This window comes from Avibacterium sp. 20-129, from assembly GCF_026226845.1.
Lineage (GTDB): Bacteria > Pseudomonadota > Gammaproteobacteria > Enterobacterales > Pasteurellaceae > Avibacterium.
The window spans coordinates 288,098-345,768 of the sequence record NZ_JAKKOE010000002.1; the positions used below are offsets into that span (position 1 = coordinate 288,098).

Below are 57,671 nucleotides of genomic sequence, written 5' to 3' on the forward strand. Positions count from 1 at the left end.
GGCTAAGTTACGGGCTACTTTAACTGGCAATAACTCGGTTTTAAAACCTTTATAAAATAAATCCATCGCGGATTGCATCAGTAAATTATCTTTCATACGCAAATTTTGATAGCGTTTTAATACTTCATCAGAAGCCAAATTTTGTTGATTTTGTCGCGCACTTTCAATGACTTGTAATAGGGCTTTGACATCTTTAAAACCTAAGTTTACGCCTTGTCCAGCCAATGGATTTATTGTGTGGGCAGCATCTCCTACGAGGACAATGCCTTGGCGATAATAGTGTTGAGCGTGGCGGCGGGTGAGCGCAAAACTGCCCGTTTGTTGCACCTTAATGCGACCTAATCGAGCAGGGAAGGCTTGTTCAATGGCTTGGGCTAATTTTTCTTTGGATAATTGTTTAAGTTGGTTGATTTTTTCAGGACTGTCATACCACACAAGACAAGCTTGTTGCCCCTCGAGGGGTAAAAAGGCTCTTGGACCTGAAGGGAAAAATTGCTGCCAAGTAGTATCTTGTTGTGGCAATTCCGTATCCACTAAAATCAATAAACAATCTTGCCGATATTGCCAGCCGGTTACACCAATGCCAGCTATTTGGCGAAGTTGCGAGTTCGCCCCGTCTGCGGCAATCACTAAAGGGGCGGAATACTGTTCGCCATTGGTTAAAAAAATCTGCCAATTTTCACCGCACTTTTCTGCACGTTCTATTTTCGCTTGTAAGCGACTTTGCACGTTTTCAAGTGATGAAAAGGCTTGCCATAAACCAAGCTGGATAACATTATTTTCTACCATATAACCGAGTTCGGAATGCGCTAATTCTTCGCAATGAAAGTAGGTAGAAAACCCATCAATTTCCCACGTTTCTAAGGCTCGATAGGGACAAAGACGCATTTTTTCGATATATTGCCAGCTTTGTAATTGTTGCAATAATTGTACTGAGGCAAGACTAATGGCGGAAATGCGTAAATCATAAGGCGAGTTTGCACAAAAGGTTGGCAATGGGGCGCTTTCAATCAGTTGCACATTTAATCCTTGTTGCCCTAATCCCACGGCGCAAGCGGCGCCTACCATTCCACCACCAACAATAATCACATCGCGTTGTGTATCCATTTTTGCCTCTTTTTATCCTAGCTAAAAGTGCGGTGGTTTTTTTTCTTTATTTTTATACCGCACAGACCTTTTTCATTGCCCGTTAGTTTACCTTTTATGAGTAAAATTCAAAAGAAAAGATTATTTTAACTAGCCACCATTCGCACAAGTCGGTAAAATAGCCAGTTGATTTTTACAGGTTAAACGATTTTAAAGCAAATTATGACGCAAAAATTACATATTAAAACGTGGGGCTGTCAGATGAATGAGTATGATAGCTCAAAAATGGCAGATTTATTAAATAGTACGCACGGTTTGGAATTAACTGAGATTCCTGAAGAAGCAGATGTGTTGCTGTTAAACACCTGTTCTATTCGTGAAAAAGCGCAGGAAAAAGTGTTTCATCAGTTAGGACGTTGGAAAGAATTAAAGAAAACAAATCCTGCTTTAGTGATTGGCGTAGGGGGGTGTGTGGCTTCACAAGAAGGCGAGCATATTCGTAGCCGTGCGCCTTATGTTGATATTGTCTTTGGCCCACAAACCTTGCACCGCCTGCCTGAAATGATCAATCAGATTCGTGGCGGGAAAAGTTCCGTGGTGGACGTGAGTTTCCCTGAAATTGAAAAATTTGACCGTTTACCAGAACCGCGCGCTGAAGGGCCAACGGCCTTTGTGTCGATTATGGAAGGTTGTAATAAATATTGCACTTTCTGTGTTGTGCCTTATACCCGTGGCGAAGAAGTGAGCCGTCCGCTAGATGATGTGCTATTTGAGATCGCACAGCTAGCCGAACAAGGCGTACGTGAAGTGAATTTATTAGGGCAAAATGTGAATGCGTACCGCGGGCCAACGCACGATGGGGGGATTTGTTCTTTTGCTGAATTATTGCGTTTAGTGGCGGCGATTGATGGCATTGATCGTGTGCGTTTTACCACGAGCCACCCGATTGAATTTACGGATGATATTATTGAGGTTTATGCGGATACCCCTGAATTAGTTAGCTTTTTACATTTACCTGTACAAAGTGGTTCAGATCGTATTCTAAATCAAATGAAGCGTGGGCATACGGCATTAGAATATAAATCCATTATTCGCAAATTACGCAAAGTACGCCCGGATATTCAGATTAGCTCTGACTTTATTGTTGGTTTCCCCGGCGAAACAGAGCAAGATTTTGAAGATACAATGAATCTGATTGCACAAGTAAATTTCGATATGAGCTTTAGCTTCATCTATTCTGCCCGCCCGGGAACACCAGCAGCGGATATTCCTGATGATGTGAGCGAAGAGGAGAAAAAACAACGCCTGTATGTGCTACAACAACGCATTAACAATCAAGCGGCACAATTTAGCAGGGCAATGCTTGGCACAGAACAGCGCGTGTTAGTGGAAGGCCCCTCTAAAAAAGATATTATGGAATTGACTGGTCGAACTGAAACAAATCGGATTGTGAATTTTGTCGGAACACCAGATATGATTGGTAAGTTTGTTGATATTAAAATCACCGATGTATTCACCAACTCTCTGCGTGGTGATGTTGTGCGCACCGAAGACCAAATGGGTTTGCGTGTCGTGCAATCCCCACAAGCCGTGATTAACCGCACGCGCAAGGAAGATGAACTTGGTGTAGGGCATTATCAAGGCTAACTTGCTGAACCTGTGGGGATAATGTCAATTTTTAAGCACTGAGATCTTGATGAAAAAAGCTGATTACAATGTAATCAGCTTTTTGTTTTGTTGTTTCTGTTTTGTGTATCTATGCAACTAGCTAAACATTGCAGAGATCGATTCTTCGTTACTAATACGGCGAATGGCTTCAGCAAGCATACTTGAAAGCGTAAGCACCCGCACTTTACCTAACGCTTTGATTTCAGGAATAAGTGGGATTGTGTCGGTTACGACGATTTCATCAAGGGCATCACTGGCAAGGTTTTTCGCGGCTGAGCCAGAGAATACTGCGTGGGTTGCGTAAGCAAAGACACGTCTCGCACCACGTTCTTTTAAGGCTTCTGCTGCTTTGCATAGTGTTCCCCCTGTATCGATCATATCATCAACAAGAATACAATCACGTCCAGCCACATCACCAATAATATGCATTACTTGTGCGACATTCGCTTTTGGACGACGTTTATCAATGATTGCCATATCGGTATCATTGAGCAATTTAGCAACTGCACGAGCGCGAACCACACCGCCAATATCAGGCGAAACAACGATTGGATTTTCAAGATCGGTTTTCTTTAAAATATCGTGAATTAACACTGGGGAACCAAATACGTTATCCACTGGTACATCAAAGAAACCTTGAATTTGTTCCGCGTGAAGATCACAAGTTAAAACGCGATCCACCCCAACGCTTGATAAGAAATCTGCCACGACTTTTGCCGTGATTGGAACACGAGCAGAGCGTACACGGCGATCTTGACGCGCATAGCCGAAATAAGGGATTACCGCAGTGATACGGCCTGCTGATGCACGGCGTAAGGCATCAACCATCACAAGTAATTCCATTAGGTTATCATTTGTTGGCGCGCAGGTTGATTGAATAATGAAAACATCACTACCACGCACGTTTTCATTGATCTGAACTTGAATTTCTCCATCACTAAAACGTCCCACAGTGGCATCACCCAGTGAGAGATATAAGCGTTCAGAAATTCGTTTTGCTAGTTCTGGCGTTGCATTACCAGCGAAAAGTTTTATGTCAGGCATTGTAAAATTAACCTCAGAATTTTAGATGGAAGAATGTGTAACATATTGATCTTATTTGAATAAATGTTTCATCACTTGATGCAATGGCGAAACATTCACTCCTTGTGCAACAAAACCAAAACAGTCTTTTGGCTTATTTAGAAATACTGCTTGAGCAGATTGAGCATCGTCAAATTCTGCGAAAACACAAGCCCCTGTTCCCGTTAGTCTTGCGGGGGCATATTGTAACAACCAGCCCAGTAGTTCTTCAACCTCTGGATAATGATCTCGCACAATTTTTTCGCAATCGTTTGTATAATTTTCAGCTAAAAGTTGTGAAAGAGGCTTTTTGGGGGTATTGCGTGGCAAATGAGGATCTTGAAAAATAAGCCCTGTTGAAATAGAAACCTCAGGTTTTAGCACCATATACCATTTTTCTGGTGGATGACAATAATCAATTTTTTCTCCTACTCCTTCAGCAAAAGCCGCTTTACCGTGAACAAAGATTGGCACATCTGCCCCTAGTTGTAAGCCTAATTCCGCTAAGTCTTTAAGAGAACATTGGGTATTCCACAACGCATTAAGTGCTACCAGTGTCGTCGCTGCATTTGATGAGCCTCCGCCAACGCCACCTCCCATTGGCAAGATTTTATCCAAGTGAATCTTCGCGCCTAGTTGACAACCTGTATGCTGTTGGAGTAAACGCGCGGCACGATAAATGAGATTCTCTTCTTGTTTTAATTGAGGTATCTCTGGCGAGAGAAGAATCTGTGAATCCTCCCTTACCTCAATGTCTAGCCAATCGCCAAAATCCAGAAATTGGAACAGGGTTTGCAATTCGTGGTAACCATTTTCCAAGCGGCCATTAATATAAAGAAACAAATTTAATTTTGCAGGGCTAGGAAAGCGGTATCGTCCATTTTTTGATGGATTTAAAAGTGCGGTGGAAAAATGATAATTTTTCATTAGTATTTCCAATGATTAACGCGAATTTTTAAGGTTTGTTGGGCGTTTTTTAGCAAAATATCTCTCGGCAAGGCGGGCGAGCGTTCTTGGTGATAATTTAAATAATCTACCGTCCATTGTTCACCATTTATGCGATAAGTGAAGTTCGCCAGCAAATGGTTTGTCCCTACGTTGTAATCTTGCTGATTGTTTGGTTCCCCTTTTAGCCAAGTGGCCAGTTGGGTGAGAGGAATATCCATTCCGATAATTTCACGTAATAATCGTTGCGCATCTTTTGCAGAACGCTGATTACCTTTTTCATCAGAAATGGTTAAACCTTGCGCGTGCATTTTGAAGGTAAGTTTTGCGCGGCTTAGGGCGGAAGAAAGCACCAGTGTATAGGCGGTGGGGGTTTGATATTGCCAATCAAAGGCAGTAGAAAAGCGCTGTTTGGTGCTGATATAGCCAATTTGCCCTTCTGCGTGATAGGCTTGGATTTGTTGAATTTGTTGCAAATGTTGCTGCCAAGTGCGGTCGTTTTTTTCAATATATTGCACATTGGTTGGACGGTTCTCATCAATATCAAGCGCACAGCCAGCCAGTAACAAACTGATAATTAAAGGAATAAAAAGGGTTTTTAAGGAGTTCATTATGTGATACCAGAAAAATTTTGGAGCATTTTAAGGGGTTAGTGGAAATTAGTAAAGGCAAGCCGTTTGAAGAGAAAGCAAAAAATGAGTGCGGTGGAAAAATTTTTATTTTTTATACCGCACTTAAAAAATTCGCTTATCTTATGCCTCAATTTCCCCACAAAAACGATACCCTTCACCGTGAATGGTGGAGATAAGTTCTGGGGTATCAGGGTGATCTTCAAAATGCTTACGAATGCGGCGAATGGTTACATCCACGGTTCTATCTTGCGGTTTTAGTTCACGCCCAGTCATTTTTTTCAATAATTCTTCACGAGATTGAATTTTCCCCGGGTTTTCGCAAAATTGTAACATCGCACGGAATTCACTACGCGGTAGTTTGTATTCTTCACCTTCTGGATTAATCAATGTGCGGCTGTTGAGATCTAACGTCCAGCCATTAAAACGATATTGTTCCACTTGTTGAGAGGTGTGTTTGGTGTTTTCAGCCATAGTGCGTTGTAATAAATTTCTCGCACGAATCGTTAATTCTCTTGGATTAAATGGCTTGGTGATGTAATCATCCGCGCCAATTTCTAAGCCTAAGATTTTATCCACTTCATTATCACGCCCTGTGAGGAACATTAATGCGGTGTTGGTTGTTTCACGCAATTCTCGTGCGAGCATTAGTCCATTTTTGCCGGGTAAATTAATGTCCATAATGACAAGATTAATTTCTTGGCTGGAAAGAATGTTGTGCATTTGTACGCCGTCATTGGCTTCAAATACGTCATATCCTTCTGCTTCAAAAATGCTTTTTAGCGTGTTCCTTGTAATGGCTTCATCTTCAACGATTAAAACTTTTGCTGTAACCATATTAACGTCTTCCTTTCCAATTTTTATTGGCGATTTAAACTAATAATTCTGAGGTATTCTAAGTTCGCCATTGTATAATTGCAACATTATTGTAACAAGTATAAGTGGTGAATTCTGTTTAATTTTATGATCTAAATCATAGGTTTAATGGATTTAAGGCGATAAGAAAAAACGCCCTCTAGTAAACTTAGAGGGCGATATGGATAAATAATGTTACAAATAATTAACGCTTTTTCTTTTTTCCACCTTGTCGTGCTTTAAAGCGAGGGTTTTCTTTGCAAATGACATAAACAACACCGTGTCTGCGAACCACTTTACATTTAGGATGGCGTGTTTTTGCGGTTTTTAATGAGGAAAGGACTTGCATAATGTCTCCTTATTTTGATTTGAGTGAGCCAAATTTGCTATATCTGTTCAGGAAGCTACTTGCTCTGCCTTCATTATTAATTTGTCTTGTTTTGCCAGTATAAAATGGGTGAGAGGCAGAGGAGGTATCACACATAAATACGGGATACTCTTTGCCATCTTCCCATTTCATCGTTTGTGTAGTTCTGGCACAAGAACGAATTAAAAAGCCTTGTTTGGCGTTACTGTCATAAAAAAGTACCGTACGGTAATTTTCAGGATGAATTCCTTTTTTCATTTGATAGCCTCTTATTTTTTATTGCGAAATAACTAAGGTGGGCATACTATATCAAATAATAACGATTATCAACTCTTATTTTTCTTTAAGAATTAAGTAAGGTGAAGGTAAGCGAAGAAAATAAGATAAAGTGAAAGAACTCAAGACTTTTTATCCATCTAGCCTGTTGATACTGTGCTAGAATAAGCCCACACAAATGAGCTTTATGTTTTAATATTTAATCAGGGTAGTAAGCGAGAATGAAAAAGATTTTTACCTTTTTGTTTTGTTTTTGTACCGCACTTGTGGCACAGGCAGGGCTGTTTGATAGCAAACCGCGATTTTTGCACGCGGATGAGGCGTTTCAATTTTCTACCCAATCTAATGGGGAGAATTTGCAGTTAATATGGCAAATTGCACCCGATTATTATCTTTATAAAAAAGAAATTTCAGTTGAACAAGCGGAACAAAAAATTGCACGTTTACCGTTTCCACCCGCAGAAAAATATCAAGATGAATTTTTTGGTGAAACGGAAATTTATCGTGACCATTTAGCCTTAACTGTGCCGATTTCATCAACAACACCACACACAGTTAGCGTGACCTACCAAGGTTGCACCAAAGGGTTTTGTTACCCGCCAGAAACCAAAATTGTGCAATGGCAGCCTTCATCATTAGATTCAGTAGAAAAATCTTCGCCCAAAAACACCGCACTTATGCCTGCATTAAATGAACAGCAATCTTTGGCGCAACGTCTCTTTGAAAGCAAATATGCTGTGTTTGGCTTTTTTGTATTAGGCGTTGGTTTGGCATTTACCCCTTGTGTATTGCCAATGTTACCGTTGCTCTCCGCGGTGGTGATTGGTAGCGGGCAACGCCCAAGCACCGTGCGTGCCTTAGGCTTGAGTTTGGCTTATGTACAAGGAATGGCATTGACTTACACCTTGCTTGGTTTAGCGGTGGCTGCGATAGGCTTGCCGTTTCAAATTGCACTGCAAAGTCCTTATGTGCTAATCGGTTTATCGTTGATTTTTATTTTGCTTGCCTTATCAATGTTTGGTGTATTCACCTTACAATTGCCTTCATCATTGCAAACAAAGCTGACCTTATTAAGCCAAAAACAAAAGGGGGGCGCGTTTGGTGGCGTTTTTGTAATGGGAATGATCGCAGGACTTGTGGCATCACCTTGTACTTCCGCGCCATTATCGGGGGCATTACTTTATGTTGCGCAAAGCGGTGATTTATTTACGGGCGCGATTACTCTTTATTTACTCGCCTTAGGAATGGGCGTGCCATTGATTCTAGCGACGGTTTTCGGTAATCGCATCTTGCCAAAATCGGGTGATTGGTTAGACAAAGTGAAAGTGATTTTCGGCTTTGTTATGCTTGCTTTGCCAGTTTTCCTGCTTTCTCGCATTTTGCCCGAAATCTGGGAAAACCGCTTATGGGCGTTGCTTGGTGTGTCTTTCTGCTTATGGGCAGGCTTGCAAATACAGGGGCGAGGCATTGGCTGGGTGTTGCGTATTGGCTTTTTCATCTTAGCAATGATGTTGGTTAAGCCCTTGCAAGGGTGGCTGTGGGCTGAATCTAATTTAGTGCAAGTAACAAACGCTCATCAAAATACTTTTCAAAAAGTAAGTACTTATGAAGAGCTACAAAAAATTTTGCAAAAAAACGACCGCACTTTTGCTATGCTTGATTTGTATGCTGACTGGTGCGTGGCGTGCAAGGAATTTGAAAAATATACTTTTTCTGATCCCAAGGTTCAGCAGGCGTTTGACAATATTTTATTGTTACAAGTTGATATGACAAAAAATAGCAATGAAAACAAAGCATTAATGGAAAAATTAAATGTGCTAGGGTTACCAACCCTTATCTTTTTTGATCAGCAAGGTAATGAAATTGAATCCGCTCGAATTACAGGATTTATGAATGGCGATACATTTTTTCATTGGTTGAAAGAGCGTTTGAAGTAGATAAATTTTATAGCATATTGTGTAATTTTGGGAATGTTGCCAAGTTAAGCAAGAGAGAGAATGCAAAATTTCTACCATTGAAATGAAAATAACCTCATCATTTGATGAGGTTATTTTTTAGAGGAAATTAACTATTTTGTGCAATAAATGCCGCTAATTGATTTTTTGGTAATGCACCTACTTGTGTTGCGACAGCTTTTCCTTCTTTAAACATTAATAATGTTGGAATACTGCGAACGCCAAATTGGGATGGGGTTGCTTGGTTTTCGTCAATGTTAATTTTTACGATTTTGACTTTATCACCAAGTTCTGCAGCTAATTCATCAAGGATAGGGCCTACCATACGGCAAGGGCCACACCAAGGCGCCCAAAAATCTAACAATACAGGGACATCAGATCTTAAAACATCTGCCTCGAAAGTGGCGTCAGTAGTATGTAATACTTCACTCATTTTATTTTCCTTATTTTTTGTTTCTAGCCATATTGGCGTGATTGCTAAAGTGTGGGCATCATAGCATAAAATCAAATTGCTCACACTAATCAGTTCAATTGTTAAAAGTTAAGAAGGCAACACTAGGTTAGGGCAAGGCTTACCTGTTTGCAAGGTATAAATATTCTCTAAGGTAACATTAGAAATACTGGTTAGCGCTTCTTCGGTAAGAAATGCTTGATGCCCTGTTAAAAGTACATTATGGCACGATGATAAACGGCGGAAGACATCATCTTGAATCACTTCGTTTGATTTATCTTCAAAGAATAGCTCACGTTCATTTTCGTACACATCCATTCCTAATGCGCCAATTTTACGCTGTTTTAACGCATCTATTGCGGCTTGTGTATCAATCAATGTTCCACGACTTGTATTGATAATCATCACCCCATCACGCATTTTAGCAAAGGCATCACGATTGAGTAGATGATAATTTTCTGGCGTAGCAGGGCAGTGCAACGTGATAATATGTGATTTTGCATACAATTCATCTAATTCAACATATTCTGCGCCTAATTCTTCGGCAACAGGATTTTTAAACGGATCGTAAGCCAAAATATGCATACCAAATCCTTTTAAGATACGCATTACCGCAATGCCGATTTTTCCTGTACCAATCACGCCAACGGTGCGTCCGTGCATATTAAAGCCGGTTAAACCCTCAAGAGAGAAATTCGCTTCTCTTGTTCTTTGATAAGCACGATGAATTTTACGGTTTAGCGTTAGCATTAAACCAACGGTATGTTCAGCCACCGCCTCTGGTGAATAGGCTGGTACACGAACCACTTGAATGCCTAATTCTTGTGCCGCTTTGAGATCGACATTATTAAAACCAGCACAACGCAACGCCACCATTTTTACGCCAAGTGCGGCGAGTTTTTCTAATACTTTTCGACTGCCATCGTCATTCACGAAAATACACACCACATCGCAATGCTCTGCCATTTTCGCTGTCGATTCCGTGAGCATAAAATCAAAAAATTCCAGCTCGAAGCCGTATTTCACATTGACCAATTCTAAATATTTACGATCGTAGCTTTTGGTACTATAAACAGCGACTTTCATTATCTTTTCTCCGTTTTATGAGTTTAATTGGGCGAAGGCTTGTAGTAGATCCGCTTTGAGATCTTCCACATCTTCCAATCCCACCGAGAAACGTAGCAGGCAATTACACACACCGCGGGCAATACGTTCTGCTTCTGGAATATCCATATGCGTTTGGGTTGCAGGGTAGGTGATGAAACTTTCTGTACCGCCAAGGCTTTCAGCAAAAGTAATGAGCTTAATTGCTTTTAAGAACGGATTTACCCAAGACTCTTCTTGCAAACGGAAAGAGAGCATTCCGCCTTTATTTGGATAAAGTACATCCTTCACTTGGGGTTGGCTTGCAAGGAATTTCGCTAATTCTTGTGCATTTTTTTGATGGCGTTCCATACGTAATGCTAAGGTTTTCATTCCGCGAATAGTTAAGAAACTATCAAATGGTGAAAGCACTGCGCCCGCCCCATTTTGGATATAGAATAAACGATCACATAATTCTTGCCCATTGGCAACGACTAAGCCCACTAACGCATCATTATGCCCAGCAAGATATTTTGTGCCACTATGGATCACGATATCGGCGCCACATTCTAAAGGACGGAAGAGTACTGGCGTTAAGAATGTATTATCAACAATAAGTAACAAATTATGTTTTTTCGCCAATTTAGCAATAGCTGGCACATCGCATTCTTCCATTAACGGATTTGAAGGGGTTTCCACAAAAATTGCTTTGGTGTTTGGCGTAATGGCCTGCTCAATGGCATCAAGAGAGGCCGTATTGACATAAACAGGTTTCACACCGTGCGTATTTTTATAGGCGAAATCTAATAAACGATAAGTACCGCCATACACATCACTAGAGACAATCCATTCATCTGGAGAAGCAAATAACTGCATAATTAACTGAATGGCAGCCATACCTGAGGCGCAAGCAAAGCCCCTTTCACCGCCTTCTAATTTTGCAATAGTTTCTTCTAAAACGGTACGGGTTGGGTTTTTTGTTCGGGTATAATCATAACCGGTACTTTCCCCAATACCGTGATGTCCATAGGCAGTGGAAAGAAAAATTGGCGTGGAAACGGCACCGGTTCTTTCATCTGTGCGATTGCCTGCTTGCGCGAGTAATGTTTCAATCTTATATTGTTGTGTCATATTCTTCCTCGTAAAAATTACAAAAAATTGCACCGCACTTTGTATTCATAAAGAAAACAATTTTGTGCAGTCTTGATAAATAGAATAGTGCCATTTTGGCATAAAGGATCGCCTGTTGAAAGTAGATTTTAAATTTAGTTTGCTGATAAGACACTAGGATTAAAAACGATCTAAAATTATCCATAAATCGCTTTGTTTTAAAACAAGTTTGTTAGCTTTGCATTTTTTTTCATCAATCAATAATGTTTTTTCATATTTTTAATTGACAGCGTTCAAGAAGTTAGTAAAATGCACGCCACTGACAGCGAATGTGTTGCAGCGAAAGCGGGAATAGCTCAGTTGGTAGAGCACGACCTTGCCAAGGTCGGGGTCGCGAGTTCGAGCCTCGTTTCCCGCTCCAATTTACGCTACGGCGTGTTAGCAAAGCGGTTATGCACTGGATTGCAAATCCATGTAGCTCGGTTCGACTCCGGGACACGCCTCCATATTTCAACCGCAGTCAGCATATCACTCAGCCCGAGTGGTGAAATCGGTAGACACAAGGGATTTAAAATCCCTCGACTTTCGAGTCGTGGCGGTTCAAGTCCGCCCTCGGGCACCATTTAAAATATCAAGTAAATCAATAAGATAATTGTAAATTCAGCTTTTCTATTCGTCATTTACGTTTATATAGAGTAATTTTCTTTTTGTATCTACTATAAAATTATAAGAAGTATTACAAAACCTATTAACTATTGGATAAGCAAGGTTTTTTCTAAAACTGTTCAATCTCACTAAATTCTTCCTAGTTTTTTTACCAGAATAACCTTCATTCAGCGTAATTTTTTCTTTAAAGAACATTATTAGTAGCAAAAATAAGGTGAGAGTTAATAATTTCTTAAATTTTATGGTAGCTTAATGATGTAATTGCTTCGTTTTTTCTTCATTTCTATATTCTTGTAAGCTTGAATAAGGGGTATTTCAAGTTTTTTTAGAAAAGATAAACTTGCTATTTTATAGATAAAATGATTAATTCACTTTTTTGTAAAGGGGGAATATTTGCTGTATATGAGAGGGATTGGTAAAGTAAGAAAAATGGGCAGTAAGCCCATTTTGGTGATTAATGTTCTCTTGTTTTAAAGAAAGTGATGTCAGGATAACGCTCTTGAGTGAGGTTCAGATTAACCATTGTTGGGGCGATATAGGTGAGATTATCCCCTCCATCTAAAGCAAGATTTTGTTCATTTTTACGTTTAAATTCTTCAAATTTTTTCACATCATCACCTTCCACCCAGCGTGCGGTGGCGACATTTACGGTTTCGTAAATGGCTTCGACGTTATATTCAGATTTTAAGCGAGCGACAACCACATCAAATTGCAACACCCCTACCGCACCGACGATAAGATCATTATTGGTGAGAGGGCGGAAAACTTGCACAGCACCTTCTTCTGAGAGTTGTACTAAACCTTTGAGTAATTGTTTTTGTTTGAGTGGATCTTTAAGGCGAATACGGCGGAATAATTCTGGGGCAAAGTTTGGAATGCCAGTGAATTTTAATTCTTCCCCTTGCGTGAAAGTATCGCCAATTTGAATCGTGCCATGGTTATGTAAACCGATAATATCCCCCGCATAGGCTTCTTCAGCGTGAGTACGATCGCCTGCCATAAAGGTAAGTGCATCTGAAATCACGACATCTTTACCGATACGAACGTGGCGCAGTTTCATCCCTTTTTCATATTTTCCTGAAACAACACGCATAAATGCAACACGGTCGCGGTGCTTTGGATCCATATTGGCTTGGATTTTAAAGACAAAGCCAGTAAGCTTTTCTTCACTGCTTTCTACGATTCGGGTATCTGCTTGACGAGCTTGTGGAATTGGCGCCCATTCAGTTAGACCATCAAGGAAATGATCAACCCCGAAATTACCTAGTGCTGTACCAAAGAATACAGGGGTCAATTCGCCAGAAAGGAAAAGAGATAGATCAAATTCATTAGATGCGCCTTGTACCAGTTCTAATTCATCTCGCAATTGCTGTGCTAAATCTGTGCCTACTGCTTGATCTAATTCAGGATTATCAAGACCTTTCACCACGCGAACTTGTTGAATCGTATGCCCTTGCCCTGTTTGGTAAAGATAGGTTTCATCTTTATAAAGATGATAAACACCTTTAAATAATTTACCGCAACCAATCGGCCAAGTAATCGGCGCACAATGAATATTGAGTACGCTTTCTACTTCATCTAATAATTCCATCGGATCACGAATATCGCGGTCCAATTTATTCATAAAAGTGAGAATTGGCGTATCACGCAAGCGAGTGACTTCCATTAGTTTAATGGTGCGCTCTTCAACCCCTTTGGCACTGTCTATCACCATTAAACAGCTATCTACTGCGGTTAATGTGCGGTAAGTATCTTCAGAGAAGTCTTCGTGTCCCGGAGTATCTAATAAATTGACTAGGCAATTATTGTAAGGAAATTGCATGACAGAAGTGGTAATGGAAATTCCACGTTGCTTTTCCATTTCCATCCAGTCTGATTTGGCGTGTTGCGCTGAACCTTTTCCTTTCACTGACCCTGCTTTTTGAATCGCATTTCCATAAAGCAACACTTTTTCTGTGATAGTGGTTTTACCGGCATCGGGGTGAGAAATAATGGCAAAAGTTCTACGTTTATTAACTTGTTGTGGATAATCGTTTAAAGACATAGGTTATTATTCGTTATACTGAAAAAAATGAGGGTTATTTTCTCTGATCTTTGTGTGATTCTCAATACTTTCTTTTTCTTTTCTCTTTGTAATAAGGATTTATTCAATTATTCTAAAAAAATAAGCAAACGTTTGCGTAAATTAATTAAAAGTGCGGTACAATATTCGGCAGTTTTTTTATGAGCTAAACGAGGTAAAAATGAGCGAATTAAGTCTAAAAAAAATTTATTCAGGCAAAGTGCGTGATCTCTATGAAATTGACGACAAACGAATGTTAATGGTGGCAACCGATCGTTTATCGGCATTTGATGTGATTTTAGATGATCCCATTCCACGCAAAGGCGAAATTCTTACCCAAATTTCTAACTTCTGGTTTAATAAATTAGCCCCTATTATGCCAAATCATTTTACTGGCGACAGTGTCTATGATGTATTGCCAAAAGCGGAAGCTGATTTAGTCAAAGATCGTGCTGTTGTATGTCAGCGTTTAACGCCGATTAAAATTGAATCTATTGTTCGTGGCTATCTCACGGGAAGTGGCTTAAAAGATTACTTACAAACAGGAACGATCTGTGGGCTTGAATTACCGAAAGGTTTGCAAGAAGCGAGCAAATTGCCAGAGCCAATTTTTACCCCGTCAAGTAAAGAAGAAGTGGGCAATCACGACATCAATATTAGCTATGCCGAATGTGAAGCACTCATTGGGGCGGAATTAGCGGCGCAAGTAAAAGAAAAAGCCCTAGCACTTTACAAAGCAGCGGCAGAATATGCCTTAACCAAAGGCATTATCATTTGTGATACCAAATTTGAATTTGGACTAGATGAAAACGGCACGCTTACCTTAATGGACGAAGTGCTAACACCCGATTCTAGCCGTTTTTGGTCGGTGGACAGCTATCAAGAAGGCATAAATCCGCCTTCTTTTGATAAACAATTTATCCGTGATTGGCTGGAAAACAGCGGTTGGAATAAAGAACCGCCAGCCCCAAAAGTTCCTGCTGAGGTGATCCAAAAAACGGTGGATAAATACCAAGAAGCATTGGATTTATTAACGAAATAATCAATCTGGAAGCAAATTATTTTCAAGTGCGGTGCTTTTTCGGCTAGAATTGACGACACAATAATTGGATTACCGAGGTAATATGCGATCTGTTGCAATCGTTGGATTAGGTTGGTTAGGGTTGCCCCTTGCTCGCCATTTAAAACATTTAGGCTGGACAGTAAAAGGCACGAAACGTACACACGATGAGGTGGAACAAATGCGCTTAATGCGATTGGAAACCTATCACTTGTTGCTTGAGCCTGAAATCAATGCCGATCCTGATGATTTATCTGCGCTTTTGGCCGTGGATAGCTTGGTGATAAATATTCCGCCAAGCCAATATTTTTTTGATGTCAAAGATTATGTGCAAGGCATTAAAAATTTGGTCAATGAGGCGCTAAATCACGGTGTTCAGCATTTTATTTTTATTAGTTCCAGTTCCGTTTTTCCAATGCAAAGTGGGCATTTTGATGAAGCGCAGTTGCCACAACCTGACAGTGAAATTGGGCAGGGCTTGCTTGAAATTGAAAAATGGCTAGCCACATTGCCCAATGTTGATTGCGATATTATCCGCTTTGCAGGGCTTGTGGGGGCAGATCGCCATCCAGTTTATGCGTTAGCAAATAAGCAAGACGTGAAACAAGGTAACACGCCAGTCAATTTAGTGCATATTGATGATTGTGCGAGAGCGATTCAGCTTTTGCTTGAAACCCCAAGTGGGCAGCGTTTGTATCATCTTTCTGCACCTTGTCATCCGACCAAAGCGCAATATTATGGGAAAATGGCGGAAAAACTTGGTGTAATTGCACCGCACTTTATTTGTTCATCTACGGATCCAAGGCGAATTATTGAAGGCAATAAAATTTGCCAAGAATTAGATTTTGTTTATCAATATCCTGATCCTGAATTAATGCTTCCAGCAGTAAAATCGCTTTAATGCCTAATGGACTTTAAAGGCGATTTCATTGATAATAAACCGATTTAACATTACTCACACAAAAGCAACAACTAAGGTATTACTATGTCAAACACGATTTTACAAAACCTTCCAGTAGGACAAAAAGTTGGGATTGCCTTTTCTGGCGGATTAGATACCAGTGCCGCATTGCTTTGGATGCGTCAAAATGGGGCAATTCCTTATGCATATACGGCAAATTTAGGTCAGCCTGATGAAGAAGATTACAATGCCATTCCACGCAAAGCGATGGAATATGGTGCGGAAAATGCACGTTTAATCGACTGTCGTAGCCAGCTTGCGCACGAAGGGATTGCGGCGATCCAATGTGGGGCATTTCATATTTCTACAGGGGGCGCAACTTACTTCAACACCACACCATTAGGTCGTGCGGTAACAGGAACAATGCTGGTTTCCGCAATGAAAGAAGATGATGTCAATATCTGGGGCGATGGAAGTACCTTCAAAGGGAATGATATTGAGCGTTTTTATCGTTACGGTTTATTAACTAACCCAAATTTAAAAATTTATAAACCTTGGTTAGATGATCGCTTTATTGAGGAACTCGGCGGTCGCCACGAGATGTCAGAATTCTTAATCGCCAATGGTTTTGAATATAAAATGTCCGTCGAAAAAGCCTACTCAACAGATTCTAATATGCTGGGGGCAACACACGAGGCGAAAGATCTCGAATTATTAAGCCGCGGCATTCGTATTGTAAATCCAATTATGGGCGTACCATTCTGGCGCGAAGAGGTAGAAATTAAACCTGAAGAAGTTACGGTTCGCTTTGAAGAAGGCGTGCCAGTGGCATTAAATGGTAAATTATTTAGCGATTCAGTCGAACTCTTCCTTGAAGCAAACCGCATTGGTGGTCGCCACGGTTTAGGAATGTCAGACCAAATTGAAAACCGCATTATTGAGGCAAAATCTCGCGGTATTTATGAAGCGCCGGGAATGGCATTATTACATATTGCCTACGAGCGTTTGCTCAGTGCAATCCACAATGAAGACACCATTGAACAATATCGCATTAACGGTTTACGTCTAGGTCGTTTATTGTATCAAGGTCGCTGGTTCGATCCGCAAGCATTAATGTTACGTGAAACTGCGCAGCGTTGGGTTGCTCGTGCGATCACTGGTGAAGTTACTCTTGAACTACGCCGTGGTAATGATTATTCCATCTTAAACACGTCATCAGCGAACAGCACCTATCACCCAGAACGTTTAAGTATGGAAAAAATTGAAAATGCCCCATTCGATCCATTAGATCGCATCGGTCAATTAACAATGCGTAACTTAGATATTGTCGATACCCGTGATAAATTAGGTATTTACACCCAAACTGGCTTGTTAAGCATTTCAAAAGACTCTTTTTTACCACAGTTAAATAATAAAAAAGATTAATTAAAATCGTGTAAAAATTTAACCGCACTTTTATTACATTGAAAGTGCGGTTATTTTTTATTAAAATTTCCATCTTATTTTGGCTTTTTATCGGTATTTTTATGTCCAGTTCGTTTTCTTTTCCTTCTTTTGCTCAACTTTATCCTGTTGAAAAACGAGTACTAAAGCGTATAAGAGAAAAATTACGTTATTTGGTGAGGACATCGTTATATGCCAAGCAATGTCAAACATTCACCGCATTTTTAAATGAAAAGCCATTATGGGCGACGTTTTTTAATCAAAATTTATATCGCACTAACGCTTTGCTTTATGCGTATTGTGATAAATCTTTTAATGTGCAGCAGCGATTAGATAGTATTTCACAACATTTTTTACTTGCAGAAGATAAGTTAGGAGAGGCATTTTGCCAACAACTGGTTGAACAGCAAACATTGCCACTATCACAATTAACGGAAAAATTGTTTTTAAAGATTAATCTTAATCAAATTGATCCGTTGGAAGGTTTTTTCTCTCTGAATATTTATGATCAAGAGAATCAGCGTAGTGTATATGATGCTTCTTTTACTTTTTTATCACCACATCAAATCTTAATTGCTTCTATTCAAGGCCCGAAAGGGGAAAATGCACAAGATATTGTTCGCCTTGCGACAAAAGAATTACATGGAATGAGACCAATGTTTATGCTTGTCAATGCCTTTAAATTATTAGCAAAACAATTAGGTTGTGATTTAGTTGGTATTTCTCATAAACGACAAGCTAAATTTCGCTGGAATGATTCTAAGCGTTTACTTTTTAATTATGATGAGTTCTGGCAAGAAAATGCCGGTAATTTAAATGTTCAAGGTTACTGGACATTACCACTTGAGATAGAACGCAAACCTTTAGAAGATATTCAAAGCAAAAAACGTTCAATGTATCGTAAACGGTATGAAATGTTGGATAAATTGGAAACTGATTTAAATACAATATTTAGCTAAAAAATAAGCGCCAAAATAGCGCCTATTAATTTAACAAGGCGATAAAATACAATTTTTGTGCGTTCCTTTTCTTGCAAATCGGTTAAATATTTTCCATTTTCATTGTATGAGTAAGCGGTTATTTAAATATTCATCTGCTGGAATAAATTAAGTTTATCTGGCACAAGGTAAACCTGATCATTGACTTGATATTTTTCTTTTAAATAAGCTTGTTGGGTCAAAATCACTTCGATCGGTTGCTCACTTTGTTCACTTTGAATTTCAATGCGTACAATAAAGCCTATCGCATTAATATGCGTAATGATTCCTGATGCTAACGCATTTTGATTTTGCCGTGAAAGTGTGAGTTCATAAGGGCGAATGTAAGCCGTAGCAGATTGATTTTCAACGGGTGTTGGCGTATTGGCAGCAGAATTGAGGTGGTGGCTAAATTCCCCTACGACTAATTTTCCCTGATCAATATGTCCGTGAAAAACATTCACATCGCCGACAAATTGGGTTACAAAAGGCGTTTGTGGTGCATGATAAATTTTATTGGGGACATCGACTTGCTCAATTTTTCCTTTATTCATCACCACAATACGATCGGAAACGTCCAAGGCTTCATCTTGATCGTGAGTAACAAATAAACTTGTTATTGTTAATTCTTGGTGTAAATCACGCAACCAACGGCGTAACGATTTACGCACTTGAGCATCAAGGGCGCCAAAGGGTTCATCTAATAAAAGGACTTTGGGTTCAACGGCTAAGGCGCGTGCAAGTGCGATGCGTTGGCGCTGACCACCTGATAGCTGATGAGGATAACGGTGTGCCAAATGGGCAAGTTCAACCAACTGTAAAAGTGCGGTAACTTTTTGTGTGATTTTTTCACGGGTAGGGCGTGTTTTTCGTGGTTTCACTTGTAAACCAAAGGCGACATTATCAAATACGGTCATATTTTGAAATAACGCATAATGTTGAAACACAAAGCCCACTTGACGTTGCTTGGCAGAAAGATGGGTAACATCCTGATTATTAAATAAAATTCGCCCTTGATCAGCAAATTCTAGTCCTGCAATAATGCGTAATAAGGTGGTTTTTCCACAACCACTTGGTCCAAGCAAGGCAGTAAGTTGGTTCTGCTCGCATTGTAAGTGAATGTTTTGTAAGGCGTGGAATTTGCCAAAATGTTTTTCTAATTGCTCAACTTTTATCGACATCATCGCCTCCTATTTATTAAATGTATTATTAAGTTTGCGTTTAGCTTGCCAGCTCACTAAATATTTTAATCCGAGTGTGAATAGCGCGAGTAGCGCCAGTAGGCTTGCGCAAGCAAAAGCAGCAACAAATTGGTATTCGTTATAGCTGATTTCAATATAGAGCGGTAGGGTATTGGTTAAGCCACGAATATGCCCTGAAACGACACTCACTGCACCAAATTCCCCCATTGCACGGGCATTACTTAAAATGATGCCATAGAGTAATGCCCATTTAATTTTCGGAAAAGTGACACGCCAGAATAACGTCCAGCCATTTGAGCCAAGGATAATCGCGGCTTGCTCCTCGCTGTTTCCCTGTGCATTCATTGTTGGAATAAGGGATTTCGCGATAAGAGGAAAAGTAACAAAAAGCGTAACAATCACAATACTTGGCACAGCAAAAATCACGCGAATGCCGTGTTCAAATAACCAATTTCCTACTAGCCCATCTAAGCCAAAGAGAAGCAAAAACATTAGCCCCACAACCACTGGCGAGAGAGAAAAGGGCAAATCAAGCATCGCGGTCAAGATAGCTTTGCCTTTAAAATTGAAATAGGCAATCGTCCAAGCCATTACGACACCAATAAAAATGTTGATTGGTAAAATAATCAATGCCACTTTTAAGCTAAGCCAAATTGCTGCTAAAGCTTCTTCATTGCTTAAAGAAGCGAGAAAAAAATGAATGCCTTGTGCAAAGGCATAATAAAATATGCTGCATAAGGGGGCGAGTAACACAATGGCAAAAAAGCCCAGAGCAAGGGTAATGAGAAGCCATTTGGCGTAATGAAAATCTTTCATTATTTCACCTCTGTAATGTGTTTGCTGAATTGCCATTGCATAATATTAATAGCCAAAATTAATAGAAAAGAGATAAAAAGCATTACGAGTGCCACGACGGCAGCCCCTTGAACATCATACAATTCCAATTTTGACATAATAATCAATGGTGCAATTTCAGAAACTAAAGGCACATTCCCGGCAATGAAAATCACTGATCCATATTCGCCTAATGAACGCGCAAATCCCATTCCTGCTCCACTGATAAGAGCGGGAAGAAGTGGCGGAAGAATGACACGAATGAGTGTTGTGAGCGGGCTGGCTCCCAAAAGATGGGCGGCTTCTTCATAGCTAGAATCGAAAGCGGTCAGAACAGGCTGAATGGCTCGCACTATAAAAGGCAAACTAACAAAAATTAAGGCGACAGTGATCCCATTAGGGGTATAAGCAATTTGAATACCTATATTAGATAAACATTTTCCAAACAATCCTTGTGGCGAATAAAGTGCAGATAACGCAATTCCTGCAACCGCAGTGGGTAAGGCAAAGGGCAAATCAATGAGTGCATTAATGAGGTTTTTCCCAATAAAATCATAACGCACTAACACCCAAGCGAGTAAAAAACCAAACAGCATATTAATCAGCGTAGCGATGAAAGCTTGTTTAAAAGAAAGCCAAATCGCGGCAATAACAGGTTTACTTAACGCGATGGCTAAAATTTCTTTACCGCTAAGCTGTAATGCAGTAGCAATTAATAGCGCCAATGGCAATATAATCATCGAAACTATCCATAAAATACTGATAGTCATACCACTTTTAAAAAAAGGAAGAACGGTTCGCATCGTTGATTTCTCCATATTACTCTCTTTTTTCACGACGTTACCTTCATAGATTGATTGAAGGGCAAATTCTAGTCGTACCTTTGCTTCATATGACATATCAGCAAAAAACATTGTCAAAAATAACCGCACTTTTTTACAAGCGCAAAGAACAAAAATGCATTTATTATTCCTAAATAGAATTTATATCTGTTGTATTTGGCTTTATAAATTCTATTTTGTTATAAAAAATAAAATTTTGTTATTTTTGAATTGTAAATTTTTGCTTTATAACTTGTTCATCGTTTTCAAATGCTGTTTTCGGAGAGCAAGAATGAAGAAAGGTGTTGTGCTTTTGGCAGGCATATTTGTGATTGTGCTTGGGCTGCTAAATTGCTCAAGACAAACAGAAAAAAAGGTGTTGCTTAATGTTGCTTATGACGTTATTCGCGATTTTTATCACGATTATAATCAAGCGTTTCGCCAGCAACACGCGAACATCGTAATCTCCCAATCCCATGGTAGTGCAAGTAAGCAAACGTTAAGCGTGGCAAAAGGGCTTCCAGCAGATATTGTGACATTAACCCAAGCGAATGATATTGATTTATTGGTGCAAAAAGGGCTTGTTGCATCTGATTGGGCGCAGCGTTTCCCAAACAATGCTACGCCCTTTGGTTCGGTAATGGTGTTTTTGGTAAAAAAAGGAAATCCAAAACAAATTCGAGATTGGCAAGATCTCACGCGTAATGATGTTCGTGTGGTTTTTGCTAACCCTAAAACTTCCGCCAATGGACGCTTTGCCTACCTTGCAGCGTATTCTTACGCCAAGCAGGCATTTTCTGGTGAAGCACAGCAATTGGATTTTATACGTCGTCTTTTACGCAATGTGCCGGTATTAGAAGCGGGAGCGAGAAGTGCCACCATGGTATTCACACAACGTCATTTGGGGGATGTGTTGATAACCCCTGAAAATGAAGCGGCTTTAGCAGCTCAGCGTCTTGATACACAAGGGTTTAGCGTAATTTATCCGAGTCTTACTTTATACACCCCTGTATTGGTGGCGGAAACAACGAATACAAAAATCAATGGTACGCATAAGCTGGCACAAACTTATTTGCAAGGGTTATGGTCGGAACAAGGACAAGAACTCGCCGCTCAACATCACTTTCGTCCAAGTAATGCCAAAATAGCACAAAAATTCACCGCACTTTTCCCAAAGGTAAATGCGCTTGATGTCAATGAACAATTTGGTGATTGGGCAACAATTAATCAGCAACATTTTGCAGATAACGCGTTGTTTGATCAACTTTATTTTCAGGCTTGCGTGTATTGCAATTCACAAGCTGATTAAAAAACAGTTTAAGGAGTGAGATTATGAAATATTTTCCATTATTTGCTGAATTAACAAATCGTCCCGTTCTGGTTGTTGGGGGCGGCGCTGTTGCCGCACGCAAAGTGAGCTTATTGCTGAAAGCGAATGCAGAAGTACGCGTTGTAGCGGAAAAACTTGGTGTAGAACTCACCGCACTTTGGCAACAGGAACGCATTATTTGGCTAGCGAAAACCTTTCATTCAGAACAGTTACAACAGGTTTTTTTCGTGATTGCGGCAACCAACGATAAGACATTAAACCAACGTATTTTCACCCTTGCCGAAAATCAGCATAAATTTGTTAATGTTGTTGATGATCAAGCGCATTGCAGTGCGATTTTTCCCTCAATCATTGATCGTGATCCTATTCAAATTGCGATCTCCAGTGGTGGCACAGCCCCGGTATTGGTGAGGTTATTACGAGAAAAACTTGAAGCACGCTTACCGCAGTATTTAGGGACGATGGCAACGCTTGCGGGGAAATGGCGGTATAAAGTTAAGCAACGCTTTCGTTCGGTTACACAACGTCGCCGTTTTTGGGAGCAATTATTTAATGGGCGATTTGCGCAGTTCATCAAAAACCACCAGCTTGAACAAGCAACTCAAGAATTAGCGTATCAACTTGACAGCGCTGATTTTCAAGGGGGGAGCGTTACGCTTGTAGGGGCAGGACCGGGAGATGCGGGATTATTGACCTTAAAAGGATTACAAGAAATTCAGCAAGCCGATGTTGTGTTGTATGACGCGTTGGTTTCAGAAGCGGTTTTAGATTTAATTCGCCGTGATGCACAACGTGTTTTTGTCGGCAAACGGGGGCGGGGGAATTCTGTGGCACAAGAAGAGATCAATGCCTTGCTTGTGAAGTATGCCAAGGCAGGGAAACGTGTTGTTCGATTGAAAGGCGGGGATCCTTTTGTTTTTGGGCGAGCTGGCGAAGAGTTGGAAATTCTGGCACAACACCACATTCCATTTTCAGTAGTACCCGGTATTACCGCAGCGATTGGGGCAACCGCCTATGCAGGCATTCCGCTTACGCATCGTGATTATGCCCAAAGTGCGGTGTTTGTTACAGGACATCGCAAAAATGATGCGGCAGAGATTGAGTGGCAAAGCCTTGCCCGAAGCCAGCAAACCTTAGTTATTTATATGGGAACCTTAAATGCCAAAGAGATTGCCACACAATTACAGCAATTTGGACGAGCTAGTACAACGCCTGTTGCGGTTATTTCTCACGGAACATTAGAAACACAACAAACACAAACAGGCATCTTAGCAAATTTGGCAGAAATTGCTGAAAACGCACCGACCCCCGCGTTAATCGTTGTGGGGGAAGTGGTCGCCTTGCAGGAAAAATTAGCGTGGTTTGGGGAAGAAAAACAGGCTCAAAAAGCACCGCACTCTACATTCACACGTTTACAACCAAAGCAGGTTGCATAACGAATATTGAGGGTTAAAAGAGGAGGCAAACCAATGGAAAAACCTAAATTATGGATGATCCCTCAAACGACACAAGATGATTTTGTTCAGCTTGAGGTGAAAGAAAAGCAGCTTTTCGCACGGTTGCGAGACATTAGCAACGCATATCAACAGATTAAATTTGCTAGCAGTCTTGCTGTGGAAGATATGGTGATTACCGATGTCATTGCGAAAACTAAAGCGAAAATTACCGTATTCACTCTTGAAACAGGGCAATTAAATCCTGAAACCTTAGCCTTGCTGAGCGTGTTAAAAAATACCTATCCCCAATTGGATTTTGAGCTGTTCTATCCAGATACTCAAGCCATAAAACACTATGAAGAACAAAAAGGGAAATTTGCTTTTTATGAAAGCGTAGCATTGCGTAGAGAATGCTGTTATTTGCGTAAAATTGAACCGTTAAATCGTGCATTAGCTTCAGCAGATTGTTGGCTCACAGGGCAGCGCCGTTCGCAATCAACGACACGTACTACGTTACCTTTTTATGAGCAAGATGAAAGTCGCCAAATTGCGAAATATAACCCTATTTATGATTGGTCTGAAAACGAGGTGTGGGCTTATATTTTGAAGTATCAAATTCCCTACAATGCGTTATATGAACAGGGGTTTCCAAGTATTGGCTGCGCCCCTTGCACAGCGCCTGTAAAAGCAGGGGACGATATTCGAGCTGGACGTTGGTGGTGGGAAAATAAAGATAGCAAAGAGTGCGGATTACATAAATAGATGAAATGTTAACCATATTTTTACTATACCGATTTTAATGAGAATAAACAGAAGGAAGCATAATGACAACACAAAATCAGATTGAAACAGGTCATCTTGATTGGCTAGAGGCTGAGGCTATTTATATTATTCGCGAGGTCGTCGCACAATGTCGTAATCCAGCCTTACTTTTTTCAGGTGGGAAGGACAGTGTTGTGTTGCTAGCATTGGCACGCAAAGCCTTTCAATTAGCGGGACGAAAATTAGTTTTACCTTTTCCTTTGGTGCATATTGATACGGGGCATAATTATCCTGAAGTAATCCAATTTCGTGATGATACCGTGGCAGCACTTCAAGCAAAATTAATTGTTGGCAAAGTAGAAGACTCCATTGCCAAAGGAACGGTCGTTTTGCGTAAAGAAAATGATAGTCGTAATGCGGCTCAAGCCATTACCTTACTAGAAACGATTGACGCTTATGGCTTTGATGCCTTGATGGGAGGCGCTCGACGCGATGAAGAGAAAGCACGTGCGAAAGAGCGGATTTTTTCTTTTCGTGATGAATTTGGTCAATGGGATCCAAAAGCACAACGTCCTGAACTTTGGTCTTTATACAATGCAAAACTGCACCAAGGTGAAAATATGCGTGTTTTCCCAATTTCTAACTGGACAGAACTGGATATTTGGCAATATATCGAACGAGAAAAATTGGCATTGCCTTCTATTTATTATGCTCATAACCGTGAAGTGGTGGAACGAAACGGGCTTTTGGTTCCTATCACGCCATTAACCCCAAAGGAAGCAGGGGAAGAAAGTCTCATTCGTTCGGTACGCTTTCGTACGGTAGGGGACATTAGTTGTACTTGCCCTGTCGCAAGCCACGCAACAACACCACGTGAAATTATTCAGGAAACTGCATTAAGTGAAATTTCTGAACGTAGTGCAACGCGAATGGACGATCGCACGAGTGAAGCCGCAATGGAGCGACGTAAAAAGCAAGGCTATTTCTAAAAAATTACCAGCAAACAGCATTTCAGAAAAGATAGAGAAAGAAGGAATAACTATGAGCCAATTAACCCAATATGCACCGTTACGTTTTATCACAGCAGGCAGTGTTGATGATGGTAAAAGTACTTTAATTGGACGCTTACTTTATGACAGCAAAGCATTATTAAGTGATCAGCTTTTAAGCCTAAACCAATCTAAACGAAACGGGGAAGCGATCGATTTTTCCATTTTAACTGATGGGCTTGAAGCCGAACGTGAGCAAGGCATTACGATTGATGTTGCGTATCGTTATTTTTCTACCGCAAAACGAAAATTTATTATTGCGGATACACCGGGACACGAACAATATACCCGTAATATGGTCACGGGCGCTTCAACAGCGAATGCCGCAGTGGTATTGATTGATGCGACACAGCTTGATTTTTCACAAGAGAATGTGGAGCTGCTGCCGCAAACAAAACGCCATTCTGCGATTTTAAAACATTTGCGTTGCCCGCATATTTTAGTCGCCGTAAATAAAATGGATTTATTGGATTTCTCTCAAGAGAAGTTCAACGCGATCATCAATGCTTATAGTAGGTTAGCGCAGCAGCTTGCATTACCAGAAGTGCAATTTGTTCCCGTCTCCGCTTTACAGGGAGACAATATTGTGCATAAAAGTGAACGTACCCCTTGGTATCAAGGTGAGCCACTTTTAACGATATTAGAAAATTTACCCACTGATGATACGCGTTCAGAAAAAAAGGATACATTTCATTTTCCGGTTCAATTTGTTTTACGTTTAGATCCCGATAAAGCAGATGATTTTCGTGGCTATCAAGGGCGTATTGAAGCGGGAAACATTCAACAGGGTGATCCGGTGAGAATTGAACCAAATGGATTACAAAGCCATATTGCTGAAATTTATTCACCAAATGGCTTGGTATCACAAGCCAGTGAGGGGGAACAAGTTACACTTCGTCTTGCTGATGATATTGATATTTCTCGTGGCGATACCTTTTTAGCCCTTAATTCATCATTGGCTCCAACAACTACCTTAACGGCGACACTTTGCTGGTTTGACCAAACGCCTCTTAATCCTGCGCGTAAATATTTGCTTAAGCAGGGAACACAAACGGTTTTTGCTAAAGTGAATGAGATTGAGCAAATTTTGGATTTAAAAACCTTGCTGAATAATAGTGATGCAACACAGATCCAAATGAATGATATTGCCCAAGTACGTCTTCGTTTACAGCAACCGATAACTGCCAGTACCTACGAACAAAATAAAGCCACGGGTGCATTTATTTTAATTGATGAGGTTACCTATCACACGGTTGCGGGCGGAATGATTTTAGAAAATCATTAAAAAACGACTGCACTTTTAAACCCTGTGCTGATAAGCAAACCGTGTAGAAAGTGTATTTTATTTTTATTATTGGGGGGAATGATGGCAAATATCACTTTACCACTTAGCCCTGAAGTGTTACAGACACTTTCAGGTTTAAACAATATTCAACTGGCTTGGCTGTCTGGCTATGCGTGGGCGAAATCACAAGAGGTGAACGGGGCGGCAATGGAAAGTGCGGTGGGTTTTCCCCCCACTTTTTCTGCGCCCAATACCATTCTTGAGGTGAGCGTACTGTCAGCTTCGCAAACAGGCAATGCTAAATCGGTGGCTGATCAACTTGCGACACGCCTACAAAGTGAAGGCATTGCAGTTTCTCGTAAATCACTGGCTGACTACAAAGCGAAAAATATTGCACAAGAAAAGGTGGTTATTTTGGTGACCTCTACACAAGGTGAAGGCGAACCGCCAGAAGAAGGCGTATTGTTATTGAAATTATTGCAAGGTAAAAAAGCCCCGAAATTAACGGGAATAAAATTTGCCGTGTTGAGCTTGGGGGACAGTTCATACCCGCATTTTTGTCAAGCTGGAAAAGATTTTGATCACGCTTTTGCAAATTTAGGGGCAGAGCGTTTGCTAAGTCGTGTTGATGCGGATTTGGATTTTAAATCTGTTGCTGAAGAGTGGGTGAATAATATTACCAATGCCATTAAAGAAAACGTTATAAATCAACAGCCCCAAACTCAAGGGGGGTCTATTCAAGAACATAAAAAAGCTGCACTGACTTCAATATCACCATTTAATAAAGAAAACCCGTTTAGTGCTTCCTTAATAACGAATCAACGCTTAACGGATAGTCGTTCTGCGAAGGATGTTAGACATTTAGAGCTTGACCTGTCTGGTTCAGGGTTGGACTATCAAGCGGGTGATGCACTTGGTGTTTATTTTGAAAATGATCCTGATTTGGTTGCAGAAATCTTAGCTGCCGTTGGCGTTGAGGGCGATGCAGAAGTGACATTAAAAGAAAAAACGTTATCAATTTTCACCGCACTTCAATCTGAGCTGGAATTAACGCAAAATAATGTGGCTTTTGTGAAGTCTTATGCCATATTGGCGAAAAATGATCTATTAAATGAGATCGTGCAAGATGTTGAAAAATGCCACCAATTTGTGGCACAAACGCCGATCGTTGATGTGTTACATCAATTTCCTACCAAACTAACCGCTGAACAATTAGCGAGTTTATTCCGACCACTAACACCACGTTTGTATTCCATTTCATCAAGTGCAGCTGAAGTAGGGGAAGAGGTGCATTTAACAGTAGGCGTTGTGCGGTATGACTATCAAGGCAAAGCTCGTGCTGGCGGCGCATCAAGCTATTTAGCCGATCGTGTAGAAGAAGATGGACGGGTCAGAGTCTTTATCGAGAAAAACGATCATTTCCGTTTACCACAGGATCCAAAAAGCCCCATTATTATGATCGGATCTGGCACTGGAATTGCACCATTTCGCGCTTTTGTTCAGCAGCGAGCGGCGGAAAATGCCGAAGGGCGAAATTGGCTTATTTTTGGTAATCCGCATTTTGCCCTCGATTTTTTGTATCAAACCGAATGGCAACAATTTGCCAAGGAAGGCTTCTTGCATAAATACAGCTTCGCGTGGTCACGGGATCAAGCACAAAAAATCTATGTGCAAGATAAGATTCAAGAAAATGGCGAAGAAATATGGCGATGGTTACAAGAAGGGGCATATATTTATGTGTGTGGTGATGCGACTAAAATGGCAAAAGATGTGAATCAAGCGCTCTTAGAGGTGATTGCGACGCAAGGTAAATTGACTGCTGATGAAGCCGAAGAGTATTTAGATGGATTACGCGAAGAAAAACGCTACCAACGTGATGTGTATTAAGATTGAGGAGTGATGGAAATGACAGACAACATACAAAAAGGCTTAGAATGGAAAGCACAACCACTTTCGGATAATGAGCGCCTGAAAGAAGAAAGCAATTTTTTACGCGGTACGATTTTAGAAGACTTAAATGATGGTTTAACCGGCGGCTTCAATGGCGACAATTTTCAGCTTATTCGCTTTCACGGTATGTATGAACAAGATGATCGCGATATTCGCGCTGAGCGCTTGGCTCAAAAATTAGAGCCTCGCAAGTTTATGCTGCTACGTTGTCGTTTACCGGGAGGGATCATTAAGCCGTTTCAGTGGATCGAAATTGACAAATTCGCACGGGAAAATAGTTACTATCGTTCAATTCGTTTAACTAATCGACAAACTTTCCAATATCACGGTGTGCCGAAAACAAAATTACAGGATATGCATCGTTTATTACATCGCATTGGCTTAGATTCAATTGCAACAGCCTCTGATATGAACCGTAATGTGTTATGTACTTCAAATCCAATTGAAAGTGAGCTTCATCAGCAAGCTTATGAATGGGCAAAGAAAATTTCTGAGCATTTATTGCCTCGTACACGAGGGTATTTAGATGTGTGGATTGACGGGAAGAAGGCGATGAGTTCGGAAAACTTACTTGAACCAGAAGAGGAACCGATTTTAGGGAAAACTTACTTACCACGTAAATATAAAACCACCGTTTCTATCCCACCGCTTAATGATGTCGATGTGTTTGGTAATGATATGAATTTTGTTGCCATTAAAGGCGATAATGGAGAACTAGCGGGCTTTAATGTCTTAGTGGGCGGTGGCTTATCAATGGAGCACGGTAATACAACAACCTATCCCCACGTGGCATTAGAACTGGGGTATATTCCCCTTGAGCAAACCCTTATAGCCGCTGAGGCGATTGTCACCACACAACGAGATTTCGGTAATCGTGCAGATCGTAAACATGCACGTACGCGTTATACCATTCAAGCAATGGGGCTAGAAGGGTTTAAAGCAGAAGTTGAACGCCGTATGGGATTTGCTTTTGCACCGATTCGTCCTTACCAATTTACTGAGCGAGGTGATCGTATTGGTTGGGTAAAGGGCATTGATAATAAATGGCATTTAACCTTATTTATTGAAAGTGGGCGAATTACAGATAACGATCCTAAGCGACCATTAATGACAGGAATGCTGGAAATTGCCAAAATCCATCAGGGCGATTTTCGTATTACAGCAAATCAAAATATTATTATTGCAGGCGTGCCAGAAGAGGAAAAAGCGCGTATAGAAGCGATTGCTCGCCAGTATGGATTAATGGAAAAAATTACCAAACAACGTGAATATTCAATGTCTTGTGTGGCTTTTCCTACTTGCCCATTAGCAATGGCAGAAGCTGAACGTATTCTACCTGATTTTACGACTGAAATTGAAAAAAGTTTGGCTAAGCACGGTATTCCTGAAGAATATATTGTGACTCGTATTACAGGCTGTCCAAATGGTTGCGGACGTGCAATGCTTGCTGAAATTGGTTTAGTCGGGAAAGCGGTAGGGCGTTATAACCTTCATCTTGGTGGAGATCGTGAAGGTTATCGTATTCCTCGCCTTTATCAAGAAAATCAAACCCTTGATGATATTTTGACAGAAATTGATCGACTGATTGGCTATTGGGCAACTGAACGTAATAGCGAAGAAAGTTTTGGTGATTTTGTTATTCGTGTTGGCGTCGTTCGTCCTGTTCTAAATGCCCCAGTCGATTTTTGGAATGCAAATGCGATTGACGTGACTCAAGTGTCTTAAAAAATAAGAAAATTTTTGACCGCACTTTGATCTATAGCGGTGATAAAATACGGTAATTATGCTATGCTTAGTTTCATAAATGAGAAGATAAATAAGGATAATTATGCACAATATTATTATCACCGTCGATGGCCCAAGTGGCGCGGGTAAAGGCACGTTATGTTATGCGCTGGCACAGCAATTAGGTTTTGCCTTGTTAGATAGCGGAGCTATTTATCGTGTTACGGCATTGGCGGCGTTGAAAAAGCAAGTGTCGTTAGATGATGAAATGGCGTTGGCAAATTTAGCACGTCATTTAGATGTGGCATTTTTACCTGAAGATAATGAAGTGAAAATTATCTTAGAAGGGGAAAATGTGAGTGGACAAATTCGCACTCAAGAAGTGGCTGATGCGGCTTCAAAAGTGGCGGTGTTTCCACAAGTGCGCCAAGCATTATTGCAGTTACAACAAAGCTTTGCGACGGAGAAAGGGCTTATCGCAGACGGGCGAGATATGGGGACGGTGGTTTTCCCTCAGGCACAAGTCAAGTTATTTTTAGATGCAAGTGTCGAAGAAAGAGCGAAAAGACGCTATAAACAGTTGCAAAATAAAGGAATTAGTGGTAACTTTGCACAGATTTTAGCCGAGATAAAAGAGCGTGATTTTCGCGATAGAAATCGTCCTGTTGCGCCACTTAAACCTGCGGATGATGCATTGCTATTAGATAGCACGGAATTAAGTATTGAGGCGGTAATAGCCCAAGCACTTGATTATATTCGTCAGAAGGTTAGTCTCTAAGGCTTAAATTATTTTCATCAGTTTATTCAAGGATGGATAAACATTTATTATCAGCCCCACTTTTTATGGATATAAAGTGGACGTTATTAACTAAATTTAGAAGATTAATTATGTCAGAATCTTTTGCTCAACTCTTTGAAGAATCATTAAAAGACCTTGAAACTCGTTTAGGTTCAATCGTTAACGGTACAGTTGTTGCTATTGAAAAAGGCTTCGTATATGTCGATGCAGGTTTAAAATCTGAAGCGCGTATCCCAGCTGAAGAATTCCAAAATGCACAAGGTGAATTAGACGTTAAAGTTGGCGACGTGGTAAACGTTGCGTTAGACGCTGTGGAAGATGGTTTCGGTGAAACTAAATTATCTCGTGAAAAAGCAGTACGTCACGAATCTTGGATTGAATTAGAAAAAGCCTATGAAGAACAAGCAACAGTTATCGGTTTAATCAACGGTAAAGTGAAAGGTGGTTTCACAGTTGAGTTAAACGGTGTTCGTGCATTCTTACCGGGGTCATTAGTAGATACTCGTCCAGTGCGTGATACCTTACATCTTGAAGGTAAAGAATTAGAATTCAAAGTAATCAAATTAGATCAAAAACGTAACAACGTTGTGGTTTCTCGTCGTGCTGTTATTGAATCAGAAAACAGTCAAGATCGTGAAGAAATCTTAGCTAACCTTGCTGAAGGCGCTGAAGTTAAAGGTACAGTTAAAAACTTAACTGACTACGGCGCATTCGTTGATTTAGGTGGCGTTGATGGTTTATTACACATCACAGATATGGCTTGGAAACGCGTTAAACACCCAAGCGAAATCGTGAATGTGGGTGATGAAATCACAGTTAAAGTATTAAAATTCGATAAAGATCGTACTCGTGTATCTTTAGGCTTAAAACAATTAGGTCAAGATCCTTGGGTTGCTATCGCAGAAAATCACCCAGTTGGTAGCAAATTAACTGGTAAAGTGACTAACTTAACAGACTATGGTTGTTTCGTTGAAATTTTAGAAGGCGTTGAAGGCTTAGTTCACGTTTCTGAAATGGATTGGACAAACAAAAACATTCACCCATCTAAAGTGGTTAGCTTAGGTGATACTGTTGAGGTAATGGTATTAGAAATTGACGAAGAACGTCGTCGTATTTCTTTAGGTTTAAAACAATGTAAACCTAACCCGTGGTTACAATTTGCTGACACTCACAACAAAGGCGATAAAGTTACAGGTAAAATTAAGTCAATTACTGACTTCGGTATCTTCATCGGTCTTGAAGGGGGGATTGATGGCTTAGTTCACTTATCTGACATTTCTTGGAATGTTCCGGGTGAAGAAGCTGTTCGTAACTACAAAAAAGGTGATGAAGTTTCTGCAGTAGTATTACAAGTGGATTCAGCAAAAGAGCGTATCTCTTTAGGTATCAAACAACTTGAAGATGATCCATTCAATAACTTCATCGCAGCAAACAAAAAAGGCGCTATCGTAAGTGCTAAAGTTGTTGAAGCAGATGCAAAAGGCGCTAAAGTTGAGTTAGACGGCGGTGTTGAAGGTTACATCCGTGCTGCTGATTTAACAAGCGAAGTTGCTGAAGGTGATGTTGTTGAAGCGAAATACACCGGTGTAGATCGTAAAGCTCGTTTAGTTCACTTATCTGTGAAAGCGAAAGATCAAGCTGAAGAAGCGGCAGCAGTTGCAAATGTGAATAAAGAAGAAGTGGTTATTCCAAATGCAATGGCTGAAGCATTCAAAGCAGCTAAAGGTGAATAATTTTAGTTCCCTTTAAAGTTGGCGTGAGGAAACTCACGCTAACTTATTGATAGTTAGGAGAATATTATGACTAAATCAGAACTCATTGAAGCATTAGTTCAACAGCATCCTTCTATTTCAGTTAAAGAGGTAGAAAATGCAGTAAAAGAGATTTTAGAGCAAATTGCGCAGACCTTAGAAAATGGAGAGCGTGTTGAAGTTCGTGGTTTTGGCAGTTTTTCACTACATTTCCGTCAGCCTCGTGTAGGGCGTAACCCTAAAACGGGTGCTAAAGTTGAATTAGATGCGAAATCTGTACCGCACTTTAAAGCTGGTAAAGATCTTAGAATGCGTGTAGATATTCAAGCATAATAGTCAGCTAACTAAACGGCACCTTTGTGTCGTTTTTTGTATTTATTTAAATCTTTTGGAGTGCGTAATGATTAAGTATATTTTCGGTTTTATTATTTTACTCGCCGTTGTACTTGTCGCCATCACCATTGGGGCGAATAATGATCAACTCATTACCTTTAATTATATTGTTGCTCAAAGTGAACTACAGCTTTCTACTTTAGTGGCTATCTTATTTGGTTTTGGCTTGCTTTTAGGTTGGTTTATTACTGGCTTTTTTTATCTCAAATTAAAATTAAAAAATATGGGATTAGCACGCAAGGTAAAACGCCTTTCCTCACAAATTACTGAATTAACTTCAAGCCGAGATAAGGCTGCACAATAATGCTCGAGCTGCTTTTTCTACTGCTTCCTATTGCCGCAGCTTATGGATGGTATATGGGGCATCGTAGTGCGAAAAAGGATCAGGAAGACATCACGAATAAATTATCCCGTGATTATGTAACGGGGGTGAATTTGCTTCTCTCTAATCAGCAAGAAAAAGCAGTTGATTTGTTTTTAGGTATTTTACAAAAACAAGAGCAAGAAAATGAAATTGAACAAAGTTCGCAATTTGAAGCGGAACTCACATTAGGAAACTTATTCCGTTCTCGTGGTGAAGTAGATCGTGCATTGCGAATCCACCAAGCCCTAGATCGTAGTCCAAATTATAGCTTTGAACAAAAACTTCTCGCCAAACAACAGCTTGCACGGGATTTTATGACGGTTGGTTTTTTTGATCGTGCTGAAGCATTGTATATTCTTTTAGTCGATGAACCCGATTTTGCTGAAAATGCCTTACAGCAGTTAGCGGTGATTTATCAAAAAATGAAAGAATGGAAAAAAGCCATTAATGTCGCAGAAAAACTTGCCAAAATTTCACCGCACTTTGATCCTATCCCTTTGGCGCATTACTATTGTGAATATGCTCAGAGCCTAGATTCAGAACAAAGAAAAATAACCACCGCGCTTTTACAGCGTGCATTAACCGTCTATCCAAATTGTATCCGAGCCTCGCTATTATTGGCTCAAAATGAAATCTTGCAACTGGATTACCAAAGTGCGGTAAAAAATTTAGAAAATATTTTACAGCAAAATCCCGCTTATATTAGTGAGGCATTATCCGCCTTAAAATATTGCTATGAAGAATTACATCAACAAGATAATTTTGAGCTTTTTCTTATTAAAGCAAGCCAAGTAGGCAAAAGTAGCGCTGTTGATCTTGCCTTAGCGGATTTTATTGCAGAAAAAGATGGCCTTGTGGCTGCGCAAGCCAAACTTTATCAACAGCTTAATCAAAACCCAACAACCATTGTTTTTCATCGCTTTATCCAATATCAAATTGAAAGTGCAGAAGAAGGGCGGGGTAAAGAGAGCCTCATTTTACTCTCAAAAATGGTTGGTGAGCGGATTAAACAAGGTTTTGATTATCGCTGTACGAATTGTGGTTATCAAACCAATAAACTCATCTGGTGCTGCCCTTCTTGTCGCCAATGGGAAACCATCAAACCCACGCCAGATATTGAATATCATTAACTAACGAGGAAGAGAAAATGAGCAGTAAAGTCATTGTTGCCTTAGATTATGAAAAAGAAGAACAAGCCCTTGCTTTGGTGGATCAGCTTGATCCAAGTCAATGTCGCTTAAAAGTAGGCAAAGAAATGTTTACTACACTAGGCACAAATTTTGTTAAACAGTTACATAGCCGTAATTTTGACGTTTTTCTTGATCTCAAGTTTCATGATATTCCTAACACGGTGGCAAGAGCCGTGCGTTCTGCGGCAGATTTAGGCGTATGGATGGTGGATTTACACGCCAGTGGTGGCTTGCGAATGATGGAAGAAGCCAAAAATATTCTTGTGCCTTATGGAAAAGATGCGCCAATTTTAATTGGCGTTACTGTGCTAACGAGTATGGAAGATCTCGATCTGCTGCAAATTGGCATTAATGCCTCACCAATGGAGCAAGTGATTCGTCTCGCTCATTTAACTCAACGTGCAGGACTTGATGGTGTAGTATGTTCACCACAAGAAGTCGAAATTTTACGCGCACATTGTGGTAGCGATTTCAAACTGATCACCCCAGGTATTCGTCCTATTGGCGCAGACTTTGGTGATCAACGTCGTGTAATGACACCAGCAGCGGCAATTCAAGCGGGTTCTGATTATTTGGTTATCGGCCGTCCAATTACTCAAGCTGAAAATCCAGCAGAAGTATTGCGTGCAATCAATGCGTCTATTGAGGGCTAATATGTCAGAAAGTACTTTAGTTTACTCTACGGAAATAGGCAGAATCAAAAAAGAAAAAAGCCAACAGCCTGTTCGCCCTAAAGGTGATGGCATTATTCGCATTGAACGCCAAGTGAGTGGAAGAAAGGGGAGTGGCGTTAGCGTAATAAAAGGTCTAGACTTGCCCGATGATGAATTGAAAAAATTAGCTGCAGAACTGAAAAAACGTTGTGGTTGTGGTGGCTCTGTGAAAAATGGCTTGATTGAAATCCAAGGCGAAAAACGAGAGTTACTCAAACAATTATTAGAACAAAAAGGTTTTAAGGTTAAGCTAGCAGGGGGATAATATTCCCCCTCTTATATTGCCATTCATTAAATAAGCTTATTTATTCTATTTTATTTTTTGGGTTTGCTCACCATAATTTCAATTACTTGGCGGTCGGTATATTGCATACTGCGTGAAGCAATATTGCAAAGATTATTGATAGAGCGATCGATACAATGTTCTACAATGCCTTCATTGCCTGTTACTTGCATATTATCTAATGCCATTAGTACGGCTTTATAACTTGAGGTTACACTGGTGGATACTTTCATTGCACAGCTATTTGCTGCGCCATCGCAGATAATGCCGCTAATATCACCGATCATACTGCTAATTGCCATACTCACGGTTTCAAATTTGCCCGTAAGTAGCCAAGCAATGCCAGCACAACTTCCCATTGCAGCAGTGGTTGCAGCACATAATGCGGAAAGTTTTGGTAATTTGCTATGAATATAAATTGCCATAAGGTGGGAAAGAAATAATGCGCGAGTAAGTTGCTCATCTGAAGCGTTAATATGTTTTGCCACTACCACAACAGGCATTGTTGCAGCGATGCCTTGATTACCTGAACCAGAATTGCTCATTGCGGGCAAATTGGCGCCACCCATTCTAGCATCAGAAGCAGCCGTTGTTTCGATGATAATGCGGTTCATTAAATCATTACCGAGCAATCCCGCAGCAATTTGTTTTTGTAACGTACGTCCAATATGCAAACCATAATCTTGCCGCAAGCCCTCTTGTGAAAGGGCAGAGTTTAGCCTTTCTGCCTCATCAATAAATTTAATCTTGGCAAGCTCCACTTGAATGGAAAAATCAAAAATGGCTTTCGCAGAAAGTGCGGTGAAAATTTCGTATAAATTATCACTTTCTACGGCGCAAGGTTTGGTGAAAATCAGCTGATCATTTTTGGCAATGTAAATGACATTGGTATGGTGTGCAGCAATGCGAACACTCACTTTGTCCTGCTGATGATATAACGTTGCCTCAGAATACAAAATATGCTCCGTTTCAAAAATAGAAACAGAAACCTTGTCTTCTTGAATCATTTTTTTCGCTTGCTCAGTTTGTTCCGTGGTGATATTTTTTAGAACTTGCAATCCTGCATTAGGATCACCACCAATTGCTCCAATCGCAGCCGCCATTGTTAGCCCTAAGGTTCCCGTACCGGGTACGGTGACACCCATTCCATTTTTCATCAAATTAGGCGAAACTTTTGCTTCAATACGCTCTGGTATTGCATTTAAATATTGTCGTGCCGTGGCAGCGGCTAATGCAAGGGAAATCGGCTCGGTACATCCTAACGCTGGCACGACTTCTTGCTTTACGATATCCAACAGAGCTTGTTCTGTATCTGCTTGAAAATTCATACTATTCCTTATTCTTTTTATTTTGCTGTTGTGTGATTAGTCTGTTTAGTAAGCCACCGCTTTATTCGCTCAACCCCTTTGCGCAAATGTTCAATATCTCTGGTATAAGCAAAACGTAAGTAGTGCTTTGTGCCATTTTCACCAAAATCAATCCCGGGAGTTGCCGCAACTTGAATTTCAGCCAGCATTTTTTTGGCAAATTCATAGCTATCTTGGGTGTAAGCAGAAACATCTGCCCAAAGATAAAATGCGCCTTGCGGTTTGAATTCAATGTTAAACAGTTGTTTTAGTTCTTCATAAAGAAAATCTCGGCGTTGTTTAAACTTGGCTTTAATTTGGTTTAGATAGTCATCATCAAAGGCTTCTAATGCGGCGTATTGGCTTAATGTGGGGGCTGAAATAAAAATATTTTGTGCCACAATTTCTGCTTCTCGGGCTTTTGCTTCTGGCACAATAAGCCAACCTAAACGCATTCCCGGCATACAAAAATACTTAGAAAATCCGTTGATTACATAGGCATCAGGATTAAATTGCAAGGCTGTGGCGGCTTGTTCATCATAAACTAAGCCGTGGTAAAGTTCATCGGAAATAAAATCGATTTGATTGGCAATGCAATATTCATTCAGCGCTTGCAGGCGTTCAGGGGTATAAATATTGCCCGTAGGGTTAGCTGGCGAGGAAATTTGTAAGGCTTTGATTGGGCGATTGACAAGTTGTTGTGGGGAAAGCTGATAACAATCTTGTTTATCTACCGGGATAAATTCAGGCTCAATATCCATCATATAAGCAAAATTTTTATAGCACGGATATGCAGGATCGGTTAGCCCTAGTTTATCTCCTTGGTTAAGCGTTAAAGCATAGGCGACAAGAAATGCACCACTTGTACCGGGGGTAAGAATAATGCGATGTGGTGCAATATCCACTTGATAAGTGCGGTAATAAAATTCACTGATTTTTTCACGCAATGCCGGTAAGCCAAGGCTTTCTGTATAACTAAATTGATTGTCTGTAATGGCTTGTTGTAAGGCGTGTTTCACTTTCGGAGATGGGGGTAAATCTGGTTGGCCAATTTCAAAATGAATGGCATTCGGGTATTTCGCCGCTTCACGCACAATATCCATTACAATAAATGCCGACATATTTTCACAACGCATTCTTTTTCCTTTTTTACCTATCTTAAGATTCTCTTAATATTTCTTTGTTTTAATCTTTCCAGCAAGACAGCCGTCTTGCCATTTGAAAGGAGTGTAACAATGAAAAAACTTAGTTTAGCAACAATTTTACTATTATCAACTGCTAGCCTTATGGTGAGTGCAGAAAATTTGCCAACAACGAGTGAACAATCCCCTGTACGAGAGCAACAGATAGTACAACCCGTGTCAAATACGGAGAAAGGAGAAAAAGCACAAGAAAAACATCACCATAAGCATAAAAAAGCCCATAAAATGCACGGAGGGTTTGTTGATCCTAATAATCCGCAAGCTCAAATTAAGGGTAAAAAATCCGTGATGAATAATTTACCCATAAGCCAAATTAGCCAACAAGCGTCTTGGGAAGATGAGCAACATCTTGTTTTACAAGGCCATATTGTCAAACAACTAAGCAAAGATGATTTTTTATTCCGTGATAAGAGCGGAGAAATTGAGCTAGAAATTGAACCTCGTGCGTGGCGTGGTAAAACCATTACCCCGAACGATGAGGTAAAAATTTTGGTTGAAGTGGATAAATCCGATAAAAAATTAGAACTGGAAGTTCATCGCATTATGAAAGTCGCTAAAAGTCATTAATTGAGAAAAGATTTCATTCGCAAATTTATTTTTTTAGGCTAAACTCAATGGGACATTTTCTCTCATTGGGTTTATGTGGTAAATGGGACAAGATGGCATTATTTACTTCAATATAAAAAAAAAGGAAAATCAAATGCTTACCGTAGAAAACTTGATCGCCCAAAGCCAGCCGTATTGGGATAATTATATTCACCATTCTTTTGTTCAACAATTAAGTCAGGGAACACTGGCTAAAAAATGTTTTCAGCACTACTTGCAGCAAGATTATTTATATTTATTTCAATATAGTCGTGCCTTATCTTTAGGTATTTTTAAAGCAGAAAATTTTGCTGAAATTTTGACCGCACATCAAGCGAATGAGGTGTTATTGAAAGAAACTGAGCTACACGTTGCTTTTTGTAAAGCGTGGGGCATTTCAGAAGAGACGTTGCATCAAGTGCAAGAATCAACCGCTTGTGTGGCTTATACGCGTTATGTTTTAGATTGTGGAATGAAAGGGGGATTGGCTGAGCTTTATACCGCACTCGCACCCTGTATGCTAGGTTATGCGGAAATAGGCAAAATACTGAGTCAGCAAACGCCAGTGGCAAACAATCCTTATCAACAATGGATTGACACTTACGGAGCAGAGGATTTTCAGCAGGCAGCACAACAATTTATGACGATGTTAAATGGATTATTTATCGATCTTTCCTGCAAACAGCAACAACGCTTACAGCATATTTTCACTACCGCGACACGAATGGAAATTGATTTTTGGCAAATGGGATTGGATTTAAGCTAAGTAAAGTGCGGTTAAAATTATGCGAATTTTATTAATTGAAGATGATCCTTTAATTGGTGATGGGCTTAACATTGGGTTGAGTAAATCGGGTTTTAGTGTCGATTGGTTTAAAGAGGGGGAAAGTGGTATGCAAGCCTTGCGTTATGCCCCTTATGATGCGGTGGTGCTCGATCTCACCTTGCCGAAAAAAGATGGCTTGCAGGTGTTGAACCAATGGCGCAAGGAAAATCAAGATGTGCCAGTGCTAATTTTAACCGCACGAGATAGCTTGGAACAACGGATTGAAGGTTTACAACTTGGGGCGGACGATTATCTCGGCAAACCTTTTGCTTTGGCTGAAGTGGTGGCACGCTTGCAAGCCTTAATTCGTCGCCGTTATGGACAAGCACAATCTTTTCTTCAGCACGGCGTCGTGAGCCTTGATCTTGGACAGCATAAAGCCTTTTTACGCAACCAAGAGATTTCTCTCACGGGAACGGAATATAAGTTACTTGAGCTGTTTATGCATAATAAAGAGCGGGTACTTTCTCGTAGCTTTATTGAGGAAAAGCTTTACACTTGGAATGATGAAGTGAGCAGTAATGCATTAGAAGTGCATATCTACAATTTACGCCAAAAATTAGGCAAGCCTTTCATTCGCACTGTGCATGGAGTAGGCTACGCACTTGGAATGATGGAGGAATAAAATGCACGCTCGTAGTTTACGCCTTCGTCTCATTCTGATCCTCTCTCTATTCGCTTGTACTATTTGGCTGATTTCTACCGCGATTGCTTGGTCAGCGGCACGCAGTCAAGTAAATGAAGTCTTTGATACACAACAAATTTTATTTGCCAAGCGGCTTGCAACCTCTCATTTAAGAAGTATTTTGATTGAACGCCCTCGCCCAGAGGGAAAATATTATCGACAAAAAACACCGCACTTTCACAAAAGACAAAATTATGATGACGATGCACTTGCCTTTGCGATTTTTAATCGTGATGGTGAAATATTGCTGAGTGATAGTGAAAATGGCAACAATTTCATTTATGAGCCGAAAAGAGGCTTTCACAATACCACGTTGCAAGGAGATGACGATAAATGGCGAATTTTTTGGCTACCAGCGGCGGAAGGCAGATTAATGATTGCCGTGGGGCAGGAACTTGAATATCGTCAAGAATTAATCGAAAAAATGGTGCTAGGGCAAATGTGGATTTGGTTTGCTAGCTTGCCTGTGCTACTTGCCGTGATTATTTGGGCAATTAGCCGTGAATTGGCGATATTGCGCAAAGTGAGTGAACAAGTCAGCCAGCGTCGTCCTGATGATGATCAGCCGTTAAATACTGAGCCAGTGCCAAAGGAAATCTTGCCATTAGTGCAAAATTTAAATCAATTTTTTACTCGCACGGCAAGCAGTTTATTGAGAGAGCGGCGTTTCACCTCCGATGCAGCCCACGAATTACGTAGCCCGCTCACCGCCTTACGTATTCAAACCGAACTTGCTCAAATGGCGGGGAAAGATGAAGCAATGCGAAATCAGGCATTGCAAAATCTTACGTTAGGCATCGATCGTGCCAGCCAATTAGTTGAACAGTTGCTTACCCTTTCCCGCCTAGATAATCTTAATGAATTGGCACATCTCAACCGCATTGAATGGGATAAATTAATCACTGAGTTTGTAGCTGAACGTTATTTAGAGGTGGAAAAAACAGGATTTCGCTTAATTTTTGAACCTCTCAGTTCACCCCGAACCCAACAAGGTGAGCCATTATTACTTTCTTTGATGCTACGTAATTTGATTGATAATGCCATTGCTTATTGTCCGAAAGGAAGCGAAATCCGCCTTATTTTACAACAGGATAAACTCATTATTGCGGATAATGGCGGAGGCGTGCCTGATAATGTTTTAGAGAAGTTAGGGCAACGCTTCTATCGCCCAGCGGGACAAAATGAAAAAGGGAGTGGTTTGGGGCTATCTATTGTACAACGCATCGCTCAACTGCATCATTATCAAGTGCGGTATAAAAATGCAGAGAATTTACGTGGAGAGAAAGGCTTTTGGGTGGAGATTTTATTTCATTGAAAAGCACCTTAATTTTCATTAAGGTGCAACGATTTCTATTGTTCGCTTAAGACACGAGGGAATAAGATATTATTTTCTGTGTGAATATGTTCTTGTAAATCATCACAAAATTCTTGAATACCTTGATAGAGATTACGCCAAGAGGTACAAGCATCGGCAGGTGGCGTCATATTGTGAGTAAGGGATCGTAGAACTTCTATTGTCGCACTATGTTCATCGTGTTCAAATTCCATTACCTGAATAGGCATTCTTGCCATCATATAATTTCCCGCTTGGATCATCGGGAATAAAATTTGTTCTTCTTTCATCATGTGGCTAGATAAATCTGCATAGGCATTTTTTAATGCGTCAGCCAGACCTTTTGGGCAATCAGGCAGATCACCGTGGCGCGCTTCAACTTTCTCTGCAAGAGGAATAAGTTCTTGTAATTGTTCACGATGACGTTGATGAAAACGCGATAGAATATGCGAAATCGTTTCTTGGTAACTGGCATCTTGCCATTGTTCATCTGCTTGTTTCATTCTGTTTTCTAATGACATAATTTAACCTTATTTAGATTATTAAACCTGACAAAAATACTAAGGTATTTAGTTGGCAATCCCAACTTCTTTTTAAAAAAAATGGTGAGCTTATGATCTAAATCAGGTTTTGTAACTCAAAATAGGTGGGGAAATTTTACAAAATTCTACCGCACTTTAAATGATAGAGAATGAAAGGCTGGGTGAAGTGAAAAAGCGGTTTAAACTAAACCAAACCGCTTGAGAGTTTGATGAGATTAATGGTTGTAGCCGAGTAAGATTGCACCGAGCAATGAAATGAGTGCAAGCAGAAAGGCAATAGGGTTATTCGTTGTGCCACGTTTGAAAAATTTCGCCGCAAAAATAATGTAGATAATCAATAATCCAAATTTAGCGAGAATCCACCAAGGAAAACCCACGTTTAATGTGAATAATAAGATTGCGCCACTTACGATAAGTAGCGTATCTGATAAGTGCGGTAAAATTTTGAGTAATTTTATTGCACGCCAATCTTTTCCAGCAAATTGCATTAAGGCTCGGATCACAAAAAGTCCTAAGCTAATAAAAGCACAAAAAAGGTGGGTGTAAATTGTGTAAAAAATCATTGTCGAATAGCCTATACGATAGTTTTTAATTTAACATATTGAGCGTGAAAAAAGGTTTCCGCTTTGAGAAAAGAGAAAGTGGGCAATAGCCCACTTTATTTTATTCTTCCGTGTTTTCTATTGTGTCTTCGTTGTCTTCTTCATCAACATCACAAACACGTTCAAGGCTGACAACCTGTTCTTCTTCTGTGGTGCGGATTAAACGCACGCCTTGGGTGTTACGTCCAACTATACTCACTTCGCTAACACGGGTTCTGACTAAGGTTCCAGCATCTGTAATCAGCATAATTTGGTCATTTTCTTCCACTTGGGTTGCTGCAACAACTTTACCATTACGCTCACTGACCTTGATAGAAATCACCCCTTTGGTATTACGGGATTTTGTTGGATATTCTGCTAAAACGGTACGTTTACCGTAACCATTTTGTGTTGCGGTGAGGATTGCCCCTTCATTTTTCGGAATAACTAGCGAAACCACTTTGTCGATATTGAGATCAAGGGTTTCTTCGTTATTATCGTCAGAAATGTCTTCAATTTCCACCGCACTTTCATCATCAGAAAGATCGTTTGTTAGGGCTAATTTAATTCCTCGTACGCCAGTGGCTGTACGTCCCATTGGGCGAACAGCACTTTCTGCAAAACGCACCACGCGACCTTGCGAAGAGAACAGCATAATTTCATTTGAACCGTCTGTAATATCCACACCGATGAGTTCATCTTCATCACGTAAGTTCAGGGCGATAATCCCGTTAGAACGAGGACGACTAAATTCGGTAAGGGCGATTTTTTTCACTATTCCCCCAGCAGTTGCCATTACTACAAATTTATCTTCTTCATAAGCAGAAATCGGCAAAATTGCGGTAATACGCTCATTTTCATCCAGTGGCAGAATATTGACAATTGGGCGACCACGCGCACCGCGGCTGGCTTGCGGTAGTTGATAAACCTTGAGCCAGTATAAACGTCCACGGCTTGAGAAACAAAGAATTGTATCGTGTGTATTCGCAACCAATAATTTTTCAATGAAATCTTCTTCTTTCATTTTTGTTGCTGATTTACCTTTACCGCCACGGCGTTGTGCTTCGTAATCGGTAAGTGGCTGATATTTGACATAGCCTTCGTGAGAAAGGGTAACCACCACATCTTCTTGAGCGATAAGATCTTCTAAATTAATATCACCTGATGCCGTTGTAATTTCTGTACGGCGTTCATCATTAAATTCTGTTTTGATGCGCGCGAGTTCTTCACAAACCACTTCTCTTAAGCGTTCTGTACTATTTAGAATATGCAATAATTCGCCAATTTCGACTAAAATTTCCTGATATTCAGTGACAATTTTTTCGTGTTCTAAGCCGGTTAGGCGTTGCAAACGTAGATCTAAAATCGCACGGGCCTGTTCTTCAGAAAGATAATAGACGCCATCACGTAAACCTAATTCGGGAGCAAGATCTTCAGGGCGAGAGGCATTCATTCCCGCCGCCTCTAACATTCCGCTTACGTTACCTAACTGCCAACCGCGAGCAAGCAAGGCTTCACGGGCTTCGTCGCCTGTTTTAGAGGCACGAATTAATTCAATAACGGGATCGATATTAGCTAAGGCAATAGCTAGCCCTTCTAAAATATGCGCACGTTCGCGAGCTTTGCGTAATTCAAACACTGTACGACGTGTTACCACTTCACGGCGGTGTTTTACAAAGGCCTCAATAATTTGTTTTAAGTTAAATAATTTTGGCTGACCGTGATCTAAGGCAACCATATTGATCCCGAATGTCACTTGCATTTGGGTGAGGGCGTAGAGGTTATTTAACACCACTTCGCCCACAGCATCACGTTTTACCTCAATTTCTAGACGAATCCCTTCTTTATTTGAAACATCAAGGACATTACTGATCCCTTCAATTTTCTTTTCACGTACAAGTTCAGCAATTTTTTCTACCAGTTTTGCTTTATTAACTTGATAAGGAATTTCTGTAACAACGATGGTTTCACGTCCTTTATCTGAAGTTTCAACTTCGGCTTTGGCACGTACATAAACTTTTCCCCGTCCTGTTTTATAGGCATCTTCAATGCCTTTTCGTCCATTGATCAGCGCGGCAGTTGGAAAATCAGGCCCCGGAATAAATTGCATAAGCTCATCAATGGTAATTGCTTCATTATCCAAGTAAGCTAGACAGCCATCTAAAACTTCACCCAAATTATGAGGAGGGATATTTGTTGCCATACCCACCGCAATCCCTGAGGAACCATTCACTAATAAGGCCGGAATTTTGGTTGGTAGCACATCAGGAATCATTTCTTTACCATCATAGTTTGGTGAGAAATCAACCGTTTCTTTATCAAGATCAGTGAGCAATTCCTGTGTGATTTTTTGCATACGAACTTCGGTATAACGCATTGCCGCTGGCGCATCACCATCTATCGAGCCGAAGTTACCTTGACCATCTACCAACATATAGCGCAATGAGAAAGGTTGAGCCATACGCACAATGGTGTCATAAACCGCACTGTCACCATGAGGGTGATATTTACCGATCACATCACCGACAACACGTGCCGATTTCACATAGGCTTTACTGTGGGTAATGCCACTTTGATCCATTGAATATAAAACACGGCGGTGTACAGGTTTTAAGCCATCTCGTACATCAGGTAACGCACGGCCGACGATTACCGACATAGCATAATCAAGGTAAGAAGATTTAAGTTCTTCTTCGATACTAACAGGGGTAACGTTTGAAACCAAATTCGTCATTGAAATATTCCCTAATTACATAAAAAATTGCTCGGATTGTATCATAATTCCGATAATATCTCTAATTTTGTAATGAATTTTTACCGCACTTAGGCAATAATAAGGGGCATAAAACAAAGCGTGTGATAATCTTAGCAAAGAAAAGAGAAATTTACCGTAGAATAAAAAAGATAGAAAATTTACGCTAAAATAATAAAAATCAAAAACAAGAGAACAACCTAATGCAAAATATCGACCAACAAGAACTGGAAAAATTTGAAAAAATGGCGAAAACTTGGTGGGATCCAGAAGGGGATTTTAAACCTATCCACCGCTTAAATCCGTTTCGTCTGGATTATATTTGCCAACAAGCTGGGGGGGTATTTGGTAAAAACGTTTTAGATGTTGGTTGTGGCGGCGGTATTTTAGCTGAAGCAATGGCTAAGCAAGGGGCAAATGTTACCGGTATTGATATGACCACAGGCCCCCTTGAAGTAGCAAAATTACACGCACAAGAAAATGGTCTAAGTATTGATTATCAACAGACCACCATAGAAAATTTTCTTGAAAAATACACCGCACTTGGCGGAGAAAAATTTGATGTGATTACGTGTATGGAAATGTTGGAACACGTTCCTGATCCTAGTTCGATCATCAATACCTGCAAAGCCTTGTTAAAGCCTAATGGCGTATTGTTTTTTTCTACGATTAATCGCACTTTAAAAGCGTGGGCGTTGGTTATTATTGGTGCGGAATATGTATTAAAAATGTTGCCGAAAGGCACACATAATTATGAAAAATTTATTAAACCCGCTGAATTACTTGCTTGGACAGACCGCGCTGAGTTAGATTGTGTGAATATGGTCGGCTATCATTACAATCCACTTATGGGAACATTCAAATTAAATCAGGACGTAAGTGCCAATTATATGGCAACATTTAAAATGCGATAAAAAATCACCGCACGCTTTTAAAAGTGCGGTGATTTTTTGCTTAGTTTTTAGAAGAGTAATTATTTCTTTTCTTTCTCATCACAGTTATCAATATCACTACATTTACCGTAAAGATATAAACTGTGTGTTTTTAATTTAATACCGTGTTCTTCACTAATTTGTTTTTGTCGTTGTTCAATGATCTCGTCATTAAACTCAAAGACTTTGCCACAATCCACGCAAATAATATGATCGTGATGCTCTGTTGGCGCGAGTTCAAAGACCGATTTATTTCCTTCAAAGTTATGGCGAATGAGAATATTTGCTTCATCAAATTGGTTAAGTACACGGTAAACCGTTGCTAAGCCAATATCTTCACCGCGTTCAAGCAATAGTTTATAAACATCTTCTGCAGAAAAATGTGACATACTATGTTCTTGCATTAACGCTAAAATCGTTAAGCGTGGCTCGGTAATTTTTAACCCTGCTTTTTTAAGAAGTTTAATATTTTCTTCAGACATAATGTTTCCTTTCTTTTGCTCTTGGTGGGTTACTCAACTAACTCAGCTAAACACATTTCATCAAAAACTTGTTTTGTCCATTTTTCAACACGTTCAGCAGTGAGTTCTGGCTGACGATCTTCATCAATACATAGACCTACAAATGTATTTTCATCAACGAGTGCCTGTGAAACTTCAAAAGTGTAACCTTCCGTTGGCCAATGACCGACAATAATCGCACCTTTTGGTTCGATAATATCACGTACTGTTCCCATTGCATCGCAGAAATATTCTGCATAGTCTTCTTGGTCGCCACAACCAAAAATGGCGACTAATTTATCTGTGAAGTCAATTTCTTCTAAGGTTGGAAAAAAGTCGTCCCAGTCGCATTGGGCTTCACCATAGTACCAAGTTGGGATACCAATCATTAAAAAGTCATAGGCTTCAATATCTTCTTTCGTACTCTTGGCAATATCGCGAATATCTACCACTTCTGAGCCTAATTGTTTTTGAATCATTCGTGCAATGTTTTCAGTATTGCCCGTGTCACTACCATAAAATAAACCAACGATAGCCATTTTTATTTCCTATTTTCTTGAAATTTAAAATATTCTTGTAAAATCGTTACGATTAACTCTGAACGACTAACACGCTGTACAGACGCTAAATCTTCCAATTGTTGAACAATATCCGTATGCAATTTCAGCTCAACACGCTTTAAGCCGCAGGATTTATCCCGTCTAAGTTGATTACGTTTGTTGATACGGAGTTGTTGTTCTCGGGTCAGCGGATTTGTTTTTGGGCGTCCCACTTTGGGTGTGTTAGCAAACAGATCTAAGGTTATGCAATCTGCATCTTGTTTTGCCATTTTTCAAATCACTGAACTGGTTAAAATGTAGCTAATTGAGAATGATAAGCTACAACTACTCATCGCCGCGAACTATATCACAATTCATAGTTGATTAAAACCCTCAACCTTTGATTGGTGAGATTGTTATTGGCTATCTAAAAAACGCTGAATAATGCGAATAATCGCTTCAGGTTTTTCGGCGTGTACCCAATGTCCACTGCCGTTAATGGTGAAAGAGCTGGCTTGGGGGAATTGGGCTAAAATCTGCTTGCTATATTCAGGCTGAATATAATCAGATTGTCCACCTTTGATAAATAGAGTCGGGTTGGGGTAAAAACAATCTTGCCAATCCATAAGGTGAGAATAATTTTGTTTCAGTGCGGTCAAATTAAAGCGAAATTTTTCAGTAGATTGTGCATCAAAGGATTTCAACATAAATTGCTGAATGCTTTCTTCTGGTATGTGTTGAGCTAATATTGGTTTGGCTTGCTGGCGAGTGTCAACGTGAGCTTCTTTCACGGCGAAAAGACCATCAAATACGCTATTATGTCCGTGTTCGCCATATTTCACTGGTGCAATATCAATAACGATCAATTTTTTCACTAAATCAGGGCGAAGGCTTGCCGCTTTCATTGCAGTTTTTCCCCCCATGGAATGCCCGATCAAGATTACCTGTTTAAGATCTAACTGTTCAATGGTGGCTAATAGGTCTTCCGCCATTAAATCATAATTCATTGATTCAGAATGAAAACTCTGTCCGTGATTGCGTAAATCTAGGCGTAAAATAGGGTAATTTTCCGCAAAGGCTCGGGCGATTACCCCTAAATTATTCATATCGCCAAATAATCCGTGAATAAACACTAAGGTTGGGTTGCTAGTAGGTTGTTTTAATTGATGAAATTGAAAATTGAGTAATTGCGTTTGCGACATAATTTTTGCGTGAGTATTTGAAAATAAATCGTTATAATGTTGCAAAAGCGTAAAGAGATCAAGCAACTGGAGAGAAAAAATGAAAATTATTGAAGTAGATGAAGAACTTTATCAATACATAGCCAGCCAAACCCGATCTATCGGTGAAAGTGCTTCTGATATTTTACGCCGTTTACTCAATTTTTCTGCGGTGCGTACTGATCATAATGTGACCTTTGCACCAAACCTTTCTGCTGATAATCAAAGTGCGGTGGAAATTTCCAACGAATTAGCACGAGATAATGAAAAAGTGGAAGAAAAACCAGCCGCAAAAGAAAAAGTGGCAACGAAAAAGCAATCTGATGAGGCGATCCAAAAAGTGGTTAGCAAGGTGCGTGAGTTGATCCAGTCCACTGATTTCCAGCAAGAAAGCAAAGCGGTGGTACGCTTCTTGGCTATTTTACGCGTGCTTTATCGCACCAATCCAGAAAGTTTTGCACAGGCTACGGAATCCTTACAAGGGCGTACGCGCGTGTACTTTGCCCGTGATGAGGGGACATTGTTAATGGCGGGGAATCACACTAAGCCAAAACAAATTCCTAATACGCCATATTGGGTGATCACCAATACAAATAGTGGTCGTAAAATGTTAATGTTGGAAGGTGCAATGCAATCAATGCACTTGCCAGAAGAATTGATTGACGAAGTGCGCACATTTTTCACAGTAAATTAATTGGCATTACAATGACATATCTTTGGCAACATTATGCCGCCCAGCCTGATTATCAACATAAAGTAGCCTTGCGCAATGAGCAAGGCGAACTTTTTTCTTGGCAGCAACTGAGTGAAAAAATTAATACTGTGGCACAGGCATTTTCTCAGCAAGGAGTGAATGTTGGTGAGGGGATTGCCTTATGCGGAAAAAATAGTTTTGCGCTCTTGCTTGCCTATTTAGCAGGGATTCAATTGGGCGCGAGAGTGTTGGGGATTAATCCGGCTTTTCCAGAAGAAAAGATTACCCAATTATGTGAAAATGCGGATGTACATTTTTATTATGATCCTAAGGGCGAAAAAATATTGCAAAATTGCACCGCACTTGTTGTATCCGTTACGGCTTCGCAAGCTAAAAAAAATTGCACGGCGGCTTATGATCCCAATCGTCCAGCGACAATGACACTCACATCCGGTTCAACGGGCAGCCCTAAAGCGGTGGTGCATAGCCTGCAAGGACATTTGGATAATGCGCAAGGCGTGTGCGAATTAATGGCATTTGGGGCAGAAAATGCGTGGTTGCTTTCTTTACCGTTATATCACGTTTCAGGGCAAGGCATTGTATGGCGCTGGTTGCACGCGGGAGCAAGATTGCATTTGCCGAATGAGAATTTTTATTCCGCCGCGGCTGAGGTTTCACATTTATCTCTTGTGCCAACACAATTGCAACGCTTTCTCACTTATTTGCAACAACGTTCTGAACAGACTGAACATACTCAGCACATTTTATTAGGGGGCAGCCATATTCCCCTTGCCTTAACGCAGCAGGCGGCACAATATCGTCTGACTTGTTATTCTGGTTATGGAATGACAGAAATGGCATCCACAGTCTGTGCGAAAAAAAGCGATCAATATCGTGGTGTGGGCTTACCCCTCAAAGGTCGAGAACTTGCGCTGATTGAGGGAGAAATTTGTTTGCGTGGTGCAGGGCTTGGGCTAGGTTATTGGCAACAGGGTGAAATATTGCCTTTGGTTCAACAAGACGGTTGGCTTCACACCAAAGATCTCGGTGAATGGCAAAATGATGAGCTATGCGTTTTAGGGCGATTAGACAATATGTTTATTTCAGGCGGAGAAAATATTCAGCCTGAAGAAATTGAACGGGTTATTTTGCATTATCCTAAGGTAAAACAAGTCGTTATCCTGCCCGTGGAGGATATGGAATTTGGGCAACGCCCTGTGGCAATGGTTGAGTTTATTGATGAATTTAGCCAAAGTGCGGTGGAAAATTTACGAATTTGGCTTGCTTCGCGATTAGAAAAATTTAAACAACCGATACACTATTTTCCATTAGATGTGGCACAATGCCAGCAACAGGGAACGATTAAAATTTCGCGTAATGCGTTAAAAATGGCTTTAAAAGAATTATTAGGAAAATAAAATGAAAATAATTGAACGTATTTGGGCGATCTTTTTTCTGTCCTTGGCTTGGGCTTCTACAAGTTGGGCAGATTTACCAAAAGAAGCGGATATTCAAACACAGCTTGCCGCGGCAAAAGAGGCCGATCAAACGGATGTCAATAATAAAATCTTGGTGCAAAATCTTGAAGAAACCCTCACGTTGCTTGGAAATATTGAAAAGCAGAAAGCGGATAACGCATCATTAAGTCAATCTGTGGAGAATGCCCCTAGTCAGGTTGCGGCTTTACAGGCGGCGGTAGATAAATTAAAAAATGCCTCACCGGTTACGGTAAAAGCGTTTGAGAAATTATCGTTGGCTGAGTTGCAAACACAATCTATGGCTACTCAGCAACATTTACAGCAAATCCAAGCGGATTTGGGTGCAATTAATGCTCAGTTAGTGAGCCAACGCGCCGCACCTGAACGTGCGCAGTCTGCATTGAGCGCGAATTTAATTCGTTCACAAGAAATTGATAAATTACTCTTTGGCATTAGTGCGGGAGATTCCGTAGAAAAAAATAAGCTCGAAACAGAGCTGGCATTGATCGGCTTGCAAAACAGCTATAATCAAATGTTATTGCAAGGCAATAATGATTTGACTTCGCTTTATACCATTCAATTAGAGCAAAAAACCTTGATGCAGCAGCAGTTGCAAACAAAATTAGCAATGCTACAAGAAGTGATTAATGAAAAGAATTTGCAAGAAACCCGTGAGCAGGCAGAGCAGTTAAAACAATCGCAAACGAATGTGCAAGATAGCAATCCTATCATTGTTGAACAACAAAACCAAAATGTGCGAATTAGCCAAGATTTGGTAAAACAGACAGCGCAGTTAAATGTGCTATCACAAGATAGCTTACGGATAAAAAGTGTGCTGGATAATTTGCAACAAACAGAGCGAAACATTAACGAGCAAATTAGTGCGTTACAAGGAACGTTAGTGCTTTCACGTATTATCAATAAGCAAAAGCAACTTTTACCGCAAGATCAAATGATTCGTGGGCTGGCAAAGCAGATTACGGATTTACGCGTGCAAATTTTTGATTTAACTGAGTTGCGCGATAATTTATATGATACCCAAAGCTACATTGTCAGTTTAGAAAAAAACGCCAACGCACATTTAACGGACGATGAAAAAAATCAGCTGACTGCAATTTTACAAGAGCGGCGTAAATTATTGTCAGATTCCATTACGAACCTGAATAATCAGCTAAATTTAGCGATTAATATCGAGTTAAACCAACAGCAGGTTACGGCAATTAGTGATGCTTTGCAGGGCAAATTACAACAGCAAAGTTTCTGGGTGAGAAGTAATCCACCGTTGGATATGGATTGGTTTACTAATTTCTTGCCAAAAGTGAAATACCAGTTGCAAGATATTAAAAGCTTGATCAATTTCGCGAACTGGAAGGATAACTTCGTGCCAACGGTGTTGCAGGTTATTCTACTTTTGCTTTTGGCGGCATTGATTCAGTGGCGTAAAGAAAAAATCACCCAACGCTTGGCTTATATTAACAGTAAAATCAATACATTAAGAGGTGAACGCCAGCATTATACCCCCGAGGCGATTTTATGGACGTTAATCTTATGTTTGCGTTCTACACTGATTTTTCTTTCTCTTTTAATTTTAATTGCGTCAATCTGTTTTGAAAATCCAGAACCGTTTTGGTTGTGGTCTTTAAAAATGGCGGGGTATTGGTTGTTCTTTGCGTTTATTTTGGCAATGCTACGCCCAAATGGATTAGCCTATCGCCACTTTAATATGCCGCAATATAATGTGCAGCTATTTTATTCCGTTTCTAAACGTTCAGTTTGGATCTATGCGTTATGGCTGAATGCCTCGATTTTTACCCATTTAGATACGGGGATTACGAATGATGTGATCGGGGAAGTGCTAACCATTTCAATTTTAGTGATTTCCCTTTTTATCGTAGGGCCACGTTTACGCTATGCGGTAAGTATTTATCAGAAAACCCAAGAACAAGCAGGTGAGCGGAGCTATTTATTTAAATTTGCTCGTATTTTACTTGTGATTGCGCCGATAGCATTAATTGTGTTGATTATAATGGGGTACTATTACACCGCACTTAATTTGATGGAACATTTAATGTCTTCTTATTTTGTATTGGTGCTTTGGATGATCGCAAAAGATGTGATTTATCGTAGTTTTACCGTGTCAGCACGTCGATTATCTTATCGTCGTTTATTAGAAAAGCGTGAGCAAATGCAAGCGCAAAAAGAAGAGAATAGTGATAATGAGCTAAATTCGGAAATTCAACAAGAAGAAGTACTGAATATTTCACAAGTCAAAAGCCAAGTAAAAAGTATCGTTGATCTATTACTTTGGGTGAGCTTATTTGGTTTATTTTATTGGGTTTGGTCAGATCTTATTACCGTAGCTTATTATCTTGAAGGCGTAACCTTATGGCAGCAACAAGTTACGACAGATTCAGGAACGGTAACCGAATCAATAACCTTACTTAATTTGTTATTTGCCTTAATTATCCTGATAGGGACGTATGCGATCGTTAAAAATATCGCGGGTTTGCTGGAAGTCTTAATTTTCTCTCGAGTCAGTTTTTCACAGGGTACCCCTTATACGATTACCACATTATTAACCTACTTTATCGTTGCATTAGGCGGAGGGGCGGCTTTTTCCGTGTTGGGAATGTCGTGGTCTAAATTACAATGGTTATTTGCCGCACTTTCTGTTGGTTTAGGTTTTGGTTTACAGGAAATTTTTGCTAACTTTATTTCAGGGATTATTATTTTATTTGAACGTCCAGTGCGCATTGGTGATGTGGTAACGATTGGAGAATATTCTGGTACGGTTTCAAAAATCCGTATCCGCTCAACCACATTAATTGATTTTGATAAAAAAGAAGTGATTGTGCCAAATAAAGCCTTTGTGACAGAGCGTTTAATTAACTGGGCATTAACAGATTCGATGACTCGTGTGGTGATTAACGTGGGCGTAGCGTATGGATCGGATCTGGAATTAGTTAAACGTTTATTATTACAAGCGGCAGATGAATGTGAATATGTGTTGAAAGATCCTGAGCCTATGGCATACTTCCTTGTCTTTGGGGCAAGTACATTAGATCATGAACTACGGGTTTATGTGGGCAATCTTAATGAAAGAACGATGACGATCGATCATCTCAATCGTCGAATTGATGAACTCTTCGCAGAACATAATGTAGAAATCGCCTTTAATCAGCTTGATGTCTTTATTAAAAATCAAGCAACGGCACAAGAAGTACAAATTATGTCAGAAAATTTAGCAAAATCATAAGGAATAACAGAAGGAAAAATAATGGCAGGAAACAGCATCGGACAACTTTTTCGAGTAACCACTTTTGGCGAATCGCACGGCATTGCTTTGGGCTGTATTGTGGACGGTATTCCACCGGGGCTTGAGCTATCTGAACAGGATATCCAACCTGATTTAGATCGCCGTAAACCCGGCACCTCTCGCTATACCACCGCAAGACGAGAAGATGATGAAGTGCAAATTCTTTCTGGGGTGTTTGAAGGAAAAACCACAGGTACGAGCATTGGAATGATCATTAAAAATGCCGATCAACGCTCACAAGATTATGGTGAAATTAAAGATCGTTTCCGCCCGGGACACGCTGATTATACTTATCAACAAAAATACGGTTTGCGTGATTATCGCGGAGGTGGACGTTCTTCTGCACGAGAAACCGCGATGAGAGTGGCGGCTGGGGCAATTGCGAAAAAATATTTACGTGAACATTTTGGCATTGAAGTACGCGGTTACCTCTCACAAATTGGCTCAGTGAACATCGATCCCAAAACCGTAGAGGACATTACACAAATTGATTGGCAACAAGTAAACAGTAATCCCTTTTTTAGCCCAGATCGAAGTGCGGTGGAAAAATTTGATGAATTAATCCGTGAACTAAAAAAAGAAGGCAATTCGATTGGTGCTAAATTAACGGTGGTGGCAGAAAATGTGCCAGTTGGCTTAGGTGAACCGGTTTTCGATCGCCTTGATGCGGATTTGGCACACGCCTTAATGGGCATTAACGCAGTGAAAGCGGTAGAAATTGGCGATGGTTTTGCGGTGGTGGAACAAAAAGGCACGCAGCACCGCGATGAAATGACGCCAGAAGGTTTTTGTTCTAACCACGCAGGTGGTATTTTGGGCGGGATCAGCTCTGGACAACCCATTATTGCGACGATTGCACTAAAACCAACATCTAGCATCACCATTGCGGGACGTTCCGTCAATTTAAATAATGAAGCCGTGGAAGTTATCACCAAAGGACGCCACGATCCTTGTGTAGGGATTCGTGCCGTGCCGATTGCAGAAGCAATGACCGCCATTGTTTTACTCGATCACCTATTAAGATTTAAGGCTCAATGTAAATGAAAAAGTTAATTCAATTAGTCAGTGCGGTGCTTTTTTGTGGCATTTTTTCGACTAGCAGTGTCATAGCTAGTCCAGAATATTGGCAAAAAGTAAAACGTCCTATCTCAGGTGAACCTGAGCCAGTTGGCTCATATAGTAATGGCTGTATCATTGGGGCTAAACCCTTGCCATTTAATGGGGAAGGATACCAAGTGATTCGGACAAGTAAAAACCGTTATTATGGACACCCTGATATGATTGCCTATTTACAGCGTCTAGGTAAAAAAGTGAAGCAAGCGGGGATTCCAACAATGCTTATCGGCGATATTGCGATGCCGGGGGGCGGACGTTTTCTTACTGGACACGCCAGCCATCAAATGGGCTTGGATGCGGATATTTGGCTACGCTTAGGACGTTTATCCGATAAAGATGCACAAAACCCAGCGGGAATGGGCTTGTTAGTGGTGGATCGTAAAGCACAGCGTGTTGATGATTCTGTATGGACAGAAAATCACGTCAATCTAATCCGTCTAGCCGCACAAGATAAGCAAGTGGCGCGTATTTTTGTCAATCCAGCGATTAAAGTGAAACTTTGTCAAACGGTACGCGGGGATCGTAGCTGGCTACAAAAAATCCGTCCTTGGTTTGGTCACGATTCGCATTTTCACGTTCGTTTAACTTGTCCGCAAGGCGCTAAATATTGTGAAAATCAAGCCCCCATTCCTGTGGGTGAAGGCTGTGGTGAAGAGTTATATTCTTGGTTTAAACCTGCCAAACCATCAACAGGCAGTGTGAAGCCCAAACCACGTCCACCTGAACCTTTTTTATGTCAGCAAGTGAGCAGCTCACCAAACCAAAGTGAATGGTTGGAATAATCCTTCGAGATAGGAACGAAAAATGGAAATCAGCCTCAACCTTATTGCCTTATTATTTGTTGTCGCATTAATTGCGGGGTTTATTGACGCCATTGCAGGTGGTGGTGGCTTAATTACCATTCCCGCGTTATTGATGACAGGCATCCCCCCAGCAATGGCATTAGGCACAAACAAATTGCAGGCTTGTGGCGGATCTTTTTCCGCAAGTTTTTATTTTTTACGTAAAAAAGCGGTAGATTTAAGCGCCATTTGGTTACTGGTGCTGATGACATTTATCGGCGCAGTGTTTGGCACGCTACTTATTCAGCTCGTTGATAGTGCATTGATTAAAAAGGTTATCCCCTTTTTAGTCCTCGCAATTGGTCTGTATTTTTTATTTACGCCAAATTTGGGCGATGAAGATCGCCATAAACGCATTTCTTACGCAACGTTTGCCTTTAGTGCGGGATTTGGGATCGGTTTTTATGACGGTTTCTTCGGACCCGGAACAGGTTCACTATTGAGTTTAGCTTTTGTAACGTTATTGGGTTTTAATCTTGCTAAAGCGACTGCTCACGCCAAAGTATTAAATTTCACCTCAAATATTGCCGCACTTTTGTTATTTCTGATTGGCGGGCAAATCTGGTGGGAAGCCGGGCTGGTAATGATGTTAGGGCAGATTATTGGCGCAAACTTAGGCGCGAAAATGGTATTAAGCAAGGGCAAACAGCTAATTCGTCCGATGGTGGTGGTGATGTCTTTCATTATGACGGCTAAAAT

The 57,671-nt window shown here is 40.4% G+C and carries 53 protein-coding genes, 3 tRNA genes and 1 pseudogene (2 of these 57 running past the window's edge); 34 read left to right on the forward strand and 23 right to left on the reverse strand.

Features of this window, described 5'->3' with window-relative positions; genetic code table 11:
* Positions 1–1,107: the 5' portion of an FAD-dependent monooxygenase gene (locus L5B90_RS08970; protein ID WP_265762697.1), read on the reverse strand. It extends 66 nt beyond the left edge of the window; only the first 1,107 of its 1,173 coding nucleotides appear in the window; it begins with the start codon at positions 1,105–1,107; its stop codon lies off the left edge, out of view.
* A gap of 201 nt (positions 1,108–1,308) precedes the next feature.
* Here L5B90_RS08970 and miaB point away from each other — a divergent pair, with 201 nt between their 5' ends.
* Positions 1,309–2,733, forward strand: coding sequence for a tRNA (N6-isopentenyl adenosine(37)-C2)-methylthiotransferase MiaB (gene miaB / locus L5B90_RS08975; protein WP_265762698.1), 1,425 nt, complete (start codon positions 1,309–1,311; stop codon positions 2,731–2,733).
* 117 nt (positions 2,734–2,850) lie between these two features.
* On the opposite strand, the gene L5B90_RS08980 is transcribed toward miaB, so the two are convergent.
* The 6 genes from L5B90_RS08980 to L5B90_RS09005 form a co-directional block, all read right to left on the reverse strand.
* Positions 2,851–3,798 carry a ribose-phosphate pyrophosphokinase gene (locus tag L5B90_RS08980; protein WP_250349712.1) on the reverse strand — a complete coding sequence of 316 codons (948 nt, stop codon included), beginning with the start codon at positions 3,796–3,798 and terminating at the stop codon, positions 2,851–2,853.
* A gap of 51 nt (positions 3,799–3,849) precedes the next feature.
* On the reverse strand, positions 3,850–4,743 hold the full coding sequence (gene ispE / locus L5B90_RS08985) for a 4-(cytidine 5'-diphospho)-2-C-methyl-D-erythritol kinase (protein WP_265762699.1): 894 nt from the start codon (positions 4,741–4,743) through the stop codon (positions 3,850–3,852).
* Positions 4,743–5,372, reverse strand: coding sequence for a lipoprotein insertase outer membrane protein LolB (gene lolB, locus L5B90_RS08990; RefSeq protein WP_265762700.1), 630 nt, complete (start codon positions 5,370–5,372; stop codon positions 4,743–4,745). Before lolB ends, ispE begins: the two co-directional genes overlap by 1 nt.
* Before the next feature lie 141 nt (positions 5,373–5,513).
* Positions 5,514–6,227, reverse strand: a complete 714-nt coding sequence (gene arcA / locus L5B90_RS08995) for a two-component system response regulator ArcA (protein WP_250363410.1) — start codon at positions 6,225–6,227, stop codon at positions 5,514–5,516.
* Positions 6,228–6,450: 223 nt separating this feature from the next.
* The gene (ykgO, locus tag L5B90_RS09000; RefSeq protein ID WP_017806982.1) at positions 6,451–6,594 is read right to left on the reverse strand and encodes a type B 50S ribosomal protein L36; all 144 of its coding nucleotides are present in this window, start codon (positions 6,592–6,594) and stop codon (positions 6,451–6,453) included.
* Between the two features lie 9 nt (positions 6,595–6,603).
* A complete protein-coding gene (locus tag L5B90_RS09005) occupies positions 6,604–6,870 on the reverse strand; it encodes a type B 50S ribosomal protein L31 (protein WP_103852717.1) in 267 nt (88 codons plus the stop codon).
* A gap of 239 nt (positions 6,871–7,109) precedes the next feature.
* Here L5B90_RS09005 and L5B90_RS09010 point away from each other — a divergent pair, with 239 nt between their 5' ends.
* The gene (locus tag L5B90_RS09010; RefSeq protein ID WP_250363409.1) at positions 7,110–8,825 is read left to right on the forward strand and encodes a protein-disulfide reductase DsbD; all 1,716 of its coding nucleotides are present in this window, start codon (positions 7,110–7,112) and stop codon (positions 8,823–8,825) included.
* Positions 8,826–8,952: 127 nt separating this feature from the next.
* Here L5B90_RS09010 and trxA read toward each other — a convergent pair whose 3' ends face one another.
* The 3 genes from trxA to L5B90_RS09025 all read right to left on the reverse strand — a co-directional run bounded on the left by trxA (position 8,953) and on the right by L5B90_RS09025 (position 11,508).
* Positions 8,953–9,276, reverse strand: a complete 324-nt coding sequence (gene trxA / locus L5B90_RS09015; protein ID WP_250363408.1) for a thioredoxin — start codon at positions 9,274–9,276, stop codon at positions 8,953–8,955.
* Between the two features lie 108 nt (positions 9,277–9,384).
* Complete coding sequence (locus L5B90_RS09020; protein ID WP_250363407.1) at positions 9,385–10,380, reverse strand: 2-hydroxyacid dehydrogenase; 996 nt, start codon at positions 10,378–10,380, stop codon at positions 9,385–9,387.
* A 15-nt stretch (positions 10,381–10,395) separates the two neighbouring features.
* Positions 10,396–11,508, reverse strand: coding sequence for a methionine biosynthesis PLP-dependent protein (locus L5B90_RS09025; RefSeq protein WP_265762701.1), 1,113 nt, complete (start codon positions 11,506–11,508; stop codon positions 10,396–10,398).
* 324 nt (positions 11,509–11,832) lie between these two features.
* On the opposite strand from L5B90_RS09025, the gene L5B90_RS09030 reads away from it, so the two are divergent.
* The 3 genes from L5B90_RS09030 to L5B90_RS09040 all read left to right on the forward strand — a co-directional run bounded on the left by L5B90_RS09030 (position 11,833) and on the right by L5B90_RS09040 (position 12,109).
* Positions 11,833–11,908 (forward strand) — tRNA-Gly (locus L5B90_RS09030).
* 11 nt (positions 11,909–11,919) lie between these two features.
* A tRNA-Cys gene (locus tag L5B90_RS09035) sits at positions 11,920–11,993 on the forward strand.
* Positions 11,994–12,022: 29 nt separating this feature from the next.
* Positions 12,023–12,109, forward strand: a tRNA-Leu gene (locus L5B90_RS09040).
* Between the two features lie 498 nt (positions 12,110–12,607).
* On the opposite strand, the gene prfC is transcribed toward L5B90_RS09040, so the two are convergent.
* Positions 12,608–14,197, reverse strand: a complete 1,590-nt coding sequence (gene prfC, locus L5B90_RS09045) for a peptide chain release factor 3 (protein ID WP_250349738.1) — start codon at positions 14,195–14,197, stop codon at positions 12,608–12,610.
* Between the two features lie 199 nt (positions 14,198–14,396).
* On the opposite strand from prfC, the gene L5B90_RS09050 reads away from it, so the two are divergent.
* The 4 genes from L5B90_RS09050 to L5B90_RS09065 all read left to right on the forward strand — a co-directional run bounded on the left by L5B90_RS09050 (position 14,397) and on the right by L5B90_RS09065 (position 18,578).
* Positions 14,397–15,257 carry a phosphoribosylaminoimidazolesuccinocarboxamide synthase gene (locus L5B90_RS09050; RefSeq protein ID WP_250363405.1) on the forward strand — a complete coding sequence of 287 codons (861 nt, stop codon included), beginning with the start codon at positions 14,397–14,399 and terminating at the stop codon, positions 15,255–15,257.
* A gap of 82 nt (positions 15,258–15,339) precedes the next feature.
* Positions 15,340–16,176, forward strand: a complete 837-nt coding sequence (locus L5B90_RS09055) for an SDR family oxidoreductase (RefSeq protein WP_265762702.1) — start codon at positions 15,340–15,342, stop codon at positions 16,174–16,176.
* Between the two features lie 84 nt (positions 16,177–16,260).
* Positions 16,261–17,601 carry an argininosuccinate synthase gene (argG, locus tag L5B90_RS09060; protein WP_265762703.1) on the forward strand — a complete coding sequence of 447 codons (1,341 nt, stop codon included), beginning with the start codon at positions 16,261–16,263 and terminating at the stop codon, positions 17,599–17,601.
* Positions 17,602–17,702: 101 nt separating this feature from the next.
* Positions 17,703–18,578 carry a VirK/YbjX family protein gene (locus L5B90_RS09065; protein WP_265762704.1) on the forward strand — a complete coding sequence of 292 codons (876 nt, stop codon included), beginning with the start codon at positions 17,703–17,705 and terminating at the stop codon, positions 18,576–18,578.
* 122 nt (positions 18,579–18,700) lie between these two features.
* On the opposite strand, the gene L5B90_RS09070 is transcribed toward L5B90_RS09065, so the two are convergent.
* The 3 genes from L5B90_RS09070 to cysT are packed head-to-tail and all read right to left on the reverse strand — an operon-like array spanning position 18,701 to position 21,435.
* Positions 18,701–19,777, reverse strand: a complete 1,077-nt coding sequence (locus L5B90_RS09070) for a sulfate/molybdate ABC transporter ATP-binding protein (protein ID WP_326938241.1) — start codon at positions 19,775–19,777, stop codon at positions 18,701–18,703.
* A 9-nt stretch (positions 19,778–19,786) separates the two neighbouring features.
* Positions 19,787–20,614, reverse strand: coding sequence for a sulfate ABC transporter permease subunit CysW (cysW, locus tag L5B90_RS09075; protein WP_265762706.1), 828 nt, complete (start codon positions 20,612–20,614; stop codon positions 19,787–19,789).
* On the reverse strand, positions 20,614–21,435 hold the full coding sequence (cysT, locus tag L5B90_RS09080; RefSeq protein WP_265762707.1) for a sulfate ABC transporter permease subunit CysT: 822 nt from the start codon (positions 21,433–21,435) through the stop codon (positions 20,614–20,616). The genes cysW and cysT overlap by 1 nt, the downstream gene beginning before the upstream one ends.
* Before the next feature lie 310 nt (positions 21,436–21,745).
* Between cysT and L5B90_RS09085 the strand changes: the two genes are divergently transcribed.
* From L5B90_RS09085 to yciH, 14 genes are all read left to right on the forward strand, one after another.
* On the forward strand, positions 21,746–22,762 hold the full coding sequence (locus tag L5B90_RS09085) for a sulfate ABC transporter substrate-binding protein (RefSeq protein WP_265762708.1): 1,017 nt from the start codon (positions 21,746–21,748) through the stop codon (positions 22,760–22,762).
* A 23-nt stretch (positions 22,763–22,785) separates the two neighbouring features.
* Positions 22,786–24,219, forward strand: coding sequence for a siroheme synthase CysG (gene cysG, locus L5B90_RS09090; RefSeq protein WP_265762709.1), 1,434 nt, complete (start codon positions 22,786–22,788; stop codon positions 24,217–24,219).
* 33 nt (positions 24,220–24,252) lie between these two features.
* The gene (locus L5B90_RS09095; protein ID WP_265762710.1) at positions 24,253–24,981 is read left to right on the forward strand and encodes a phosphoadenylyl-sulfate reductase; all 729 of its coding nucleotides are present in this window, start codon (positions 24,253–24,255) and stop codon (positions 24,979–24,981) included.
* A gap of 62 nt (positions 24,982–25,043) precedes the next feature.
* The gene (gene cysD, locus L5B90_RS09100) at positions 25,044–25,970 is read left to right on the forward strand and encodes a sulfate adenylyltransferase subunit CysD (RefSeq protein WP_265762711.1); all 927 of its coding nucleotides are present in this window, start codon (positions 25,044–25,046) and stop codon (positions 25,968–25,970) included.
* Between the two features lie 52 nt (positions 25,971–26,022).
* A complete protein-coding gene (locus tag L5B90_RS09105; RefSeq protein ID WP_250363394.1) occupies positions 26,023–27,315 on the forward strand; it encodes a sulfate adenylyltransferase subunit 1 in 1,293 nt (430 codons plus the stop codon).
* An 81-nt stretch (positions 27,316–27,396) separates the two neighbouring features.
* A complete protein-coding gene (locus tag L5B90_RS09110; protein ID WP_265762762.1) occupies positions 27,397–29,202 on the forward strand; it encodes an assimilatory sulfite reductase (NADPH) flavoprotein subunit in 1,806 nt (601 codons plus the stop codon).
* A gap of 18 nt (positions 29,203–29,220) precedes the next feature.
* A complete protein-coding gene (cysI, locus tag L5B90_RS09115; RefSeq protein ID WP_265762712.1) occupies positions 29,221–30,990 on the forward strand; it encodes an assimilatory sulfite reductase (NADPH) hemoprotein subunit in 1,770 nt (589 codons plus the stop codon).
* Between the two features lie 103 nt (positions 30,991–31,093).
* Entirely contained in the window at positions 31,094–31,768 is a 675-nt protein-coding gene (cmk, locus tag L5B90_RS09120) for a (d)CMP kinase (protein WP_268738984.1), read from the forward strand.
* Between the two features lie 110 nt (positions 31,769–31,878).
* Positions 31,879–33,522 (forward strand): 30S ribosomal protein S1, encoded by a 1,644-nt coding sequence (gene rpsA / locus L5B90_RS09125; RefSeq protein ID WP_250349748.1) that lies wholly within the window; start codon positions 31,879–31,881, stop codon positions 33,520–33,522.
* A gap of 66 nt (positions 33,523–33,588) precedes the next feature.
* On the forward strand, positions 33,589–33,873 hold the full coding sequence (locus L5B90_RS09130; RefSeq protein ID WP_250349749.1) for an integration host factor subunit beta: 285 nt from the start codon (positions 33,589–33,591) through the stop codon (positions 33,871–33,873).
* 67 nt (positions 33,874–33,940) lie between these two features.
* Positions 33,941–34,237, forward strand: a complete 297-nt coding sequence (locus tag L5B90_RS09135) for a LapA family protein (protein ID WP_250349750.1) — start codon at positions 33,941–33,943, stop codon at positions 34,235–34,237.
* A complete protein-coding gene (gene lapB, locus L5B90_RS09140) occupies positions 34,237–35,427 on the forward strand; it encodes a lipopolysaccharide assembly protein LapB (protein ID WP_250363391.1) in 1,191 nt (396 codons plus the stop codon). Before L5B90_RS09135 ends, lapB begins: the two co-directional genes overlap by 1 nt.
* A 17-nt stretch (positions 35,428–35,444) precedes the next feature.
* On the forward strand, positions 35,445–36,140 hold the full coding sequence (gene pyrF / locus L5B90_RS09145) for an orotidine-5'-phosphate decarboxylase (RefSeq protein WP_250349752.1): 696 nt from the start codon (positions 35,445–35,447) through the stop codon (positions 36,138–36,140).
* A gap of 1 nt (position 36,141) precedes the next feature.
* Entirely contained in the window at positions 36,142–36,465 is a 324-nt protein-coding gene (gene yciH, locus L5B90_RS09150; protein ID WP_265762713.1) for a stress response translation initiation inhibitor YciH, read from the forward strand.
* A gap of 50 nt (positions 36,466–36,515) precedes the next feature.
* Here the strand turns inward: yciH and L5B90_RS09155 are convergent, their stop codons facing one another.
* Positions 36,516–37,811 carry an L-cysteine desulfidase family protein gene (locus L5B90_RS09155; protein WP_265762714.1) on the reverse strand — a complete coding sequence of 432 codons (1,296 nt, stop codon included), beginning with the start codon at positions 37,809–37,811 and terminating at the stop codon, positions 36,516–36,518.
* Between the two features lie 17 nt (positions 37,812–37,828).
* Positions 37,829–38,965, reverse strand: coding sequence for a pyridoxal phosphate-dependent aminotransferase (locus tag L5B90_RS09160; RefSeq protein ID WP_265762715.1), 1,137 nt, complete (start codon positions 38,963–38,965; stop codon positions 37,829–37,831).
* A 99-nt stretch (positions 38,966–39,064) separates the two neighbouring features.
* On the opposite strand from L5B90_RS09160, the gene L5B90_RS09165 reads away from it, so the two are divergent.
* The 4 genes from L5B90_RS09165 to qseC all read left to right on the forward strand — a co-directional run bounded on the left by L5B90_RS09165 (position 39,065) and on the right by qseC (position 42,442).
* Positions 39,065–39,598, forward strand: a complete 534-nt coding sequence (locus L5B90_RS09165; RefSeq protein WP_265762716.1) for a YgiW/YdeI family stress tolerance OB fold protein — start codon at positions 39,065–39,067, stop codon at positions 39,596–39,598.
* Between the two features lie 133 nt (positions 39,599–39,731).
* On the forward strand, positions 39,732–40,382 hold the full coding sequence (gene tenA, locus L5B90_RS09170; RefSeq protein ID WP_265762717.1) for a thiaminase II: 651 nt from the start codon (positions 39,732–39,734) through the stop codon (positions 40,380–40,382).
* Between the two features lie 19 nt (positions 40,383–40,401).
* A complete protein-coding gene (locus L5B90_RS09175) occupies positions 40,402–41,067 on the forward strand; it encodes a response regulator (RefSeq protein ID WP_250349758.1) in 666 nt (221 codons plus the stop codon).
* Position 41,068: 1 nt separating this feature from the next.
* Positions 41,069–42,442 (forward strand): quorum sensing histidine kinase QseC, encoded by a 1,374-nt coding sequence (gene qseC, locus L5B90_RS09180; RefSeq protein WP_265762718.1) that lies wholly within the window; start codon positions 41,069–41,071, stop codon positions 42,440–42,442.
* A gap of 35 nt (positions 42,443–42,477) precedes the next feature.
* On the opposite strand, the pseudogene L5B90_RS09185 reads toward qseC, so the two are convergent.
* From L5B90_RS09185 to gyrA, 3 genes and pseudogenes are all read right to left on the reverse strand, one after another.
* Positions 42,478–42,942: pseudogene (locus L5B90_RS09185) on the reverse strand (hemerythrin domain-containing protein); the annotation flags it as partial.
* Between the two features lie 275 nt (positions 42,943–43,217).
* On the reverse strand, positions 43,218–43,565 hold the full coding sequence (locus L5B90_RS09190) for a SirB2 family protein (RefSeq protein WP_265762719.1): 348 nt from the start codon (positions 43,563–43,565) through the stop codon (positions 43,218–43,220).
* A 100-nt stretch (positions 43,566–43,665) separates the two neighbouring features.
* On the reverse strand, positions 43,666–46,317 hold the full coding sequence (gyrA, locus tag L5B90_RS09195) for a DNA topoisomerase (ATP-hydrolyzing) subunit A (RefSeq protein WP_265762720.1): 2,652 nt from the start codon (positions 46,315–46,317) through the stop codon (positions 43,666–43,668).
* A gap of 221 nt (positions 46,318–46,538) precedes the next feature.
* Between gyrA and ubiG the strand changes: the two genes are divergently transcribed.
* Positions 46,539–47,249, forward strand: coding sequence for a bifunctional 2-polyprenyl-6-hydroxyphenol methylase/3-demethylubiquinol 3-O-methyltransferase UbiG (gene ubiG / locus L5B90_RS09200; RefSeq protein WP_265762721.1), 711 nt, complete (start codon positions 46,539–46,541; stop codon positions 47,247–47,249).
* A gap of 59 nt (positions 47,250–47,308) precedes the next feature.
* Here the strand turns inward: ubiG and fur are convergent, their stop codons facing one another.
* The 4 genes from fur to L5B90_RS09220 all read right to left on the reverse strand — a co-directional run bounded on the left by fur (position 47,309) and on the right by L5B90_RS09220 (position 49,508).
* A complete protein-coding gene (gene fur, locus L5B90_RS09205; protein WP_265762722.1) occupies positions 47,309–47,749 on the reverse strand; it encodes a ferric iron uptake transcriptional regulator in 441 nt (146 codons plus the stop codon).
* A gap of 29 nt (positions 47,750–47,778) precedes the next feature.
* Positions 47,779–48,306 carry a flavodoxin FldA gene (gene fldA, locus L5B90_RS09210; RefSeq protein ID WP_115249319.1) on the reverse strand — a complete coding sequence of 176 codons (528 nt, stop codon included), beginning with the start codon at positions 48,304–48,306 and terminating at the stop codon, positions 47,779–47,781.
* A 2-nt stretch (positions 48,307–48,308) separates the two neighbouring features.
* Positions 48,309–48,596 carry a LexA regulated protein gene (gene ybfE, locus L5B90_RS09215; protein ID WP_250349765.1) on the reverse strand — a complete coding sequence of 96 codons (288 nt, stop codon included), beginning with the start codon at positions 48,594–48,596 and terminating at the stop codon, positions 48,309–48,311.
* 126 nt (positions 48,597–48,722) lie between these two features.
* Positions 48,723–49,508 (reverse strand): alpha/beta fold hydrolase, encoded by a 786-nt coding sequence (locus L5B90_RS09220; RefSeq protein ID WP_265762723.1) that lies wholly within the window; start codon positions 49,506–49,508, stop codon positions 48,723–48,725.
* A 79-nt stretch (positions 49,509–49,587) separates the two neighbouring features.
* On the opposite strand from L5B90_RS09220, the gene seqA reads away from it, so the two are divergent.
* The 6 genes in view from seqA to L5B90_RS09250 are tightly spaced (at most 22 nt apart) and all read left to right on the forward strand, a layout consistent with a single transcriptional unit that may run on beyond the window.
* On the forward strand, positions 49,588–50,220 hold the full coding sequence (gene seqA, locus L5B90_RS09225) for a replication initiation negative regulator SeqA (protein WP_265762724.1): 633 nt from the start codon (positions 49,588–49,590) through the stop codon (positions 50,218–50,220).
* Between the two features lie 11 nt (positions 50,221–50,231).
* Positions 50,232–51,638 (forward strand): o-succinylbenzoate--CoA ligase, encoded by a 1,407-nt coding sequence (menE, locus tag L5B90_RS09230; RefSeq protein WP_265762725.1) that lies wholly within the window; start codon positions 50,232–50,234, stop codon positions 51,636–51,638.
* A gap of 1 nt (position 51,639) precedes the next feature.
* Positions 51,640–54,954 carry a mechanosensitive channel MscK gene (gene mscK, locus L5B90_RS09235; RefSeq protein WP_265762726.1) on the forward strand — a complete coding sequence of 1,105 codons (3,315 nt, stop codon included), beginning with the start codon at positions 51,640–51,642 and terminating at the stop codon, positions 54,952–54,954.
* Positions 54,955–54,975: 21 nt separating this feature from the next.
* On the forward strand, positions 54,976–56,058 hold the full coding sequence (gene aroC, locus L5B90_RS09240) for a chorismate synthase (protein ID WP_265762727.1): 1,083 nt from the start codon (positions 54,976–54,978) through the stop codon (positions 56,056–56,058).
* On the forward strand, positions 56,055–56,912 hold the full coding sequence (gene mepA, locus L5B90_RS09245; RefSeq protein WP_265762728.1) for a penicillin-insensitive murein endopeptidase: 858 nt from the start codon (positions 56,055–56,057) through the stop codon (positions 56,910–56,912). The genes aroC and mepA overlap by 4 nt, the downstream gene beginning before the upstream one ends.
* 22 nt (positions 56,913–56,934) lie before the next feature.
* Positions 56,935–57,671, forward strand: the 5' portion of a protein-coding gene (locus tag L5B90_RS09250; protein WP_250363375.1) for a TSUP family transporter. Its footprint extends 28 nt past the window's final position; only the first 737 of its 765 coding nucleotides appear in the window; its start codon is at positions 56,935–56,937; its stop codon lies beyond the right edge, outside the window.

Excerpts from the sequence above, each read along its gene's own strand:
- lolB (WP_265762700.1), bottom strand. The coding sequence starts at position 5,372 with ATGAACTCCTTAAAAACCCTTTTTATTCCTTTAATTATCAGTTTGTTA.
- argG (WP_265762703.1), top strand. The coding sequence starts at position 16,261 with ATGTCAAACACGATTTTACAAAACCTTCCAGTAGGACAAAAAGTTGGG.
- arcA (WP_250363410.1), bottom strand. The coding sequence starts at position 6,227 with ATGGTTACAGCAAAAGTTTTAATCGTTGAAGATGAAGCCATTACAAGG.
- L5B90_RS09050 (WP_250363405.1), top strand. The coding sequence starts at position 14,397 with ATGAGCGAATTAAGTCTAAAAAAAATTTATTCAGGCAAAGTGCGTGAT.
- L5B90_RS09055 (WP_265762702.1), top strand. The coding sequence starts at position 15,340 with ATGCGATCTGTTGCAATCGTTGGATTAGGTTGGTTAGGGTTGCCCCTT.
- menE (WP_265762725.1), top strand. The coding sequence starts at position 50,232 with ATGACATATCTTTGGCAACATTATGCCGCCCAGCCTGATTATCAACAT.
- L5B90_RS09130 (WP_250349749.1), top strand. The coding sequence starts at position 33,589 with ATGACTAAATCAGAACTCATTGAAGCATTAGTTCAACAGCATCCTTCT.
- mepA (WP_265762728.1), top strand. The coding sequence starts at position 56,055 with ATGAAAAAGTTAATTCAATTAGTCAGTGCGGTGCTTTTTTGTGGCATT.
- L5B90_RS09095 (WP_265762710.1), top strand. The coding sequence starts at position 24,253 with ATGGAAAAACCTAAATTATGGATGATCCCTCAAACGACACAAGATGAT.
- lapB (WP_250363391.1), top strand. The coding sequence starts at position 34,237 with ATGCTCGAGCTGCTTTTTCTACTGCTTCCTATTGCCGCAGCTTATGGA.
- L5B90_RS09105 (WP_250363394.1), top strand. The coding sequence starts at position 26,023 with ATGAGCCAATTAACCCAATATGCACCGTTACGTTTTATCACAGCAGGC.
- L5B90_RS08980 (WP_250349712.1), bottom strand. The coding sequence starts at position 3,798 with ATGCCTGACATAAAACTTTTCGCTGGTAATGCAACGCCAGAACTAGCA.
- miaB (WP_265762698.1), top strand. The coding sequence starts at position 1,309 with ATGACGCAAAAATTACATATTAAAACGTGGGGCTGTCAGATGAATGAG.
- fldA (WP_115249319.1), bottom strand. The coding sequence starts at position 48,306 with ATGGCTATCGTTGGTTTATTTTATGGTAGTGACACGGGCAATACTGAA.
- aroC (WP_265762727.1), top strand. The coding sequence starts at position 54,976 with ATGGCAGGAAACAGCATCGGACAACTTTTTCGAGTAACCACTTTTGGC.
- cysG (WP_265762709.1), top strand. The coding sequence starts at position 22,786 with ATGAAATATTTTCCATTATTTGCTGAATTAACAAATCGTCCCGTTCTG.
- seqA (WP_265762724.1), top strand. The coding sequence starts at position 49,588 with ATGAAAATTATTGAAGTAGATGAAGAACTTTATCAATACATAGCCAGC.
- rpsA (WP_250349748.1), top strand. The coding sequence starts at position 31,879 with ATGTCAGAATCTTTTGCTCAACTCTTTGAAGAATCATTAAAAGACCTT.
- L5B90_RS09010 (WP_250363409.1), top strand. The coding sequence starts at position 7,110 with ATGAAAAAGATTTTTACCTTTTTGTTTTGTTTTTGTACCGCACTTGTG.
- cmk (WP_268738984.1), top strand. The coding sequence starts at position 31,094 with ATGCACAATATTATTATCACCGTCGATGGCCCAAGTGGCGCGGGTAAA.
- ybfE (WP_250349765.1), bottom strand. The coding sequence starts at position 48,596 with ATGGCAAAACAAGATGCAGATTGCATAACCTTAGATCTGTTTGCTAAC.
- tenA (WP_265762717.1), top strand. The coding sequence starts at position 39,732 with ATGCTTACCGTAGAAAACTTGATCGCCCAAAGCCAGCCGTATTGGGAT.
- prfC (WP_250349738.1), bottom strand. The coding sequence starts at position 14,197 with ATGTCTTTAAACGATTATCCACAACAAGTTAATAAACGTAGAACTTTT.
- cysD (WP_265762711.1), top strand. The coding sequence starts at position 25,044 with ATGACAACACAAAATCAGATTGAAACAGGTCATCTTGATTGGCTAGAG.
- L5B90_RS09220 (WP_265762723.1), bottom strand. The coding sequence starts at position 49,508 with ATGTCGCAAACGCAATTACTCAATTTTCAATTTCATCAATTAAAACAA.
- L5B90_RS09085 (WP_265762708.1), top strand. The coding sequence starts at position 21,746 with ATGAAGAAAGGTGTTGTGCTTTTGGCAGGCATATTTGTGATTGTGCTT.
- L5B90_RS09175 (WP_250349758.1), top strand. The coding sequence starts at position 40,402 with ATGCGAATTTTATTAATTGAAGATGATCCTTTAATTGGTGATGGGCTT.
- L5B90_RS09070 (WP_326938241.1), bottom strand. The coding sequence starts at position 19,777 with ATGTCGATAAAAGTTGAGCAATTAGAAAAACATTTTGGCAAATTCCAC.
- ispE (WP_265762699.1), bottom strand. The coding sequence starts at position 4,743 with ATGAAAAATTATCATTTTTCCACCGCACTTTTAAATCCATCAAAAAAT.
- L5B90_RS09190 (WP_265762719.1), bottom strand. The coding sequence starts at position 43,565 with ATGATTTTTTACACAATTTACACCCACCTTTTTTGTGCTTTTATTAGC.
- qseC (WP_265762718.1), top strand. The coding sequence starts at position 41,069 with ATGCACGCTCGTAGTTTACGCCTTCGTCTCATTCTGATCCTCTCTCTA.
- ykgO (WP_017806982.1), bottom strand. The coding sequence starts at position 6,594 with ATGCAAGTCCTTTCCTCATTAAAAACCGCAAAAACACGCCATCCTAAA.
- L5B90_RS09025 (WP_265762701.1), bottom strand. The coding sequence starts at position 11,508 with ATGACACAACAATATAAGATTGAAACATTACTCGCGCAAGCAGGCAAT.
- L5B90_RS09020 (WP_250363407.1), bottom strand. The coding sequence starts at position 10,380 with ATGAAAGTCGCTGTTTATAGTACCAAAAGCTACGATCGTAAATATTTA.
- cysT (WP_265762707.1), bottom strand. The coding sequence starts at position 21,435 with ATGCGAACCGTTCTTCCTTTTTTTAAAAGTGGTATGACTATCAGTATT.
- cysW (WP_265762706.1), bottom strand. The coding sequence starts at position 20,614 with ATGAAAGATTTTCATTACGCCAAATGGCTTCTCATTACCCTTGCTCTG.
- L5B90_RS09165 (WP_265762716.1), top strand. The coding sequence starts at position 39,065 with ATGAAAAAACTTAGTTTAGCAACAATTTTACTATTATCAACTGCTAGC.
- fur (WP_265762722.1), bottom strand. The coding sequence starts at position 47,749 with ATGTCTGAAGAAAATATTAAACTTCTTAAAAAAGCAGGGTTAAAAATT.
- L5B90_RS09110 (WP_265762762.1), top strand. The coding sequence starts at position 27,397 with ATGGCAAATATCACTTTACCACTTAGCCCTGAAGTGTTACAGACACTT.
- ubiG (WP_265762721.1), top strand. The coding sequence starts at position 46,539 with ATGCAAAATATCGACCAACAAGAACTGGAAAAATTTGAAAAAATGGCG.
- trxA (WP_250363408.1), bottom strand. The coding sequence starts at position 9,276 with ATGAGTGAAGTATTACATACTACTGACGCCACTTTCGAGGCAGATGTT.
- L5B90_RS09135 (WP_250349750.1), top strand. The coding sequence starts at position 33,941 with ATGATTAAGTATATTTTCGGTTTTATTATTTTACTCGCCGTTGTACTT.
- mscK (WP_265762726.1), top strand. The coding sequence starts at position 51,640 with ATGAAAATAATTGAACGTATTTGGGCGATCTTTTTTCTGTCCTTGGCT.
- gyrA (WP_265762720.1), bottom strand. The coding sequence starts at position 46,317 with ATGACGAATTTGGTTTCAAACGTTACCCCTGTTAGTATCGAAGAAGAA.
- L5B90_RS09155 (WP_265762714.1), bottom strand. The coding sequence starts at position 37,811 with ATGAATTTTCAAGCAGATACAGAACAAGCTCTGTTGGATATCGTAAAG.
- L5B90_RS09160 (WP_265762715.1), bottom strand. The coding sequence starts at position 38,965 with ATGCGTTGTGAAAATATGTCGGCATTTATTGTAATGGATATTGTGCGT.
- L5B90_RS09065 (WP_265762704.1), top strand. The coding sequence starts at position 17,703 with ATGTCCAGTTCGTTTTCTTTTCCTTCTTTTGCTCAACTTTATCCTGTT.
- L5B90_RS09005 (WP_103852717.1), bottom strand. The coding sequence starts at position 6,870 with ATGAAAAAAGGAATTCATCCTGAAAATTACCGTACGGTACTTTTTTAT.
- yciH (WP_265762713.1), top strand. The coding sequence starts at position 36,142 with ATGTCAGAAAGTACTTTAGTTTACTCTACGGAAATAGGCAGAATCAAA.
- pyrF (WP_250349752.1), top strand. The coding sequence starts at position 35,445 with ATGAGCAGTAAAGTCATTGTTGCCTTAGATTATGAAAAAGAAGAACAA.
- cysI (WP_265762712.1), top strand. The coding sequence starts at position 29,221 with ATGACAGACAACATACAAAAAGGCTTAGAATGGAAAGCACAACCACTT.